Consider the following 42,771-nt stretch of genomic DNA (forward strand, 5'->3'; position numbering starts at 1 on the left):
GAAATTTCACGACTTATCACCGATAGGTGATGCTACCAGGCTGGATACAATACTTTTGAGCACTACTATTTATGAGCTTGATTTTGTTCGTCAATTACCGAAGCTGAAGTGTCTCTTTATTCATGATTGTACATTGGAAGGCTCACTGGACGCACTGGTCGATTCGACAGTTACAATGCTCAGTTTAGCAGGTATACGTAACTTAACAGATTTAACGGAAATAGAATTAATGCATAAGCTCGTGTACCTGCGATTATCCTTATCCAAGGTGGAATTTTTATGCGATTTTTCTAGAATGCACGATCTTCGACAGCTTGAACTGGACCAGATGAAGGCTCTACAACAGATTGATCCTTTATGGACAGCACAGCGGCTTGAACGGTTAAGTCTAAGAGAGATTTCCACAGCCGTTAAAGCGAAGGATCTAGAGCCTTTGACCGAAATGGCGCATTTACAACAGCTGGATTTTCAGTTTATTGATTTTAATAAAGGCAGGATTACGGCATTACGGGAACGGTTCGCCCAAGCAGGGAAAGCACATATTCTCTATGAGAATATTCCTGAAGACCAGCGGATAGAGCCCCTGTCGCTATTGCATCTCCAAAAACATTTAGGACTAGATAAAAGCTAGCCAATGACCCAAGCCGTAATAGCCCGCCCCCCGTTCATGAACGCGCATAATAGATAAGGAGACAGGCTTGTTAGCGCACCTCGCGTTATTCAAAGCCTCTCCTTAGCGGTTCTACCTTACACCAATGCTTCCTGAGTCACTTTTAACATATAAGGAATTCTCCCCTAAGCCAATAGTTCCATCAACCTTCTTGTTGGTATTCTCCGTTGTTATGAGATTATCCAGACGGACCGTTGTATCACCTTTGCCATTTTCCACTGCCAATTTCAAGCTGGCTGGAACGGTTAGATAATGAACCTGAATGTCCCCGGATTTCGTTTCGACTCTCGTCTCCCCTGTTTCTTCTACCCCGCTAAGAACGATTTCGCCGCTTTGGGTATACAGACTCATGACTGAACTGATCACATTGGTAAAATAAAGATCGTTCCCCCTGCCAGCTACATCAATCCGCTCAAAAGAGCTGTCCTTAACATTCAGGTCCCCTTCTGTTAGATTAAAATCGCCCGAGTCTGCTTCCACCTGATTTAAGTGCATACTGCCAGCTTTATTTTCAATGAGCACACTATGGGTGACCAGCGCCCGGATCTTGATGTCTCCTTCATTATTAATCATACTGACCTGTTCCACTGTACTTTTAGGAATAAAGACCGTGATCATCCCCTGCTTATGAAAAGAAAAGGCGGAGAACGCCCCTCCTATTTGCTTACCCTGCTGAATGACCAATCTGCCGGACTGGCTAGTCACTGTAACAGGAGCCTTGTTCTTGTCCGTCTGCTTTCCCTTAATGTCTACATGGACTTGATTGTCCTTTGACTCCTCCACCACAAGATTCCAGGAATCACCTTTGAGCTCAATGCTCTTAATATCCTGAGCCGGAATCTGTTGCGTGAGCACAAAATCCTGCGATCTGCCCTGCAAGCCGATAACTAGAATTCCCGCCAGAACCAGCACCATCACTATCCAAATCCACTTATTTGATTTCATAGCTTATACAACATCCTTTCTATCAATCATCCTGTACGACAGGTAAGCGATAGCCAATCCCAGCAGGCAAAAAACGACAGGTACACCGATAAATTGAAACATGGATACTGAACGGCTTCCATCTGAAACCATAGAATTCAGCAGAATTCCCAGGATTACGGAGCTGGTGATTGTGGTGGCAGTAGATTTTTTATGCATACCAAAAGACAACGGAATAAGACTTAAGCCTGCTGTCATTAAGGAAGCAATAAGAAGGGATGGGAGGGTAGCTGCTACATCTTCCTTTGACGCTGCTGTTTCGAAAAAATGCATATTGGGATTCAATAAGACGGTCAACACCTCAATGATGAAGGTAGAGATCACTACACCGAAGAAGCAGAAGCCGAACACAATCATTAGCTTTGCTTGCATCATTTTTTTGCGCGGTAAAGGATATGTGAACAGCAATTGAATCGTTTTCTCCTTATACTCATCAATCACCAGTCTGGAAATAAGAATGCCTGAAAAAACAACAAAGGTAATGCGGACAAAAATGTTAGCCAATGACATGAAGGCTGTAAAATCCATAAACATCGGTTCCTCCTGAACATTTGACAGTAGCGCCATTCCTGCTACCATTCCAAAAATAATAATCATACAAATCACAGCCCTTATCCCATATCCCGCCAGGTTATTTCTCTTCCATTCGATCTTCATTAATCTGAACATGTTATTTGCCTCCATTAATAATATTCAGAAAATACTCTTCAAGGTTAGCATTTTCTCTTCGGATGTCACTCATCTTGACTTCCTTGATGAAATGTCCATGATTAATAATTCCAATCGTATCCGCAATAGACTCAATCTCTGAAATAATATGGCTGGAGAGCAGAATGGTCATCCCGTAGTTATTCTTCAGCTCCAGCAATAGCATACGGATATCTCTGATCCCCACAGGGTCCAAACCATTAATCGGCTCATCCAAAATCAGAATTTCCGGTTTGGTAAGAATGGCTCTGGCAATTCCCAGGCGCTGCTTCATCCCAAGCGAGAACTGATGTACTTTTTTGTTCCCGGCTTCTTTTAAGCCTACCGTCTCCAGCACCTCAAGAATGCGGTTCTCCTCATGATACTGAGTGTACGCGCAGTGAACATTCAGGTTCTCGATGGCTGTTTTCCGGTCAAAAAAAACGGGATATTCGATGATGCTGCCGATATGCCGCAAGTATTGATAAGACGTTGGCGTAACAGTCTGATTCAGCACCACAACCTCGCCTGATGTCGGCTTCAGCAAATTCAGAATCATTTTCATTATTGTTGTTTTCCCTGCACCATTGGGTCCCAAGAACCCGTAGATCTCACCTTTTTCAATGTGCATAGTTACATCTGAGACAATTTCAGTTCCTTTGTATTCCTTTGACAAGTGATTGATCTGGATTATGGATTCCATGACTCTCGCTCCTTATGGGATGTTGTCTGTCTGCTGCCATTCCAGCATAAGGCTTTTATCCCCGGTTCAAGATAGCTACATCACCAACAGTCCCTTAACCTTCATAAACGGTACTCTGGATCCCAACACAAAAAGTGCCGGCAGCTATGTATATAACAGCTTACCGGCACTTTAAGTTATGATTGTCTTATGGCTTCCATCTTTTCAAGCGTTTCCTTCAGCAGCCGCCTTGAAACCAGACAGCTCTCGTTGTGATCAAACCAGATCCATTTGTTCTTTTTATCAACAGACCTGATATTGGCCAAATTAACTACAAACGCCCGATGGCAACGGAAGAGCCGTTTATCCTGATCTGCAATCTCATTTAATTCAGCATAAAAATCAAGAACCTTGGTCTTAGTAACCAATCTTATTTTATGAGCAATTTCCATCGTTTCGAAGAAAAGAATATCAGAAAACGGGATTTGAAAGCTGGTGTATTTATTCTCGAAAGAAAAGGTATCGGAACTCACTGGGATCGTTCTTCTTGAATTGGCAATTAACAGACACTCTTCGACTTTACGAACAAAATCAGCTTCTTGTAATTCTTTTTCAATAAAATCCAAAGCAGCTACACGATATTCAAACGTTACCGGTGCAAGCTCGGAATGTGTGGTTACAAATACAATCGTGCCGTAAGCGTCCCTGCTTCTAATCTCCTTAGCGATAGCCAGCCCTTTTTGTTCCTCATGCTTGATCTCCAAATCGAGAAAATACAATTGATGGTCGGCTGCATCCGCAATTTTCTCCAGCAAATGATCAGGTTTTGCAGTTGAAAATAAACTCCGGTAAGTAATCCGATGCTTCAGCGCCAAGGTCTTAATGATGCGTTCCAGCCGCTGCTGCTGGATCAGGTTATCCTCTAGTATGTAAATGTTCATTTTGTTCTCCAGCCTTTCTTAGAATAAGCGTTTGAGAGAACATGCGCGGCTGGGCCTCTGTTTCAAGCGATGCGAACTTCATTTCCTTTATCATTTGCTGCACGTTGTATAAACCCAGGCCGCGCCCCTTTCCTTTGGTCGAATATCCCCGCTCCCCCAAATGACGTATATTAACCTTCTCCGCGCTGTTATTCATTATTTTAATCCGTTGAACGGCAGTGTCTTCTAATAACACAATCCACATTTTCGCCTCATCCGTCTGAGCTGCTGCTTCTATTGCATTATCCAATAGTATCGAGAGAATCCGCGTAAAAGAAATCAGTTCCATCTGAATCAAATGAATGGGCTCTTCCATTTCTAATGCCACATCAATTTTCATTTGCTGGGCCATTATCATTTTGGCAGCCAGAATGCTTTTGACCTCTGATACATGCATGTTACGCAGCTTGAGTAAGCTGTACTCATTCTTACGCATCAATAGCCCGGTAGGCTTGACGGTCTGATCATATACCTGCTTGACCTGCTCCCAATCCTCCAGGTATATCCCTTCCTCCAGGGTCAACAGAATGTTGGCATAGTCATGACGAAAGCCTCTGAATTCATCATATATTTTTTCGAGCTGATCTGCATAATCCTTAAGCTGGACCAGCCGCTCATTTCTGGATTTTTCAACTTCTCTTTTCTGGATATGATTATATTGAAACTGCATATACAGCAAGGCAACAACAAAGAGCAGCCACATTCCTATAAGTAAGGTTCTATGAAAGGAACTGAAGGCCCCCGTCTCATTGCCAATGGTCAGAATCGGATACACGGAAAGAAGAATAATGACCAAAAGAAGAATGACCGGCAGCAGAATGATTGTGCTGGATGCCTGCAGAATTTCTTTATTGAGCTGCGGAACATAGTGGCGCACCAATCGAAGAGCGATTTCATTGATAATGGGCGGCGCCATCGCTGTGAACAGATACGGTAAATATTCAATATTCGCAGATGATTGTTTGAAGATAAATCCGACCAGGCCTGTAATTGGATCTGCTGCAAGATAACCGATGAACGAATTCACTACCAAGGCATAAGCTCCGTAAAATACACCTAATGCAGTAAAGGTTCTCTGATTCTTGAAATAGGAAATGACCACAAAACAGAAAAACAGCGTAATCGCGCCCCATACCCCGATAAACTGTGTAGAGACAAAGCCTATGATTACAAATACGGCCAGCCAAGCTGAACTTTCTTTGACCGTAAAAGGATAACGTGAAATGGACTGAAAAATAAAAAAGAAGCTTAGGATTTGAATGATCATGATTACATTAGTCATTTTGACAGCCACCAATCCTTATGTAAAAAAGATACACTATCGTTGCTGGCTAAAGTTACTAAGAGTAACATGTCAAACGATAGATATATCCGAAACCAAATTGTTCTGCTTGAATATGTTCACCAGCCGTTTCGTTTGTTTGTTGCATTTGAGCCGTATGTATTCTCTTCTTCTGTGTTATCTTCACTCTCAGGTATTTCTACCGTATCATATTATTGTTTCTCTGTCACACCCAAAGAGCGTTTCTCTTGCACTCCCTCGCCCGGTAATTATCCACGGCAAAACAAGCCCTTGCGATAACCACAGGAGCTTGTTTCTTTGATGCTAATGGAAGTACATGAAATATCCGCTTATAAAATAAATACAATAGCAATCATCATATAAGAGTACCGGATGTTCTTTTTTAACATTATGTATATAAGGCCATATAGAATTGACATGAAGAAAGCATAGACCCCTGTTTGGCCTCCCTGGAGCAAAATGTGTATGAGTCCCCAGGTGAGCGCAAGAAAAATCCCTCCATACGGCAGACCGCCTCTTTTTACGAGCATCTCACCGAATTTTTGTCCAAAAGCAATCGTTAGCAGGATCAAGGCAGCTTCAAACAAGTAATAAACATTTTGAAAAATGAATTCAACGATCCCATTGTATTCTTGAACCGGCTTAAAGCCGCCCCATACTATAGTCGTAGCTGTAATGGCTAAGACAGAGATTACAACCGCAAGCAGCCATCCCTTGGAGTCCGGCGTTTCATTTAGCTTCATAAGGTCAAAGGAGTACTTCTTCCTCGAAAGCTTTATTAGCAACAGTGTCATACTCCCCCACAAAATGCATGTAAGCACCCAGTGTATACAATGATGAATAAGAGAATATTCTGAACCGCTAACGCCGAATAGCGCAGGCAAAACCATCGCCAGAACAACTTCAAGACCAAAGCCTGCAAAAGCATACAAGCCTAACGCCAGATAATCGCTTGCTCCAATTTTCTTTTCTGCCATAAGCTGAACCCTCCATCTAACATAAATTCCCTGCTTTTTATATCATACACCGAGTTAGGCTCTAAAAGTATTTTTCTTCCAAACGGAAATGGTTCGCCATATCCTTTTTGATTCTTTTTCGGTTTGCCATTCCAAAACAAAAAAGCTCCCACCAATTTGGCAGCAGCATCTTTATTGATTGATTTTCTTGAATCTCATACTTAATAACTATAATTCAACTTACCACTACCACATCATTCTTCTTACTTTTTACAAACAAAACCGTAGCAATCATTTGTATTATAAAGACAAACATTGCTAACCTTACTTCAATCAAACATAATACTGGAGAAGTTATCATTACAACAGTTAAGCTTATTCTATAGGCTCCTTTAATTCTTAAGGTATTATTCATAAATAAGGAAATCAGCACCATTAACAAACCTAAGCTCAATAATGTTGAGGAAAAGGCAATTAGCCAACAGATTCTATCAATATACTTATCTTCTTGAAGGGCATTAATTGAGAACCCAAGAGCTATTAAAATAGCGATAAACAAAGCAGAAATCGGCTTCAGCGGTCTAAACAAGCGGGACACGGTATCAAAAACATCAGCAGATCCATCTAGCGCAAGAAGCTTATTCTTTTCCTTATCCAGCTTTGCAGTCTCAACATTGATAAAAGTCATTAATGTCCGCAAAATAGAAATATCTGCGCGTTCATAATAATCTCTGATCATTTTGCGGATGTCCGGTGTGAAATAACCGCTGGATTCACCCAGCTTTGTATACAAATATTGAATTGCAGCCGGATCACTTTGCCTGCTAATAACCTGAGCTGCAGCTGCTTCTACGACGCAGTACAGATCTATTTTTTTCTGAAGTAGCGTTAACTTGCTTCTTTGGTCCGTCTCTAACATGATTTTAAATTCTTTGTATAACCACACTAAGGCAGTACATACAACGGTAATCACAAGTGACCATCCTGGCTGAGTCTTAAAGTATCCAAAGATTTGTTCCAGCATTGAATCCTACACCTCTAGCTTCTCATTAGTTATGTATAGTAGACCTACTACCACCATTCTCAATATTTCTACAATAATCTACTTTTCCCCTGCCATAAAATGCCTAGACAACAAAAAAACCAGGGTGATTTGATCACATCCGGCTCAGCAACATTTATAGTTATCCTTTAAGTCTTAAGTTTTTACTATTTCAATCGGCATCTCTCCCGTATTACCTTCCGCTCCTCCCTTCGCAAAGAATTCAATGCATTCTCAAAACTATGCTTGCTCTGGAGGTGCTTCAGATGTATCGACGTATCCGTAATCTGCGTGAAGACAAAGACATGACGCAAACTCAAATGGCCGAAATCTTACAATGCAGCCAGCGTATCTACAGTAATTATGAACGCGGGGATGTGGATATTCCCACGGGCATTCTGATTAAGCTGGCTGATTTTCATCAGACAAGTACCGACTATTTATTAAATAGGACTAATCAGAAGACAGCTTACCCCAATAATTAAACAAACTGGGTGATAACTATGTACACAAGAAACCGCAATCTGCACGAAGACAAAGACCTGACATAACAGCAAATCGCTAATAGGGCAGACAGACAACCCCAAACGTTACCCTCCAACCAAATAACCCACAACAAAAAAGCTCCAGTGACAGCCACAGGAGCTTTTCCCTTTACATCTTCACTTCGCCAACAGATCCGCCAGTTCTGCCAAATTTTTGGCTCTTAAATCCAGCATTCTGTCGCTGTCGCGGTTTTTAATCAAGAAGCCGTTTTGGGTTTCAAAATCCATGTATACGCTGTATTGCACAGCCTCAGAATCATCATAGGTAACGGTCCCCCTCCCCGGCATAATTTAATTTCTTATGTATGTGTATTGGATATAAATACTTATTTTTATAGATATCTTCTTGATTATCGGATTTTATCCCCATTATTATTAGATAGTTCCATCTAAATATAAATAACCATAACGTTCAAAAGCTCTAAGTTTCCGAGTGTCCCGGCTTACCCTGACGCTAACATCAAAAACGGCGCAGCCCCATTTCAGGTCTACGCCGTTTTAATATCATTTTAAGGTTTATTGCATGCCTTGCATTATTGCATTGATAATTCCTTGCTGCGTTACCGTGTTATTCGTACGGTTGAACAGACCAAAGCCATGCTGGCCGTTGTACCCATTGTCCCAGTAGACCGGTACTGCGCCGTATTTTTTCGCTGCTGCTGTTACGGCTTTGGCAAATGCTGCACGGTACACATTATTGCTGGAGTCATAGGCCGTTTTATCAATAGAACCGAACTCGCCGAGCACAACCGGATATCCTTGGGTCACAAATTTATTGTACATAGCTTGGAGCTGGGAATTCAGATAATCCTCCTGACCCCAAGTTGATTTCTTGGACGGATTGGTGGCCGTAGCCCCCCACTGCGTGATCGTTCCTGATTCTTCACCTGCAAAATCCCACGGGGAGTAGTAATGTGCGGAAATCATGATTCTTTTCTCCGAGCTTGGGATGGTTGAGGAGCGGTACGTATCCGTCGGCAGAACAAAGCCATAATTGCCTGCCGTGTAATCAATATTCGTATTCCAGCCCGGAATCAGCAGCCATCTGGCGCTGTTGTTGCCGCTGGTTTGTCTGACCGTATCTACAAAAATTTGATTGTAAGCGTTCAGGTTGGCGTAGTAAGCCGCATTCGGATTGCCATAATTGCCGTCAAACACCTCGTTCATCGACTCAAAAATAAGCCGTTCGTCATAGCCAACAAACTTATTGGCAATCTGCTGCCACACAAGCTTGTATTTCTCTTTGATGGCCGTCTGATTGCCGCTGTTCACCAGCAGCCAGCCGCCCTGAACGGAATTATATCCGTCCCCGTGAATATTAATGACCACGTACAGCCCTTCGTTATAGGCATAATCGACAACCGTCTTTACCCGGTTCAGCCAAGTCGTATTTATCGTATAGTTAGGTGCGCTTCCAATGTGACTCAGGTATGAGACGGGGATGCGAATTGTTTTGAAGCCCGCTGCCTTCACCTTCTTGATCAGTTCCTGGGTAACAACGGGATTGCCCCACGCCGTTTCACTTGGAGTCCCGTTGATAGAGGCCTCCAGCTGATTGCCCAGGTTCCAACCGGCGCCCATTTCGCTGATGATTTGTGAAGACGACAGAGATCTGAAATCTGAGGTAATAGGGGTAGCTGCAGTTGCCTTTGCACTCCATCCGGTCACAGCAGCCGAAGCCAGCAAGAGAAGAGCCAAACCGTACAACCCGCATTTTTTCATTTTGGCCAGCATGTCAAAACCTCCATATCATTTGTGGTTATGCAGCATGCAAACGCTATCAAAAAACCAAACGATTAGACCGAAAAAAAATCCGAGTCCCCCCCTTCCATAGAACTGTTTTCTATAGCGAAATAAACCGGATGTCACTATCATAATACCATATATTTGGTAAATATAGTATATTTTTTAAAAAAATAATAGACTAGAGCAATGGAATAATCCGCAGCAAAAAGCCCTTGTGAACCCACAAGAGCTTTATCCCATTCGAATAAGAAAAACTAGAATTCCTCACTGCTTGTTCTGCTCAGGCCAGTAACATACCTTCCACCTGGTCTACGATATAATTGATTCCCGTCGGTCCGTAGCACCCGATCCAGGTAGCCGCATCCACCGCATAAATCTGCGGCTGCTCGTCTGCACGGAGCATAACCCGGGCACTCTGCTCTGTCGCAGATACCTCAGCCTGTAACGGCTCGCTGCTGAGCAGAAAATAATGATCGGCATGCACCGCTGGCAGTCTATCCACCGGGATATGGTATGCTGTATCGGAAGTATCCGCCACAAAAAGCGGAGCAGGCAGCCCCAGATCCCGGTACAATACAGCACCAGTGCGGTGCGATGCGGTGTGAACCCGTACCAGCGACTCACGCGGGCGGATCAGGGCCACACTCTGCCCGGCCAGCACCTCTGCCAGCTCTCCTGACAGTACAGCCGTCCGGCGGTGGTAATCCGCAATAATGGCCTCTGCCCTCGCCTGTTTATCCGTTATAATGCCGAACAGGCGTAATATCGTCTGCCAGCTCTCATTCCGTCTGAACATCAGAGTTGGAGCGATACGGCTTAGCCGTTCATAATGTGGGGCGTGCACCTCTGTACAGACTATAAGTTCAGGCTGCAGCTGTCCAACCGCTTCCAGATCCGGGTGTTCATAGCTTCCGGTCATTTGTGTGGCTGTAAGCCTGTCCCTTATATACTGGGGGAATTGAAGTGAAGCACTGCTGCCTGTGCCGACACTTCCTGCCGGAGTCACATTCAGAGCCAGAAGATGGTCGGCATACTGCACGTCGAGCACGGCGACGCGCCTTGGAGCAACGGTGAACCCATATTCTCCCCGCATATGGCGGATTACCGGGCCTTGCAGTGACTCATAGGAGGAAGCACAACGTTCACTCAGCCCGCTGTATACCGGAAGCGCCCCGGCTCCATAAGCGGCAGTGCGCCGGTACAGCTGCGGAGGCACACCGAAATATTTCTTAAAGGCCCTGCTGAAATAATACATATCACGATAGCCTGTTCTTTCAGCGATTTCACTGATCGGAGCATCGGTGTGGCGCAGCATCCGCTGTGCGCTCTCCATCCGCAGCCGGATCACATATTCCATCGGTCCGATCAGCTTCTCCTGCTTGAACCGCCGCTGCAGCTGCCTTGCACTGCAGCCGGCCAGCGCGGCCAGCTCCTTAAGCTCCAGCTCCCGGCGATAATGTCCCGCAATATAGGCAGTTACTACATCCACCATATCCGGACCGGCACCGCCACGGCCGCGCTCAACCTCCATCATCAGCTCGTACAGCATGCCTTGCAGCAGAGCATTAACATGAAATCGCTCCACTCCTTCGCCTCTGCTCCACTTCGCTTCGATTTCTTCTGCCGTCTGGTGCAGTCCTGCCGGAACCTCCAGAGGGTGAACAAATGAAGAGTACAGCGGGTGATTACGCGGCGGGAGCAATACCGGTTCGGCTCCAGACATTTGCATAGCCTTATAGGTAATAACGGTATAATGAATGCTTTCTGCTCCGGCAGTCAGAGTAAAGGCTGAGCCTTTATCAGCATGGCAGGCAAAAAAGGCCTGGATACGGCAATCCTCACCGTTCATCACAAGCCTTCCCTGCCCCCCTCCTGCCAGCAGAAGCAGATTGGCAGTCAGGTCCTTATTGCTCAGAACGCCGCCCGGCGGTACAGTACCGCTGCTCACGTCAAGCGTTTTGATTGCCAAATCACTCCATATACTTGCCTGGTCCTGCAGCGGCATCTCTCTCATCTCCTGACAATAGCATCCTGTTGCTCTTTGTCATTTTAATTGAGATTTATTCTCATTGTCAATCTTCGGACACTTTACACAATATTCCCCGGACATCCGGTAATAAAAGCAGCAGGTGCTGCGTTTGCGCCTCGCAACCTGAATTCTGCCGTTATTCTCTGTAAACCGGGTAAACGGATTACGTCTCATGTTAAATGCGTGTCCCGGCGCAGTCCGGGTCAGATAAGTAAAATCCTCACGCATCCGCTGCTGTTCTTGCCCGGATTCTTCTGAACCGGGAGCATACAGCGGGGCAATGCGCACCATAATATTCTCCCAGAGTATCGCCATGGAGACAGGGCCTATAGCGGAAAGGGTCTGCATCAGCGGGGCAAGGTGTACCGCAAAAATCTCCTTAACCGCCTCTTCCCGCCATACTGGCCTGTTGTCCAGCGTTGCAGCCGTTGTGCGCAGCCCGTCTAAAGCCAGAAACGGGAAGCGGGTATCTCCTTGGCCGGCAGATAAATCCGGATGATAGAGAAAGCTTTTATCCATAGAAAATGAGACTTTACGGTTATGAAAGGTCATCGCCGACAGCAGCGGAGCAATCCACAGATAGCCGATACGTTTGGCAAGCATAGAAGCGGCAACCTGCATATCCGGCGCACCGATATAGTCTTTGAGCCAGCTAATATATTCACGGCATGCAGCTTCGTCATGCAGTTGGCTCAACGCAATCGTACGGGCACTGTCTGCAGGCGGTTTGCCGGGCAGTATACGGTAATCTTCCGTCATTTGCTTCCAGGAGGCAGACGACAGATAGCTATCCATATTAATTCGCTCCCAGCAGTGCTTCCGCAGCCTGATCCACAATAATGTTAATGGCAATCGGACCATAGTAAGCGATCCAGAGTGTTGCATTCACATCGTAGGCCCGGTTGTTTTTGACGGCATCCATTGACTTCCAGACCGGACTGTTCGCCAGCTCCGCTGCGTCCTTGGCAAACAGATCATCCGACAGCAGGAAATAGCGGTCCGCTCCGATATCAGCAACAGTCTCCATGGAAATCTCAACGGAGGTATCCTCCGTAATGGCTTTAACAAATTCAGGGGCATTCAGTCCCAGATCCTCATAAAGAATGCTGCCAGTCCGGTGCTCCGGCCCGTGCACACGAATCCCTTCCGGTCTTGGACGAATCAGCGCTACCGTATCATTACCAAGCTTCGCTGCCAGCTGCTCCCGCAGACCGACAATTTTGTCCTCGTAAGCCTGCTGCACAGCCACTGCCTCAGTCTGCTTACCTGTTATTTTACCGATCGTCGCCAGCGTATCCCGCCAGTCCTCGTAGAAGTCGAGCACGATTGTTGGCGCTATTTTGCTGACACTCTCATATGCCTCTTCCTGGAAGTCGGTCATCAGAATCAGATCCGGCTTCAGCGCTACGATTGCTTCCAGATTAGGCTCATCCCGTGTGCCAAGGACCTGTACATCGTTCAGCTGATCCATCAGATATTCCGGGAACGTTGCTCCCTTTGCTCCGGCAACCACACTGCCTGCAGGCTGCTCGCCAAGCGCTACCAATTGATCGACGAATTTTACATCCAGCGCAGCAATAACTTTGGGCTTCTCATTCAGCGTATATTCGCCCTTCATATGCTTGATGGTAACGGGAAAAGCCGCTGCAGTCTGTGTCTCCGGTGTTGCCGGTGCCTGTGTTTCAGATGCCGGAGACGGCTCAGCCGACGCAGCAGGTGACTGTGCAGCATTGCCCGAATTTGCGTTCCCTCCATTAGTACCGCAAGCCGTAAGTACTAGTACCAGCGCCAGCATCCATACCATTAATAGTGATGATGACTGCCTCTTTGTTGCTCTGTTCATGCTGACTCCCCCTATTTATGTGATAATGATTTTCATTATCAGATTTATAAGGTTGAGTATACTCTACCTTTACACACCGGTTCCATGTACTTTTGCGACATTGCAGCCGGATTATTGCGACATGTTCCCCTTCCGGAACGGATGAAGCTATTTTTTCAGCCGGATTACATTGTATTTGAATAATAAGGTTATACCTGCGTTCATCACAAAATGCGCCACAAAGGGAACCAATAAATTACCCGTCAATGCATAGACCCAGCCAAAAACGAGGCCCGGAACAGCGATATTGATCAGCATCAGCGGTTTCTTATAATATTGAACATGAATCGCTACAAACAGCAAAGCCGTAATGAGAATGGAAGCCCATTGGTTCCCCGTATAAACGTACAGCAGATTCTGAACAATGCCCCGGAACAACAGCTCCTCAAACAAAGCTCCGGCCAGCATAAAGGCAAGAATAACGGGTACCGAGTGATTTTGATAGCTTTTATTCGTATCGTCTATGTTATTGGCAGGAGTAATAAGGGTCAGAATGACTCCGAACAACAGCAGGCCGAGTGAAGATGTGAGGGTGCTCCATACGATTGTTGACAGATCAGCAAAAGACAGCAAATCTTGAAGCGTGACTACGTCATAGACAGTAAGGGCAAACAGAACGGCTACGCAAATAAACGAAAATGAACTGAATACGATCGCAGCCTCTTTTGGCTTAACTTCCTTCATAAAAAATCATATGCTCCTTCTCCGCACGGTAATAGTCCAGCCTGTCCTGCAAGGTACCTGTATGAAACTCGAACAGATGTCCATCCGGATCATAAAAGTAGATAGAGTCCTTGTCTCTGGCATCCCTTTCCCGCCCCGGCAGTACCTCAACATGCAGCTCCTTCAGCTTATTCAGCAGAGTCTCATAGTCAGCATTATCAATGGTAAAAGCGATATGCGTGTATGTCCGATTATCCCGCTCCCGCCCCACCTCTTCCTGATTGAGTGCGATCCACAGCCCGTTCAGATCGAAATAAGCCAGCTTCCTTCCTTTAACCAAAATCCGGGCCCCGAACACCTCCGAATAGAAGGTTATAGACCGGTCCAAATCTGCGACGGAAAAGCAAAAGTGATTGATCCCCTGGATATTCATGTTTGGTGCTCCTTTCGTTCGCCCAATAATTTTTACGTCCTCAGAAACTCCTCAATCTTTATTCTTATCTCTTCAATGTTTCTCGATTTATATTCTATTAGTTTATTCCAATAAAACGATCCTTCCCCGTTCTCCTCACTAACATCAACCAGCATTAGCGTATACTGGCCATTTGTATCGAATTCAGGATACCACCCGAGATCTAGTACTCTTTTCTTATGGTCGCTTTCAAGCTGTAATATATCCTCTTTGAATTCCCAGCGGTGTTCATAGTTATCATCGGTAAACCTTTCAGGGAAAGACTCTGTGAAATCATTCAGATTAACCTTCCATCCTGAAGGTATTCTCAGCGGTACCAGATTAAGACTCATCTTAGAATTCCCTCTGCCCATAATATCGCACCTTCAAACCGCACCGTATCACAGCCCAGAAAATAATCTTTCAGTGCTGCTGCGGGCGTTGGCCGGGAAGCGATTTTTTCATCTACATAGACCCGGTTGATATGACCGTCTGAGCCATATATCACTACAGTACCCGGCGATGGAGCCGGGAGCCCATATCCGAGATCAACGACCGGCAGATGCTTCACGGACTCCGCTACGGCCTTAAAGAACGCATCTTCCGCAGCCCTTCCGTCAATGTCCGGCACTTCCGGTTGCGCTGAACGGGATTGGCTTTTATCCCCGGCGTGGTCAGCGGCGCTCGTGTCATAGGTTACAGTGGGATTCAGCTCAGCATCATAGGTCAAGTATGTTCCAGGCTCAAAAATAACCGGAATCTGCTGCTTCACAATTTGCCGATTGAATTCGGGTGCTCCAGAGAAACTTTTGCCTCCCGCAGCCTTTGCAGTTACCGTGCTTAAAGCCAAAATTAAAGCCGCAGACAAGCCTGCCGTTATCCACTTACTAGTTTTAGATTTCATAATTTCTAATTACCTCCTATAAAAAGCTTGATCACTAATCCTCTGTCCCTGCAGCAACATGCTCTTCCCTGGTCAATCGACTTAACTGCACTCTATACAACTAAAACGCCCATATTTCTGCCAATCCAGCATTTAGATGCACTCCATACACTTATTCTTCTGGAAAAGGGTACATTTACGCGAAATCCCCTATTTTAGTTGCACCAAATACACTTAAAGCTGCCCACGCCCGATTGTCACCGGATATAGATGTACAAACTACACTTAAACTACTTCCAGCACGCTTGCGGTGTTAACATGATACCTGCGACAACCATCCATCTATGCCATTATATAGAACAAATTACGGTATTTCGTTTCATTTCGATTACATTTTCCTTCTAACACTCTCTGTCTGCGCAAAAAAGCCCCCGGAACATAGTCCAGAGGCCCTCCCTTATTGCTATCAGCTGTGATCAGGTGAATACATATTCACCTTCGCCCACCTGAATGGTCTTGCCTTTCAATGCTGCTGACTCTGCTGCAAAAATAACCTGTTTGAACTCATTCTCATCCCCCTGCACAAAATCAAACGACTGCGCTCCAGCCTTCAGGCTGAATTTGCCGTCCTCTGACTCTGTAACCGGCAGTCCGAATAAGGTGCTCCAATGGCTGGCGGCCGCTGCCGGATCGGAGACGCGGAATACCGCGCTCACGATCTCGACTGCTCCTGCGGGGTGAGGCTGAATGATGCCGGAGGCCGTCATATTAGCAAGCCGCTCCTCATCGGTTCCATTCCACTGGATGATAAACGGATAGGCGAGTCCGGCAAAATCACCGTCAATTGTCATCATCCGCCACTCAATCAGTCTACCGGCGTTATCCAGACGTTTGCCATCGATGATCGGCGACAAAGACAAGCCTGCCGCGTGCAGGGAAGCTGCTACAGCATCTATATCATCCGTCCGGAGTACAACTCTGCTTAAAGCTTCATGCTCAGGCAGAAGCCGAACCGCATCCCGTACTACGACATTGTGCTCTGTGGCCTTCGCCAGCTCCAGATTCTCAATAGCCAGGAACTCGATGTAGGTGAGCCCGAAGTAGCTTAAGGAATTATACGTTCCCCACGCTTTATGGGCGCCTCCTCTGAAGGCAACCAGCCCGTGCTCCCGGAAGCTTTCGACCGGCTGATCCAGGTCGTTCACATAATGTACCAGATGGTCCCAGGTGATGGTAGCCATTATTTCTTCACTCCCAGCTCCGTGGTCCGCTTAACGGCTGCAAGTACGCTGCGCTGCAGTCCGGCTGCGAAGTCACTGTTATTCAGCTCATACAAGCCGTGCATGCCGACTCCGCCGGGTGAATTGTTAATATCGAGCAGCTGCCGCGGATGCATGCCGGTCTGCCGCAGCATCGTGACTGCACCCAGCATATTCTCCAGCGCTACATTCCACGCCTGCTCCCGCGGAAGTCCGGCCAGCACACCGGCATCTACAAGGGATTCGATGAAATAATAGATATAGTTCGGTCCGGCCACACCGTAGCCGGTGAAGATATCAATATAGCCCTCGTCCAGATATTGAACCTTGCCGAAGCCGAGCAGGAATTCTTCCACCTGATCCCGCGCAGCATGAGTATTCAAGGCAACACCGCTATAGCCGTAGCCTGTATCCGTCAAGGTGTTCGGAATGACCCGGACAATCGGACGTTCTGCCCCAAAATAACCGCCAAGCTGCGCAATCGTCACCCCTGCCACAATCGAAACGATTGTAGCAGCAGGTGCAGCGTGCTGCTGTACAAGCTGGCCAAGCACAGCCAGATCATCCTGCGGACGAACGGCAATCACAATAATGGAAGCTGCAGACAGGCCATGCTCCTGTGAACTGCCCGTATTTACCTTATATTTATCACTCAGCAGCTGAAGGCGCGCTTCATTCACATCTGTTACACTGATCTCATCTGCCGACAGGGTGTTATTAGCGATACAAGCTCGGATCATGGCTTCCGCCATCTGTCCGCCGCCGATAAAATGAATCTGCTTCTGTGCCACTTACATCCACTTCCCTTTCTTAGTTGTTGTCCCATGCTTCCGGCAGAATGAAGCCGTCATATTTCTCAAGTCCCTTGATGTATTCCTCGAACACCGGCGACTCATAAGCCGCCTTCAGATCCTTAGCCCACTGGGTGTTCTCATCCTTTTTGTTAACCGACACAATAATTCTGTGCTGCATAGGCGTGTTCTCGATTTTCAGCGCATCCGTAATCTTTCTGTCCGGCGAGTTGGCAATGTAGTTACCGTTAACTACACCGTAGTCCACATCCTGCAGGGAAACCAGAATCTGTGCCGGGTCGAGGATTTTGATATCAATATTGAATTTGTCCGGCTCCATGCTGTTGATGTTGAAGTCCGCTACACCGGCGCCTTCCTTGATTTTGATCCAGCCCAGCTCCTCCAGAATCCGCAGCGCGCGCTCCTGGTTAACCGGGTCATTCGGAACAGCAACCGTTGTACCGTCTTTTACATCATCGAGCGTCGTATGATTCACGGAATACAGGCCCTGCGGAGCTCCCGGAACATAAGCAATTCCCGTCATGTCTGCACCGATTTCTTCATTAATAGCTTCCATGTAAGCTGTACTCTGGAAAATACTTGCATCAATCGAGCCTTCCTTCATTGCCGGGTTAACCTGCATGTTCTGCGAGAAGGTTTTGATATCCACCTTGTAGCCCTGCTCCTCCAGAATCGGCAGAATCGACTGGCGGAATTGCTCTTCATAGGTTCCCACACCAAATCCGACGGTGATTTCCTTCTTGTCTTCTCCTGCGCTCTCCGCATCCTTATTGCCGCAGGCTGTCAGCACCGCCATAACACCAATCAGCATAACCAATAATAATTTCTTCATTACCCTCATCTCCTATTCCAATACTATGTTTTTAAATTGTACTAACGCCTCATCTGTTACGTTCAGGGGGATCGCACAGTTTGGCGAGAGAATAAACGGCTGGTCCTTCATCAAAGTTAAAGCATCTTTAGCCTGCTGCCTGATCTGCGTTATATCGTTCACGGCGAACAGGCCATGATCGACTCCGCCTACTTTAGTAGCTTTCAGGTTGGCTCCGAGACCCGGATTGCCTTCGGCAACGGTATCCCAGCTGATGCCGTCGATCCGGTAATCGTTGAATTTCTCCGGCTGCGAATAGGCTCCGCAGGTATGCAGGATGTTTTTGCCATAGCTTGCGGCTTCCAAGACGATGGAATCATAAGGTCTGGACAGCTCATCGAACATCGCTTCATCGAACAAACCCGGATGCGCTGTACCAGTCACTGCGTAGAACAAGCCGTCGGAGCCCGCGTGCTGCAGCTCTTTTACATAGTCGGCCAGCGTTAACGAGATCACATGCAGTGCATGATGCGCCGCCGCCCGGTGCTCTTTGAACAATGATTCCAGTGTCACCGGCTGCTCGATGCCAAACACCGTCTTGGTTACATATGCGGAGCGGCCTACGATAAACAGCAGCACCGTCAGCGGTGAGAATACAGTCTGAATCAGCGGCGTATCCGGTAATCCCAGGCGTATCTGCTTAACGGCCTCCAAGTGCTCCTGGAACACAGCCGTGTCCGCCGCTTTCTTCACTTCAAGCTCCCACAGATTCTCCGCCGCCGGGATTACGGTTGTCTTTTGCCGGGGGAATACGGTCTGATAATCTGCAAAATCATACTGGTTACCCCACGCTTCAGCCAGATAGGTTGCTCTCGGATTGATTTTGACCCAGTCCCAATCATATTGCTTCGTGAAGGAAATGGTCGTTGCCGCCAAATCCTCTGCAGTCTGTTCCTTATCGATAAAATGGCGCCATCCGCTGACAATCGGACGATCTGTCCGCTCTCCGGATAATAAGGCTCTGAAACGGTCCTGCTTACTCCAATTACTCATCTGCCGGCTACCTCCAAGTATATGTAGTGTTTAGTGACGGCGAATTTTGCGCGCCAGTGTGTTGCCTAACGATTGAATGCCCTGTACCAGAATAATAAGGATAATGACTGTGGCTACCACAACAACGGTGTCGAACCGCTGGTAACCGTATACGATAGCCAAATCGCCGACCCCGCCGCCGCCGACCGTCCCGGCCATTGCCGTTGCCCCGATCAGACCGATCGTCGCTGTCGTTAACGACAGAATCAAGGATGCGAACGCCTCAGGCAGCAGGAAATGCCAGATCACCTGAAACGGGGTAGAGCCCATGGACTCGGCGGCTTCGAGAATTCCCGGGTTCACTTCAAGCAGGGAGTTCTCAACCAGCCGTCCGATGTAAGGAGCAATGTAGATGATCAGCGGTACAATTGCAGCTGCTGTCCCAATCGAAGTAGACACAATTGCCCTTGTTAGCGGAATAATGGCCACCAGCAGGATGATAAAAGGCAGCGAGCGAACGATATTAATGACCGGATTAAGCAGGGTATAGGCTGCCTTGTTCTCCAATATGCCGCCCGGACGGGTAATTACAAGCAGAATCCCGATGGGAACCCCGAGCAGGGAACCGAAAAACAGGGATATACCCACCATTTGAATGGTTTCAATAAAAGCCGTTAAAAACTGCTCACCGGTTACTGTAGTCGAGAACATGCGGGTCCACCTCCTCTACGTCTACTCCATTGCTTTTCAGGAACGAGACTGCCTTATTCATCTCTGCTCCCTCACCATCCAGCTGAATAATCACAGTTCCGAGTGTCTTCTCCTGAATCTCAGTTGTATTCGCGAATAAAATGTTGACCTTGACCTCGTTCGCACGGATCATCTCATAGAGCAGCGGTTCAGTGGTGGTGGCTCCGACAAAATTCAGCTTGCAGATCCGGCTGCCGGTTCCGGTTTTTATGGTTTTTTGCACACTAGGTGTTATGGTATTTTGAATGACGGTTTTTACAAAATTCTGTGTGGTGAGATGCTGCGGATGCCCGAATACATCCAGTACGCTGCCTTGCTCGATGATCCGTCCTTCCTCCATCACCGCCACCTTGTTGCAAATCTCCTGGATGACCGACATTTCATGTGTAATGATCATCACGGTAATGTTGTATTCCGCATTGACCCGCTTCAGCAGCTGCAGAATCGAACGGGTGGTCTGCGGGTCCAGGGCAGAGGTTGCTTCATCACAGAGGAGAATGGACGGATTGGAGGCAAGCGCTCTGGCAATTCCCACACGCTGCTTCTGTCCGCCGGACAATTCATTCGGGTAGCTTCCAGCCTTGTCGCTTAATCCAACGAATTCCAGCAGCTCTGTTACCCGCTTGCGGATCTCCTCTTTGCTCTTTTTCAGCAGGACAAGCGGGATCGCAACGTTATCGAACACCTTCTTGGATTCCAGCAGGTTGAAATGCTGAAAGATCATGCCGATATTTTTCTTGGCTGCACGCAGCTCTTTAACGCTGTAAGCCCCAAGATCATGTCCATCGACCAGCACCTGGCCTTCAGTTGGCCGCTCCAGGTAATTGACCAGGCGGATTAGCGTGCTTTTGCCGGCTCCGCTGTAGCCGATAACGCCGAAGATGTCGCCCTTTTCAACCTTCAGGCTGATTCCCTTCAGGGCTTCAATCGCGATCCCTTTCCGGGTGAATGTTTTGTGCACATTTCTTATTTCAATCATGTTCATTCCCCCTTATGCTTGCAGCTTCTCCAGTGCCTGTTCTGCCAACGCTGCAAAATACTTAGCCGCAGGCAGGATTGCCGCCTCATCTACATCAAACTGCGGGTGATGCAGCGCATAGCCCGGACCTGCCCCGATATTAACAAATGCGCCGGGAATCTGCTGCAGATACAGTGCGAAATCCTCTCCGCCCATCTGCAGCGGAATATCCTCAACCTTATATCCTGTATCCGAAGCGACCTGCTTCGTAAAATCAGCCCATTCTGCATGGTTCACTGTTGCCGGCGGCCCCGGATACCAGAGCAGTTTCGCCTCAGCACCGGCTGCTGCCGCAATGCCTTCGATGATACGCGTCATCTGAAGCGGAATATCACGGCGGATCCCCTCATTGTAAGTCCGCACTGTCCCTTCCAGTTCAACCAGCTCAGGAATTACGTTCCAGGTGAAGCCGCCGTTAATTCTGGTAACACTTAACACAACCGGCTCGATTGCGCTGCTCTGGCGGCTTACCACTGTCTGTAGCATGGTAATAATCTGCGCCGCAGTTACAATAGTGTCTACCCCTTTTTCCGGTGTAGCGGCATGGGCGCCAACGCCTTTTACCTTGATCTCGAACCGGTCTACGCCTGCCGTCAATGGTCCTGATCTTGTACCAAACGTACCTGTAGGCAGCTCCGGTGAATTATGCAGTCCAAATATGGCAGCTACATCCTTCAAACCTCCGGATTCCAGTACACTTTCCGCCCCGTGACCTGTCTCTTCCGCCGGCTGGAACAGGATTCTGACCCGTCCCGGCAATTCATCCTCACGGGCTTTCAGCAGCAAGGCAGCTCCCAATATAACTGCGGTGTGGAAGTCATGGCCGCAGGCATGCATTTTTCCCGGTAACTCAGAGGCATAAGACAAGCCTGTCTGCTCCTCAATCGGCAGTGCATCAATATCACAGCGTATAGCAACTATTGGCCCGTCGCCTTGTCCGATTTCGGCAATCAGTCCGGTTGCTAATGGCAGGTCTAGAATATGTATGTGAGCAGCTGTCAGCCAGGCCCGCAGCTTCTCTGTTGTTCTGAACTCCTCATAGGCCAGCTCAGGCTCCCGGTGCAGATTTCTCCGCACCCCGATTAATTCGCCCTCCAGCTCCTGATCATTCTTATAGGTAAGATTCATAGGTTCATAACTCCCCTTTCAGTTAGCAGAGGCTTATGCATTGACCTCAGCTTCAATCCCGCTCATCCGCTCAAGTGCCGTAGCCAGACTGTTCAAAATATGCTCCCGCATCGCTTGCTCAGCGCCGTCTTCATTTCTGTCCGCAATCATCTGCAGAATGTCGTTATGCTCTTCATCCGCCTGCGTATTCCAGTCCCCGTGCAGGGAGACATAACGGCAATACCGGAGCGAGCGGTCCCTAAGCTGGTTCAGCACCTTTTCAAAGGTTATAAGCCCGCTTATTTCCGACAGATAATCATGGAATTCAAAGCCGTAGGAGACAAAATCCTGTTTCTCGCCGAGCTGAAAGGAATGCTTGATCTGTGTCATCATCACGGTCAGCTTCTGAATATCTTTACCGGTGGCATTCTTCGCTGCGCTTCTGGCGATGTGGCCTTCAAGCATGCTGCGGATCTGAAAAATCTCCTCAACCTCTTTAAGCGATAACGGAGCTACCTTTAGCCTTCCATTTGGCTGGCGGACGAGAAAATCCTCATTCTCCAGTCTCTGGATCGCTTCTCGCAAGGGAGTCCGGCTGACTCCCAGCATTGCTGCCAGGCTTTCTTCGTTGACTGCCTGACCCGGCTCCAGCTCGTTATTAATGATGTTTTGCTTCAAAGCATAGTAGGTATTATCCTTCGACAGCCTTCGTGATCGTATCTCCATACCGCTGATGCTCCCTATGTGAAAATGTACTTGATATCAGTTCATATAATTGTATAATTGTATACAATTATTATTTAAGTGCTTTTAACAGAGTAACGGCCTGCTGGTTTGGAAAGTTTTCTCTTTTTTCAAGCTTTTTTCATACTATAAACCTATTATTCACACTAGTCAAGTATGATTTATAGGTGATAGAGTTGGGAGCATTTTAAAATGATACTTAAGCCCGCAATTCCTCATGCTGACAAATACGTGATTAGTGTAGAGGCCGTTAGCAAAGCTCTTCAAGGTAACGAAATTATCAAAAACGTTTCCTTTCATATCCCGTTTAATAGCATCTACGCCATTATCGGCCCTAACGGTGCCGGCAAAACCACCCTCCTGCGCCTGATCACCAGGCTGTTGCCGTTAGATCAGGGTTACATCCGTTACGGTGTTGATGAGCAGGCGGTATCGGTTCTTTTGGAAAATGACTATTTATTTGAAGCAAAGACCGGCATAGACAACCTGCGGGATTTCGGGATCTACCTTGGAGTTGACTCCGCGCAGGTAGAATCCGCCGTTACCCGGTATGCCGGGCTGCTGCAGCTGAATTCCGCACTGGGCCGCAAGGTCGCCAACTACTCCAAGGGTATGAAGCGTAAGCTCTCCCTGCTGATAACATTACTGCGGGGTACAGATATTCTGATACTGGATGAATTAACGTCCGGCGTGGATTCGGAGTCCAGAATGGTCATGCGGGCTATGCTTCAGCAGCTAAAAGCCGAAGGCAAAACGATCGTTATCACATCGCATGATCTGGCAGAGGTCCAGAAGGTCAGTGACTGGATTACTATTCTGGTAGATGGGTGTAACGCTGAGGTTATCAATAACGCGACTTTTGACGGAGATTTGGAAAAGCGATTTTTTGACACACTGGAGGAACTTAGATCATGAACCTTCATCCGGTTAACCGGCTTAACTTAAAAGATGTAATGCGCAGTCCCTCTTATCTGAGTATGGCTGTTGTTGTACTGCTCGTTCCACTCCAGTCGGTGATACAGATATCCTACGGCAGATCTGATTCAGCAGGATTTACGGTGGCCTATACGCTGCTCATCTTGAATATATCGGTCTATTTTCTGGTGAATATGTTAACGGTTAGCCTGATTGTCATCTCGGAAAAGAGTACCGGACGCTGCGAATATTACCTCGCCAACAAGCTGGAGGTTCAGCGCCTTACCTCGATCTACAGCCTGTCCTCCCATTTGCTGTGCATAGGGCCTATTGTCATTCTTAATATTCTCATTATGGGATACGCTTTAATGATGGAGCAGAAGATCCTGCAAGAGCTTTATTTCAGTACATCCTTCGTCTATTTTGCAATCACATTTCTGCTGTTCACCCGCTGTGTAACGAGTGTAATGACGCTGGTGTCCATGTTGTCCACAACGCCTGAGCGGATTCGTACAATTTTGTCCGTTGGTTCTGTCCTGTTCATGTTTGCAGCTACGCTGACCGGAACACTCATTAATACACTAGGATTCATTCCCGGCCGCAGCACCGTTATCTGGACTTTCGGTTCAAGCCTGCTTTTGCTTACCCTACTGTGTGCCTTAGTTCAGCATGTATTGAAGAAGAGATTAACCAATGAAGCTGTGATTCTTTCCTGTAGACAATAGCTGCTCAGTACAAAAGATACAAAAAAGCCCCCGCCATAAGGCAGGAGCTTATTCATACACATACTCTAAACCTTGAACAGCACAATAATCTCTGTCAGCAGCACCAGACCGGCGGCAGATACACCGAACGAGTTGATCAGCGTAAGCGCCTCCGGATAAGATTCTTTGCGGAACTGAGAGCACAGGGAAACGGTCCACAGCACAGTGAAAAAAAGGGCGACCGATCCGCAGCCCTGCTCCGCCAGAGCGCGTCTTCTGCGCGAGAAAAAGGTGCCCAGCCCCGCAAAAGTAAGCAGCATATAAATGACCAGCTCCGCAGTTGAAATCGCGATAATCTCCCCGGCCGAAAAAAGATGCATTAAAGCGTACTGAATGCACAGCCCCATAAACACAAGCAGGTTAAAGGAAACTTTATGTAATCTCAAGTCCTGTTCCTCCATTTGCGTAATAATGTATAGCAGCATTTAGATAACGCTTACATTATAGTTGCAAACAGTTTCCTTTTCTGTGATTTATGATTCCCTGTACCTAATATTAATTTCATTCCTGCATCACTCTTAATATTCATTTATATCCCACTGTCATTCCAAAGACTCTATAAGACTGCTAGTAGCATTACTATCGAAACCGGCGCCCAGATTCTACGCTCCCGGACGCTTTTGGTAATAAGCCTAACTTTTCTGAAGGATAATCGGTCAATCTGTTTTCACCAAAATATCATTGTATATTTGTGTTACCTCGGCATATCCGACTATTCTGCTGCCCTCCTGAATTGTTAATACTCTGCCTATCCATAAAGTTCGAGGATAATATTCCGGAGTTATGAAAGTAATAGTCCCCATGACACAATCCCCTGGCCGCACCATAATATCACCATAATATTTATGTATACCAGTCGTTAAATAATCATCTTTCACCAAATGTGCCGGACGGTAGCCTGAGTACACTGGCCTATTCCGGCCACTGCCCTTCCCGTCACTTTTTAACAAGGTTATTTTTGCAGCAATATGTGGTAAGTAGAGAACCACCTCATTATTTCCTCCTCACATTATTTTATTTTTTATCCCTTATCTCACGAAGAATCTCTTCAATTCCCTCCATCTTTCTTAACATCTTATTCTGATTCCCAAGCAATCCAGATAAACCAATGACAACAATAATTATAAGAATAATTTCCACTTTTACTCTCCTCTCTATCAGTTGAAACCTCTTTGCTTTTAAGAAAATATAGTATATTAATACACAGCAAGCAATTTCTTTTATAACGAGGGATGATGTCATGAGATTCTGGAGAAATACGTGAATGTGAACTACAGGACCATAGTATTCAAAAAAGGGAATGGAGCGTATTTCACTTATAGATACAACTACTAGTGGGCAGCATGACACTATTGCTTTTTCTGATCTAACATCTCTTTAATTCTCCAGTCCGGTGTGCTCACGTATTTCTTGGTACTTTTGTTCCATAGTATGCTCCCAATTTGTTTGGTACTTCTCTTTCGCCTCTACCACTGCGTATTCCTGCCTACAAATATACTTATTCGGTTAATGAACTTTATTTTTCTATTACTGTCTACCATACAAAAAGCACCGGGAATCTGCGGCTCCTTCCGCATTTCCGGTGCTAATTACATATACATTACAGCTGGCCGGCATGGTGGATTTCGCGGGCAATCAGGTGCCGCATAACCTCTCACACGGATGGAGCAAGCTCTGCCTGGCAGCTATTGCATGTTTGCAGCCTCCTGAAGCGTGTATGCTTAATAATCCGCAGACCGCATTTCCTCTACACGGTCAATCAACTGATGAAGCCCTGCTTCATCTGTAGCATACTGACGGATATCTCCTTCAAGCTGCTTGCCGATCTGCTCCCTTTCAAAGGTAACGCTATACGTTACACTGCCATTTTGATTGGTATCCTCTATGAGCGGGTAGGTGACGGTCCCCATCCGGTCAGTAAGGATATAGGTTATACTGTCCACGTTGTCAATCAGGCTAAAAAGCACAATGGAATTTCGGTAGAACGCATCGCCGCTGATCGCACCGTTTTTGGTCACACCGGCTGAATCCTGCATGTCATATTTAATAGTCAAGCCATACGGCGGAGCCACCGTCTGAAGCTCCATCCCCTCAGCCTCCAAGCCTTCCGGCACCGGCAAGCCGCCGATAATTCCGCCAACCTTACTGGCAGCACCCACGTAGGGTGTACGGTTTTTTAACAGCTGCTCCACGTTGTAGCCTTTATATGACTGCTGTACCGGAGACACCTCAGGCTTCGGGTTAACTATACAGACAGCAAGGATAACGGTGATTACGACAAATGTACATGCGGTGATCCAAGGGGACGGCTGGCGGTAGGTGAGAATATTTTTGATTCTGGATTTCACATTCCCCTCGCCAAAAGCAAGCGGACTCCCTGCCGGAACTCCCCTTTTACCTGTTGCAAGTGTGAGTAAAGAAGTTGAATAGCTCCCTTTAATCCCGCTGCCCAGCTTCCGGACGACCGTTTCATCACACGACATCTCCATATCTTTGCCCATAAGCGCGTACGCCAGCCACATGAAGGGATTGAACCAGTGAAGGATGAGCAGCAGGAAGGCAAAGGGCTTAATCAGATAATCCCGCCTGCGGATATGTGTCTGTTCATGCAGTATGATATAGGGCAGCTCCTGACTGCTCATTCCGGCAGGAACGTAAATCTTCGGCTTAATAAAACCGCACACAAAGGGCGCCGCAATCTGATCCGACTCATAAATATTCGCTTTAACAAGTGTTGCGGTCCGTACTCGTGCCGTAATGCGCACATACGATACAATGCTGTACAGTAAAAGAGCTGCTACGCCTGTCAGCCAGATCATACTTCCCGTCCACAGGATAAGCTGCAGCGGGTTTACGCTGGCGGTCTGGACAGCACCTGGAAGTGAGGTATTAATCAGCCTGCTTACTCTGTTAATACCGGTATCTATTGCCGGCTGGAGCTGCAAACCAATACCTGGCGTTACAAAATTCATAAGCCCTGTTCCCGTCCCTATCTGTGAATGAGGCTGGAACAGCCGCAGCAGACTGAAATCCGAAGGAATACTGACGGGCAGAACCAGTCTGATTCCTACAGCGGACCATAACAGATAAGAGAATATTTTGGGGGCTCTCCTTAAAAACACCCGTACCAGCAGCACTGCAGCTGCCACATAACCCGCTGTAATGCTCATATTTAGGACATTGATGAACCACTCCGTAATCATCGGGTCGCCTCCTCAATGATCCGCTTCAGCTCCTCCGCCTCCTTTTCGGACAGCTTCTTTTTGCCCAGAAAAGCAGTTAAAAATTGCGGCAGCGATCCGCCAAAGGCTTTTTCCACTACCGTCTCGCTTTCGTATTGCTGTGCCTCTGCTTTTTTGATAATCGCTGTAACGGTTGCATCTTCATTCTTCAGAATTCCCCGCTCACACAGCTTTCTGAGTACGGTATAGGTCGTGGATTTCTTCCAGCCCAGCCTGGTCTGGCTCAGCTTCACCAGCTCTGTTGAATTAATCGGCTCATTATCCCAGATCAGGCAGGCGAACTTATACTCGGCATCGAACAATTTGTAGGTTTCCATGCAGCTCCTCCTCATTCCAAGTTTACTCCAGTAAACCTCTTGTGATGAGTTTATTGCAGTAGACCTCGAAAGTCAAGCCGGTCGGCTGAATCACCGGGTGACATCTCCATTCAATCTAACCTTACTTTACCGGAAATTTTCACCAGCCTGGCACCAAGCACAATAAACCACGCTGCAAAAGCGAGCTGACAAATAAACGTTACCGTAGTGCCGATTAGCCAGGGGAAAGATCCGACCAGATCAAGTATTCCGGCAGCAAAACCCAAATAGGCACAGGCCTTGCCCAACGGGCTTTTCATGATAACAAAGCTCAGTATAATCGTTGCTGTCCCCATGATGAGCGCCGCGGTATGCAGACCCCCGTAATACATGCTGAACATTAGCTTAAGGCTCTCAGCGGATATATCAATATTGAATACAGGGTAAACCACTCTCCCCAGGATGATAACGAGCAGTATGTAGACGGGAATGCTAAGCGCCAGAAGTGCGCAGCCCAGCAGGGTTTTGAACAAATCTGTCTTAGCCAGGACATGATATAGCGCAGCAATAGCCGGAATCAGACACAGCGGGGCAAAGAACAGCAGTTCGTCCGCCATGGACATATTCAATTTCCACTCGGTCAGCCATCCCATCAGCTCAGCATCAGCAGCCGTTGGAGGGATGGGCACCGGCAGCATAAACAGATATTGTATAAAAAAGAGAACTCCCGCCAGGATCAGCGCAATACCGCCGAACTGTACGGCACTCGGCTTCAATTGCATGTGCTTCAGCTCCATCTCAGGTAAATTTGGGTGTAAGGCTTAATTGAACAGCTCCAGCAGATCACTGAAACGGTTAATCGTATAATCCGCACCGCTAGCCTCTCCAAATCCATAGCTTGCAAAAACAAACGGAATTCCGGCAAACGCTGCGGCCTTCTGGTCCCCTTCCGTATCTCCCACATAGACCGGATTCTCCAGATTGTTTCTCTGCATGATCAGCTTGATGTTCTCACCCTTGGACAGCCCGGTCCGGCCCGGATTCTCAAAGTCGTTGAAGAACCTGCCCAGCTGATGATACTCATAAAAAGCCTCGATATATCCCTTCTGACAGTTGCTAACGATGAACAGCTTGTATTGTGCCGATAAAGCCGTAAGCACTGCTTCAAGCTCTTCATATAACACGCCGCCCTGCTTAACCAGGTAATGACATTCGGCTTCGCAGCACTCGTCCAGAAGTTTTTGCTGCACTGCCTCTTCCATACCGGGAAGCAGAATTTTACCTACCTCCGCAGGCTGCAGGCCCATAATCCCCTGTAAATTTTCCTTGGTGATAACATGCGGAATGTCTGCATACCTGCGAAGCACATCATTCCACGCCACCGTCACCACCTCCGAAGAATCCCACATTGTTCCATCCAGATCAAAAATAATGCTGTCCATGTTAGCCTCCGATACTAAATTTATTTGAATGCCTGCTTACTATTTTATGTTATCACTTTAACGTCTTAACGGATTGCAGCCGGGCTTTAACTCCGATTCGCTTAGTAAAAGTAATGATATAATCTTGATTTATTTCAACTACTCCAGATATATCAATGGATGTCTTTAGTGTTCTTGTCTGCCCGTTCAAATTCACAACCTGTAGCTCTTCATCATCTACCGCTGTAGCTTTAGCAAGTTCAATACCCGATGAGGTAAATGAATTCCAAAATACGTACAATAACAGCATTATAATTAAAATTCCAAAGGCTTTAGATTTTGAAATCATTGTCCAGCTCCTTGATTATTTTTTGGCACCGGAAAGCTTGCAACGCAGTCTCTTAGTCTCTAATCACAAAGCTTTATCAAACTCCGCTCCTTTTCCACTGTACAAATAGGTGTATTCTCCATATTTGTACATATCAGAATCAGAATAGTACTTATCTATTAAGTACAGAACCTGATTGCGATACAAGACCGCCTCCTCCATCAAAGAAGCCCCGATTGTTCCGGTTCCGTATGGGCGATCTTTGCCTGGCGCTACAGAGGTATCCGTCCAGTCTGTCCACTCCAGCATCGAACCCGCTTCAACAAAAGCCTCATATCTCTTCTTATATTCCTTCAATATATTTTTATCTTCTTCAAACTGATACTGCTTCGATAACTCTTCGAATAGATGGTTCCATTCCGCTTCCCAGGCAGCCACATATGCATGAGCTACATACCTTATCTCAGCTGTAGCTGACGCATTTTCAATATCTTCACTGAAGGCACGGTCGATCGGGTTATCTGATGCTGTATCTTTGTCAATCTTTCCGCTGCAGCCAGCGCTAACACATACCAGTAAAATAATTGCCAGCAGGCCTATCACTTTGCCTTTTCTATGTTTACTCATTAATGCTATCCTTCTTTGCTTGATGCTCAGCCAGAAATGAGACAAGAAATGTCTCTAGCTTATCATCCTCCAGATAGAATAAGTCTACAATATTATATGTGAAGAAACTCCCCCTGCTTTCCTCTTTTTCAAACAGCTCACGTCTTCCGAATGCATTATTGTCCTTCGAGTATCTGCTCTCCAGGACAGCCATCAACTGAAAAAAACGCATATCAGGCTCTTGCTTCCATAACTGCTGAACCATACTCATTATCCGCTCTATTCTCTCCGGATCGCGCATCCTCTTTCCCCCAATTTTGTAATATACCAATATCATACCAACTGCAGCCCCGCTTACATATAAAGGATTATACACTCCGCCGCTTCCACGCCAAAACGGGCCGCCTCACCGAGGCAGCCCGTTACACAGCTTAGCATATTAGAATACTTTTGTAGTCCACGACTCACAGTTCCACGTATCGGTTACGATGTCGCGGTAGAACTCCGGTTCGTGGGAGATCAGCAGGATGCTGCCTTTGTACGCTTTGAGCGCACGCTGCAGCTCTTCCTTGGCATCTACGTCAAGGTGGTTCGTCGGCTCATCGAGTACGAGCAGGTTGGATTCGCGGTTAATCAGCTTGCAGAGCCGGACTTTGGCTTTTTCGCCGCCGCTCAGAACCGCGATCTTGCTCTCGATGTGCTTGGTGGTCAGGCCGCACTTGGCAAGCGCCGCGCGGATTTCGAACTGGGTGAAGGAAGGGAACTCTGTCCATATCTCTTCAATACAGGTGTTGTAGTTGGCATCCTTCATCTCCTGCTCGAAGTAGCCGATTTCCAGCAGATCGCCAAGTCTGGCGGAACCGGAAAGGGTCGGGATCTGGCCCAGAATGCTGCGCAGCAGCGTTGTTTTACCGATACCGTTGGCGCCGACGAGTGCAATCTTTTGTCCGCGTTCCATACTGAGATCAAGCGGTCTTGAGAGCGGAGAATCATAGCCAATTACCAGATCCTTTGTCTCAAATACAACCTTGCCGGAAGTACGGCCCTGCTTGAAATTGAACTGCGGCTTCGGCTTCTCCTTGGCCAGCTCGATCACTTCCATCTTGTCCAGCTTCTTCTGGCGTGACATCGCCATATTACGGGTAGCCACACTCGCTTTATTCCGGGCTACGAAATCCTTGAGGTCAGAGATTTCCTGCTGCTGACGCTTGAACGCAGATTCAAGCTGCGATTTCTTCGCCTCATACACCTGCTGGAAATACTCATAATCCCCAACGTAACGGGAAAGCGACTGATTCTCCATATGGTAGATCAGGTTGATTACGCTGTTCAGGAACGGAATATCATGGGAGATCAGAATGAAGGCATTCTCGTATTCCTGCAGGTAACGCTTCAGCCAGATGATATGCTGCTCATCCAGATAGTTCGTCGGCTCATCGAGGAGCAGAATGTCCGGCTTCTCCAGCAGCAGCTTCGCAAGCAGTACCTTGGTGCGCTGTCCGCCGCTCAGATCGTGAACATCCTTGTCCAGACCGATGTCGGTCAGGCCCAGGCCGCGTGCGGTTTCGTCGATTTTGGCGTCGATCATATAGAAGTCCTGGTTAGTCAGCGTATCCTGAATGGTACCGACATCCTCCAGCAGCTGCTCCAGCTCCTCCGGAGTGACGTCGCCCATCTTGCCGTACATATCATTCATTTCCTGCTCCATATCGAACAGGTACTGGAAGGCGCTGCGCAGCACATCACGGATCGACTGTCCCTTAGTCAGCGCGGCATGCTGATCCAGATAGCCTGCACGCATACGCTTAGCCCATTCTACCTTGCCTTCGTCCGGCTGAAGCTTGCCGGTAATAATGTTCATGAAGGTAGACTTTCCTTCACCATTGGCTCCAATCAGACCGATATGCTCACCCTTCAGCAGGCGGAAGGATACATCCGTGAAAATCGCCCGGTCACCAAACCCGTGACTCAGCTTCTCTACATTTAATATGCTCATGAAGTTAACACCTTTTCCTTTACAAAGTATACTCGTCATATTATAAAGGTTTTGGGGCCGCAACTCCAGAAGGGTTTTCAAAAAAATACACCTCGAGCTAAACCTCCCTTTTAACGTCCGGTGTATATATGATCCGCCGGTAATCCCTATCTCTGTTATCCATATCCCCCAGATACATCCGCTCATGCTCGGGTACAAGCTCATATTTCTCTTTCAGCTTCCCGCGGGTATATTCACCTGGGTACTCCAAGTAGGTATAGTAGGCTGCCCTGCATTCTTCAGCAGCTGTTTTTTGCCCATTCAGCTTTTTGTGCAGCTCTACAAGCTCCTTGTACTTCTCGGGAATCTCTGATGAATAAAGCGGCTTAGCTAACGTAACCTCACCGAGATTCTGAATTCGGATCACTGAATCCGCCGAAAATTCCGTGAACAGCGTCCCGTCCGCAAACAGCGTGCCTATCTCTTCAATCCGGTACTCCGCCTCCTCAGGCAGATTGTACACAGCAACCCGCCCGTCTTTGTAGACAATAAGATTCACCAGATAAATTGCTCCTGCATATTTCATAAATAGAAAGAATCCTCTACCCTCAACCGTCTGATAAAATAATTCCTGCATCACATAAAAGTCCGTCGCAGCCGGTGAGCTTGTGATTTTTCTCGCTTCCTGCTGCTGCTTCTCCCGTTCCGTTACCTTATAAAGATTGGTCAGCTCCGGGTTAAGGCTGCTTATTACGTCTACAAAATGTTTAAGATACGTCTGCTTCGAATAATCCCACTCCGCCTTTACCACTTTATACGCACCAAGGCCATGAATGGACAGCTGTTCCCCTGAAGGAACAGCCGGAGCTAGCCAGCCGGAATTTATTTTATCTGCCAGGCCATCCTGATCTACCAGCTCCCAGCAATTGCTCATGCCGTCTTCGTATACATCCACATGAATATAGAAATAATGGCCGCCGTTATTGATGATCCCCGGAACCGAAGTTCCTTCAATTTTCTTTGTTCTGCGTATCGCTCTCATCCGTAAGCTCCTTTTATAAACTTTTGTAAAGGGAAAGTAAAATAAATATGATTTTTACATAGGAATTTTCAGCATTTTCAGGTAATCTATTAGAGTTGAATTTGGAAGCTGCGATGTAATAGAATGAATTAATTAACGTGTAAAGGATGCGCATAAGCAATGCGGTTGAAAGAACCACGCACACTCAGTAAACGATCTATACTATTCTTCTCTATCATTATGCTGGCGAAAAGCTACTTTGCCTGGTACTACCTGTTCGAAGACGGGCCGACCTGGAGTACCCTGTTCAAAGAAATCCCCTTTGTCCTGATTATCTTCTGTCTGATTGAGTGGTTCGCCACAAAGCGGAAGATCGCTATCTACATGCTTGTCAACCTGCTGATTACCGTACTATTTTTTTCACTGATTATCTACCACAATCACTTCGGAATTATTGCCACCTCTCAGGTATTCGGCCAGGCGAAACAGGTGGGTGCCGTTAAAAAGAGTATTTTCGCGGTGCTCCATCCGCAGTATATGCTGATCTTCCTGGATATTATCGTCATCAGCCTGATCATGCTCAGCCGCAAGAAGGCCGTGGCCTGGAAAAAGGCGATGTCACGCCGCAGCAACCGCAAGGTTGTCGCTGTTCTGTTCTGTATTTCGCTCGTGATCTGTATGATGAATATCTTCCCGAACAAAGCCAGTATGAACGAGACGGTTCAGGCCGAGCAGATGGGTATTCTCAACTACGAAGCCTATGCCCTGCTTGCAGATGATAAGGAAGAGCTGATCGACAGCTCGGTGATTACGCAGTCTGTCATTGATCAGACTAAAGGCATTACCGTCCGTTCTGAACCGATCCTGAATGGGGCCGCCAAGGGGAAGAATCTAATTATTATCCAGATGGAGTCATTTCAAAATTTCTTAGTCCATCTGTCGATTGACGGGCAGGAAATCACCCCTAACATGAATGAGCTGGCGGACAGCAGCATCTATTTCCCGCGCTTCTTCCAGCAGGTCGGCCAGGGCAACACCTCAGATGCGGAGTTTATCGTCAACACTTCGTTCTACGTACCGCCGGATGGTCCGGCGACCGAGATTTATGCGCCAAAAGAGCTGCCAAGCTTACCTAAGCTGCTGCAGGAGCAAGGCTACGATACCGCCACCTTCCATACGAATGAAGTGGATTTCTGGAACCGCGGTGAGCTTTACCGCGCGCTTGGTTTTGACCGTTATTATGATAAAGCTTTCTTTGGCGAGGAAGATACCGTTTTCTACGGCGCCTCTGATGAAGTGCTCTATACGAAAACTTCTGCAGAGCTGGCCCGGATGAATGAGAGCAGCCAGCCGTTCTATTCCCATGTCATTTCAATGTCCTCACATAATCCGTTCACCATTCCGGAGAACAAGTACCAGATGGCGCTGCCGGAGCGGTATGAGGGAACCTTTGTCGGCAACTACATTCGTGCCCAGAACTACGCAGACTATGCGCTGGGACAGTTTATCGCTGAGCTCAAGGAGAACGGCGTATGGGACGACAGCCTGGTTGTATTGTACGGCGACCACCGCGGACTGCCGATATTCTCATTGAAGGATGAGGATAAGGTGCTGCTGCAGGAGATTCTGGGAAAAGAATACACCGAACGCGACCTGATCAACATTCCGCTGATCATTTCGTCTGCCGGAGTCCCTATGGCCAGTGTCCAGAACCAGTTAGGCGGCCAGGTCGATATTCTGCCGACCGTAGCCAATCTGCTTGGTGTACCGCTCGATAATCATATTCACTTTGGGCAGGATATTCTGAACGAAAGAGAATACAACCTGCTGCCGCAGCGTTATTATCTGCCGACCGGTTCCTTTGTGAACAATGAGGAGCTGTTCCTGTCCGGCAGCGGCTTCGAGGACGGCCAGCATTACACGCTGTCCGGCGACGGCGACAAGCCGCTGCAGTCCACCGAAGACGAATTCGACTCAGCGCTGAAGCTGCTTCAGCTGTCGGACAGCTATGTGTCACAGCTTCCGGACCGTGAGATTGCTGAGGAAGAATAGACCATTAGCATTACACAGCCGCTCCTGGTGGGGCGGCTGTTTGTTGTATCAATCCTTAACGAGAAATAAGTGTATTTGCTGCAGCTAAATTGGTTAGTAAAGCTACTTTTTCAGGAATAAGTGTATTCCGTGCAACTATCTTGGACTAAAACTGCGATTTAGCTCAAAAAGACAGATAATAGTTGCACCGAGTACACTTAAACCGATAAAAACTCAAAAAGTCATTGAAATAGTTGCACAAAGTACAGTTATCCTGTGGGATTGTGGATATTAGAGATCTAAAGACGAATTACTCCCCCTGGTAGGCCGAATCTATAAATATCACCTGCGGCTATTAGCGCTCAATAAACTTTAAGTCTACTCCTATCTTCTAACTTCGAAATGTACGCTGCCTACAGCCACAGTTTCTTACCCCAGACTTCTCTGCGTGCCAGCAGTAACTGTTTCCCGGAGTATGTATAATCAAACAGCTGTTCATCAGGAGCGGCGTATAAATCTATCAGAACCTTGGGTATAATTGCAGCATCAAATGACCACAACTCTCCGTTGTTTCCGGTCACGGCCGCATCCCATGGCTTGCCGCCAGTCGCCTCGTCCGTAAAGTAAATTCCCACCTGATCATAGTAATCCGCAAACTGCTCCATAAGACTCCAAATATACGGCTGCACCTCACATATCAGCTCACCCGTTCTGTAATCCGCTGTGATCTCCTCCGTCAAGAACAGCAAGCTCACCTCAAGCCACGATTCTGCCAGCTCAGGAAACACTTCAGGAGTAAGACCGGCCACATAGGGCCTTACATGCAGCGAAAGCCCCTCTACAGGGACCTCCTCTGCATCTGCATTCCCGCCTTGATACATAAAACCGTTGTCCGCCACTTCCCATTTAAGTCCGCTATCGAAATAGCTATTGTCCAAGCCTGCCTTGGAGAGGAATGCAGCAAACTGCTGTATCACCTCTTTGTAGTTACTCTCATCACATTTCACATAAGTCTGAATATGCGAGTATTCCGGCATCGTACGATCTCCCTCCACCTACTCCTCCGGCACCCAATCCCTTACACGGACCCACGCCCCGTCCCTGCTCTCCCGTTCAAAAGCACTGCCGACTTCTCCCTTAAACGGCTCCAGCAGGCTCGGGTCCTGATCCATTATGGCATATACGTGCATCAACCGCACATTGTTGGAATTGCCCAGATACGCTTCATCCTCATCCCCTGCAAACAGCCGCCAGCCGCTGTCCTGCTCCCGTTCCGGGGCCTGCCGGTACATCCAGTGCACCGCGCTGCCGGGCTCCAGGCATTTCTTTGAGACGAGCGCCATTTTCTCGCCGACCTCCAGCCACAACGGGTCACCTTCGCGAAGAATGGTGCGGGCAATATGCTTCGGTTCAAATTGTATCGTGTCTCCAAGCTTCAGTGACTTCAGGTATTCCGGTGCATTGGTCAAAATACCGGTATAACGGCAGCTGACAGGGTCTTGTCCGGTAATCTCCACCCACATCCGTTCTGCACGCGGCCCGCCTTCTGCCGGATTCGTTAATACGAAATGCAGTCTGACCAGTCTTCCGGTCTGCTGGGAGCTTCTTTCATGCTCAGAGGGAATAAAGAACGATTCCGGGTGCAGTAAGCTGGTTTCTTCAACATTTTCTAATATCCATTCCACTCAGCATTCCTCCTTAGTCGGTTATTACCCGATTTCCGCATATTCACTTGATTATCGAGCTGATGCTGCACAAAGAAAAAACAAGCTGATTTTACACATCTTATGCCCCCTATGCCCCGGAATATTCAGAAATTCTGTTTATATTCATGTTCAAGCACAGAATAAAGAAAAGAATCATGCCATCCGCCTTTATGCCACATATGCTCCCGCAGATGACCTTCGTAGCGCATGCCGATTTTTTGCATGACTTTGGCTGAACCGGTGTTGTCCGGCCGGCAGGTGGCGTAAATCCGGTGCAGCGCAAATTCACCGAATCCGAGATGGAGCAGCGCCGCAGCCGCTTCACTCGTATATCCCTTTTTCCAGAAAAGAGGATTGAAGCAATAGCCGATCTCCCCCTGGCGGGGCTCCCTGAAATAAATCCCGCAGCCGCCAATCAGCTGACCGGTAGCCTTCAGCACAACTGCAAACTCGTAATCACGGCGCGGCGACTGCTGCTGCATCTCCATTGTCATGTTAATATAATCTTTTGTCTCGGCTTCCGTATTCGGGCCCCAGATCATATATCTGGCGACCAGCGAGTCTGATGCATAGGCATGGACCTCTTCATAATCCTCAGATTCAATCTCCCTGATCAATAACCGTTCCGTCTCGAGCTGCATGTTATGCCACATCCTTTTCTTCAGGGGTAACAGACTTTGTTATATTCTCTCAGAAATACAAAAAAGCCACAATGAAAAGCATTGCGGCCGGCTTCCTTTTGTATTATGCTACGTGCTTTATTTCCGCCAGAAGGTGGCACAGTCTGCTTTATCCAGAATGTTGAATTCGATCATTTCTTCAAGCAGGGAGTAGTCAACCGGACTTTCCCACTTCATCCGCAGCAGCTGCTTCGTATGGTCATAGCCGGCTTGTACGATCCTCTCGGAGAACCGGTTAATTCCCGCTACCTCCGGGGCTACCGCCATATGCTGCTTGGATACACTAAACCCGATAATATAGGTGCCATGATCGGTGAACATCGGCTGATTCCAGGCTATTTTGGGCTCCAGCCCAGGATAACGCCCGGCTACCCAGCTAAGCACCTCTTCCGTCCGTGTGCGGTGTGCAGGATTCTTGATCCCGTCCAGGTATTCTGCAAAAACCTCCATGCTGTTCCTCCTGTCTCTCAACTGCCTTTATCTTGATTTCAACTATATCGAATACAAGCAGGTTAGTCAAAAAAACGCCACATTTCCAGCTATGCAGCAATACCGGGAGTTTAGCCTAATTCCTTACTTTTAACAGTGAAGCCGCGCACCTTCATCCATTTGCCGCCAACGGCTTCATCGACGGAGCCGTTTTTGGTCCGGACACAGAATTTATGTGACGTTCCCCGGTCAAAGCCCGTCGCCTCAAACAGCAGATCATCGCCAGCCGTTCCCTTGTAATATACCTGCTTCAGCCCGAGCCTGTTCAGAAGCTCCTGCTTCACACTTTCCAAATATACTCTTGAATATTCTTTTGCCATGATGATTCCTCCCGCGATGTTCATTCGTTCATTCTTTCGTTCATTCGTCACTGAACAGCTCCCGCAGAACCGCATTCCGGTTCTCCAGAAACTGTCTCGTAAGGATATAGTGCATTGTATCTTCGTACCGGATCTCTCCCGCAGGGTGGCTGTCAAAGTTCAGAATCTGCGCACCCGGATAACCGAGCAGAATCGGCGAATGGGTTGCGATGATAAACTGGGCTTCCTTCTCCAGATCTTTGATGATGCGCAGCAATGACAGCTGTCTTGCGGGGGATAACGCGGCTTCGGGCTCGTCCAGCAGATAGATCGCTTTTTTACCGAAACGGTTAGTAAAAAGGGACAAAAAAGCCTCCCCGTGCGACTGCTTATGCAGCGACTGCCCCCCGTAATACCGCAGGCTCTCAGGCATCGTATCCAGATGGGAGGCAAAATGGTAAAAGGTCTCCGCCCGCAGAAAAAATCCGTTCGTAATCTTCGGCAGCCAGGATAAGCGGATGTGTTCGCCCAGTGCCGAATGCGAAGCATCGACATCATAGGTATTGTTCCGGCCGCCGCCGGCCGTATTGAAGCCGCACTGGTAAGCAACCGCCTCCAGCAGAGTGGATTTGCCTGACCCGTTCTCTCCGACCAGAAACGTTACATTGTTCTTAAACTCAAGCCGCTCAAGATTCTTCAAAGCCGGGATCGAGAACGGATAACGCCGGGGCTCCGGTATATTGTTCAGCATCATTTCCAGACCGCGCAGGAACAAGCAGCATCCTCTCCCAACCTGTTGTTAGTATATACCTGTTCGCTCAATCTCCGCCGGTTGCTTCATAATAGAGTCCGTCGTTCTTCCGCACAAGTGTCCCGTCCTGGGTTAGCTTCATGGACTGGACATCCTTTTGTGCCGGATAGCTCAGCAGCGCCTTGGTTGTTGTTTCCCTGTCCTGCCCGTTACCAATCTGATAGACCCCGATGGAATCCTCTTCCTGCTGTAAAATAAGATCATAAGTCCGGAAGCCGCCGTCTTCCCCGGCACTCTGCACCGGATATTCGGCCATGCTCTCGAGGTCCATCCAGGATATCACCGAACGGTGGATACCTGACCCGTAGGAATAAGCATACACAAGATCCTTCGTCCCGTCACCACTCACATCATAAGGCACAACGCTCGTAACCCCATAGCCGCCAAAGCCGGTTCCCAGCACCGCAGCTTTGCCGTCTGCTACAACATAAGTGTCCAGACTGCTGCCATCCTTAAAAAGCTGGTATCCCGTCTCCTCCCACACGTCCTCCGGCGTAATTTCAGTCAGCTCAACCGAAAGGGCAACGGTACCTGCCTTTTCTCCCAGTGACTCCCGGATAACCGCTTCAGCATCCTGAACCGACAGCTTAGCTGGCTTGGCCTCAGTATTACATGCTGTAAGCAGCAGACCTGCCGCTATCATACACACACCTAATCCGGCAAAGGCTTTAGTCTTCATCACATTTTCACCTTCCTGATATCTTTATTGAACCAGTGAACATACCCGCAGCGGTCACAGGTCAGAATATTAGCCGAACGGTTCGCAAAATCCAGATTAAAAAAGCTCAGCAAAGCCGTATTCAGCTGGGCGAAGCTATGGTCAAACCGGTCATGCCGGCAATGAACGCAGATGACACGCAGGTTGTTTACCTCATAAGGGGCCGGGGCCCGGATCTCTTTAACATTTTTATAAAACAGCTTTAAAAACCTCTTAGCACTGTTACCCATGCTACTCCTCCTATCCGCACGTTTTCCCTTATATACGTCTCCTATATTTGGAAGTTGCGTTAAGAATAGATTGTTTCAGGTGTAGGACCGCTCCAGCTTCTTGCAATCTGTACGGCTACCCATTATTCTTAACGGTATTCTTAACGACCCGGGGAGGCCATGAGTTGCGTACGATTCCTTTTTATATTGTAGATGTTTTTGGCGAGAACAAATATGCCGGCAATCAGCTGGCCGTATTCCGCCATACCGCTGATCTTCCGCAGACGCTGCTGCAGCAAATCGCCAATGAAACCAATTTTGCTGAAACCACGTTTATCGCATCAGATGAGCAGGTAAACGGCGGTTATAATGTGCGGATATTCACCCCGGATACAGAGGTGCCTTTTGCCGGTCATCCGAGTCTGGGGACAGCCTATATTATCCGGCAGGAGATTGAGCAGCGTATTGAACAGGAGGAATCTGGAGATTCCGGCAGTACCGTTGTGCTGAATCTTGGGGTAGGACAAATTCCTGTTGCGCCGGACAGCAGCGGCAAGCTGTGGATGAAGCAGAACCCTCCGCAATTCGGGAGAACGGCAGATGCTGCGGTGATTGCCGAGATTCTGGGTATCAGCCCGGATGAGCTGGAGCCGGATTATCCTGTCCAGGAGGTATCCACCGGCCTTGCTTCCATTATTGTGCCGCTGCGCTCGCTGGAGGCTGTGCATTCATGCCGGATTAATCCTATTGCCTATGAGCGTTTTCTGGCGGATCATTTTCGGGCGAACCTGCTTGTCTTTTGCAGGGAGACGGTTCATGAGAACAATGCTCTTCATGTGCGGGTATTCTGCGAGGATTCCGGATTCCCGGAGGATGCGGCTACGGGGAGTGCGAACGGCAATTTGGCGGGCTATCTGCTGAAGTATGAGGTGCTCGGCAGCAGCCGGCTGCAGTACCGTGTGGAACAAGGGTATAAGATTGGCAGACCTTCGTTAATTCATGTTAATGCAGAGAAATCAGATGGTCATTTTGAAATTAACGTCGGGGGGCTGGTACATCAGGTAGCCCGCGGAGAATGGATTATCGAATAGGAATACAGCCGCATGAGTCACGCTTGAGCTCATGCGGCTGCTTTAATTTACCGGAGCAACGGTTTATTATACCCTTTACCCTCATACGGCTGCAGCTTGTCGAGCCATTGCTTCAGCATCTGCTTGCACTCCCATTTAATATCATCCATTTCATCGGCTTCCTTCTGCTCCAGCACCTCATAGGTAAAGTTCTCAACGCCGCCGAGCTCTGTCCAATCCTTCTGCAGGGCCGCATTAGCGAACCGTCCCATGTCCAACTGCATCTGAAGGGTAAACCATTTGTTCTTCAGGTTGGAGAACGAGTCGATGTAGATTTTGCCGCTAATCTTGTTGGTAATCCGGATAGCTCCCATATAGGTCTTGATCTGTTTGTATTCTTCCTGCAGCTCTTTACGTTTGCTTTTGTCCATGTGATTCTCTCCTCTCGTTGATCTGCGCTCTGTTGCTTAATGTGCGGGTATATAGGTGAACGCATATGGTGACTTGCTGATCTTGCGGATGCTGTGTTCCTTGGGGCCATTTGCTGATTTTACGGATGCTGTGTTCTTCGGGGGCAATTTGCTAGGCGTCATACTTTATTTCAGCCGTTGCCGGAGCTGGATTGCGCTTTAATAGCCCATCTCCTTGAGCACCCGTGACAGGACGCTCAGGCGTTCACCAATCATTTCGCCGTCCTCGCCCAGCGCCTGGGCAAACAGCTTAATATCGTTGCCGATCATCGGATTATCGGTACACACCGCCACATTCATCGCGTCGCCCTGCAGTCCGATCCGGTCAATCTGCGGGTTCTCCGCATCATACATATCAGGCAGCCGGTAGGCATCCTGAAAATACTGGCTGCTTCTGCAGATCAGAATCGCCAGATCAAGCACCCGGTGCATCGGCAGCTCCTCCGACTGTCTCGACCACTTCTCGCCGGTATGTCTCCACACCTTGGCTGAAATATCCACCTTCCCCCGGTCATTCCACTGGGCTAAGCCCAGTGACAGGCCCTGTGCATCCGTATTACCGGCATAACGGCCGTCCACCTGTTCATAATTCTCGGATACAATCACAGGCTTATGCTTCAACGTTGTAGGAATTTTCATGTTCACACGCTCCAGTTAACAGTAGTTTGGGTTGCTGCTTTGGGT

At 47.8% G+C, this 42,771-nt stretch carries 50 protein-coding genes and 1 pseudogene (1 of these 51 cut by a window edge); 6 read left to right on the forward strand and 45 right to left on the reverse strand.

All coding sequences use genetic code 11. The features are described from left to right. Positions 1 to 631 carry the 3' portion of a leucine-rich repeat domain-containing protein gene (locus BN3772_RS18500; protein ID WP_042201263.1) on the forward strand. The gene continues 407 nt to the left of window position 1, outside the view, so only the last 631 of its 1,038 coding nucleotides appear in the window; its start codon lies off the left edge, out of view; the stop codon is at positions 629 to 631. Positions 632 to 742: 111 nt separating this feature from the next. Here BN3772_RS18500 and BN3772_RS18505 read toward each other — a convergent pair whose 3' ends face one another. From BN3772_RS18505 to BN3772_RS18535, 7 genes and pseudogenes are all read right to left on the reverse strand, one after another. Then, positions 743 to 1,615 (reverse strand): DUF4097 family beta strand repeat-containing protein, encoded by an 873-nt coding sequence (locus tag BN3772_RS18505; protein WP_042201265.1) that lies wholly within the window; start codon positions 1,613 to 1,615, stop codon positions 743 to 745. 3 nt (positions 1,616 to 1,618) lie between these two features. Continuing rightward, positions 1,619 to 2,323: an ABC transporter permease gene (locus tag BN3772_RS18510; protein ID WP_042201266.1), complete on the reverse strand. Its 705-nt coding sequence runs from the start codon at positions 2,321 to 2,323 to the stop codon at positions 1,619 to 1,621. A 34-nt stretch (positions 2,324 to 2,357) separates the two neighbouring features. Further along, positions 2,358 to 3,044: pseudogene (locus BN3772_RS18515) on the reverse strand (ABC transporter ATP-binding protein); the annotation flags it as partial. Positions 3,045 to 3,220: 176 nt separating this feature from the next. After that, a complete protein-coding gene (locus tag BN3772_RS18520; protein WP_042201269.1) occupies positions 3,221 to 3,964 on the reverse strand; it encodes a response regulator transcription factor in 744 nt (247 codons plus the stop codon). Beyond that, on the reverse strand, positions 3,939 to 5,285 hold the full coding sequence (locus tag BN3772_RS18525) for a sensor histidine kinase (RefSeq protein WP_042201271.1): 1,347 nt from the start codon (positions 5,283 to 5,285) through the stop codon (positions 3,939 to 3,941). The genes BN3772_RS18520 and BN3772_RS18525 overlap by 26 nt, the downstream gene beginning before the upstream one ends. Positions 5,286 to 5,635: 350 nt before the next feature. Next, the gene (locus tag BN3772_RS18530; RefSeq protein WP_042201273.1) at positions 5,636 to 6,283 is read right to left on the reverse strand and encodes a hypothetical protein; all 648 of its coding nucleotides are present in this window, start codon (positions 6,281 to 6,283) and stop codon (positions 5,636 to 5,638) included. A 214-nt stretch (positions 6,284 to 6,497) separates the two neighbouring features. Then, entirely contained in the window at positions 6,498 to 7,286 is a 789-nt protein-coding gene (locus BN3772_RS18535) for a hypothetical protein (protein WP_042201274.1), read from the reverse strand. A gap of 284 nt (positions 7,287 to 7,570) precedes the next feature. Here BN3772_RS18535 and BN3772_RS18540 point away from each other — a divergent pair, with 284 nt between their 5' ends. Next, positions 7,571 to 7,789 (forward strand): helix-turn-helix domain-containing protein, encoded by a 219-nt coding sequence (locus BN3772_RS18540; protein WP_042201276.1) that lies wholly within the window; start codon positions 7,571 to 7,573, stop codon positions 7,787 to 7,789. A 576-nt stretch (positions 7,790 to 8,365) separates the two neighbouring features. Here the strand turns inward: BN3772_RS18540 and BN3772_RS18545 are convergent. From BN3772_RS18545 to BN3772_RS18620, 16 genes are all read right to left on the reverse strand, one after another. Continuing rightward, entirely contained in the window at positions 8,366 to 9,583 is a 1,218-nt protein-coding gene (locus BN3772_RS18545; RefSeq protein WP_209443669.1) for a glycoside hydrolase family 5 protein, read from the reverse strand. Positions 9,584 to 9,875: 292 nt separating this feature from the next. Beyond that, positions 9,876 to 11,600 (reverse strand): helix-turn-helix domain-containing protein, encoded by a 1,725-nt coding sequence (locus BN3772_RS18550; protein WP_042201277.1) that lies wholly within the window; start codon positions 11,598 to 11,600, stop codon positions 9,876 to 9,878. A 39-nt stretch (positions 11,601 to 11,639) separates the two neighbouring features. Beyond that, on the reverse strand, positions 11,640 to 12,419 hold the full coding sequence (locus BN3772_RS18555) for an IucA/IucC family C-terminal-domain containing protein (protein WP_042201279.1): 780 nt from the start codon (positions 12,417 to 12,419) through the stop codon (positions 11,640 to 11,642). 1 nt (position 12,420) lies between these two features. Next, a complete protein-coding gene (locus BN3772_RS18560; protein ID WP_042201280.1) occupies positions 12,421 to 13,467 on the reverse strand; it encodes an ABC transporter substrate-binding protein in 1,047 nt (348 codons plus the stop codon). A gap of 147 nt (positions 13,468 to 13,614) precedes the next feature. Then, positions 13,615 to 14,190, reverse strand: coding sequence for a CPBP family intramembrane glutamic endopeptidase (locus BN3772_RS18565; RefSeq protein ID WP_042201282.1), 576 nt, complete (start codon positions 14,188 to 14,190; stop codon positions 13,615 to 13,617). After that, the gene (gene fosB, locus BN3772_RS18570; RefSeq protein ID WP_042201283.1) at positions 14,177 to 14,602 is read right to left on the reverse strand and encodes a metallothiol transferase FosB; all 426 of its coding nucleotides are present in this window, start codon (positions 14,600 to 14,602) and stop codon (positions 14,177 to 14,179) included. The genes BN3772_RS18565 and fosB overlap by 14 nt, the downstream gene beginning before the upstream one ends. A 32-nt stretch (positions 14,603 to 14,634) precedes the next feature. Continuing rightward, entirely contained in the window at positions 14,635 to 14,973 is a 339-nt protein-coding gene (locus tag BN3772_RS18575; RefSeq protein WP_052380582.1) for a hypothetical protein, read from the reverse strand. Next, positions 14,970 to 15,524: a hypothetical protein gene (locus BN3772_RS18580; protein ID WP_042201287.1), complete on the reverse strand. Its 555-nt coding sequence runs from the start codon at positions 15,522 to 15,524 to the stop codon at positions 14,970 to 14,972. Before BN3772_RS18580 ends, BN3772_RS18575 begins: the two co-directional genes overlap by 4 nt. 455 nt (positions 15,525 to 15,979) lie before the next feature. Continuing rightward, the gene (locus tag BN3772_RS18585) at positions 15,980 to 16,744 is read right to left on the reverse strand and encodes a VOC family protein (protein ID WP_042201289.1); all 765 of its coding nucleotides are present in this window, start codon (positions 16,742 to 16,744) and stop codon (positions 15,980 to 15,982) included. Beyond that, positions 16,744 to 17,553, reverse strand: coding sequence for a pyrroline-5-carboxylate reductase (gene proC, locus BN3772_RS18590; RefSeq protein ID WP_086074647.1), 810 nt, complete (start codon positions 17,551 to 17,553; stop codon positions 16,744 to 16,746). Before proC ends, BN3772_RS18585 begins: the two co-directional genes overlap by 1 nt. A gap of 19 nt (positions 17,554 to 17,572) precedes the next feature. Continuing rightward, a complete protein-coding gene (locus BN3772_RS18595) occupies positions 17,573 to 18,406 on the reverse strand; it encodes a MetQ/NlpA family ABC transporter substrate-binding protein (RefSeq protein WP_042201291.1) in 834 nt (277 codons plus the stop codon). 12 nt (positions 18,407 to 18,418) lie between these two features. Next, positions 18,419 to 19,438, reverse strand: a complete 1,020-nt coding sequence (locus BN3772_RS18600; protein ID WP_042201292.1) for a uroporphyrinogen decarboxylase family protein — start codon at positions 19,436 to 19,438, stop codon at positions 18,419 to 18,421. A 30-nt stretch (positions 19,439 to 19,468) separates the two neighbouring features. After that, the gene (locus BN3772_RS18605) at positions 19,469 to 20,128 is read right to left on the reverse strand and encodes a methionine ABC transporter permease (protein ID WP_042201293.1); all 660 of its coding nucleotides are present in this window, start codon (positions 20,126 to 20,128) and stop codon (positions 19,469 to 19,471) included. Then, positions 20,103 to 21,146 (reverse strand): methionine ABC transporter ATP-binding protein, encoded by a 1,044-nt coding sequence (locus BN3772_RS18610; protein ID WP_042201294.1) that lies wholly within the window; start codon positions 21,144 to 21,146, stop codon positions 20,103 to 20,105. The genes BN3772_RS18605 and BN3772_RS18610 overlap by 26 nt, the downstream gene beginning before the upstream one ends. A 12-nt stretch (positions 21,147 to 21,158) precedes the next feature. Further along, positions 21,159 to 22,313 carry an amidohydrolase gene (locus BN3772_RS18615; protein WP_042201295.1) on the reverse strand — a complete coding sequence of 385 codons (1,155 nt, stop codon included), beginning with the start codon at positions 22,311 to 22,313 and terminating at the stop codon, positions 21,159 to 21,161. A 33-nt stretch (positions 22,314 to 22,346) separates the two neighbouring features. Next, a complete protein-coding gene (locus BN3772_RS18620; protein ID WP_042201297.1) occupies positions 22,347 to 23,018 on the reverse strand; it encodes a GntR family transcriptional regulator in 672 nt (223 codons plus the stop codon). 210 nt (positions 23,019 to 23,228) lie between these two features. On the opposite strand from BN3772_RS18620, the gene BN3772_RS18625 reads away from it, so the two are divergent. After that, the gene (locus BN3772_RS18625) at positions 23,229 to 23,951 is read left to right on the forward strand and encodes an ATP-binding cassette domain-containing protein (RefSeq protein ID WP_042201298.1); all 723 of its coding nucleotides are present in this window, start codon (positions 23,229 to 23,231) and stop codon (positions 23,949 to 23,951) included. Beyond that, complete coding sequence (locus BN3772_RS18630) at positions 23,948 to 24,676, forward strand: hypothetical protein (RefSeq protein ID WP_042201301.1); 729 nt, start codon at positions 23,948 to 23,950, stop codon at positions 24,674 to 24,676. The genes BN3772_RS18625 and BN3772_RS18630 overlap by 4 nt, the downstream gene beginning before the upstream one ends. A gap of 65 nt (positions 24,677 to 24,741) precedes the next feature. Here the strand turns inward: BN3772_RS18630 and BN3772_RS18635 are convergent, their stop codons facing one another. From BN3772_RS18635 to BN3772_RS18685, 12 genes are all read right to left on the reverse strand, one after another. Beyond that, a complete protein-coding gene (locus BN3772_RS18635; protein ID WP_157643620.1) occupies positions 24,742 to 25,101 on the reverse strand; it encodes a hypothetical protein in 360 nt (119 codons plus the stop codon). Between the two features lie 270 nt (positions 25,102 to 25,371). Beyond that, entirely contained in the window at positions 25,372 to 25,704 is a 333-nt protein-coding gene (locus BN3772_RS18640) for a hypothetical protein (protein ID WP_042201304.1), read from the reverse strand. A 25-nt stretch (positions 25,705 to 25,729) separates the two neighbouring features. Next, a complete protein-coding gene (locus BN3772_RS31575) occupies positions 25,730 to 25,855 on the reverse strand; it encodes a hypothetical protein (protein WP_269322197.1) in 126 nt (41 codons plus the stop codon). A 581-nt stretch (positions 25,856 to 26,436) separates the two neighbouring features. After that, positions 26,437 to 27,918, reverse strand: a complete 1,482-nt coding sequence (locus tag BN3772_RS18645; RefSeq protein ID WP_042201306.1) for a M56 family metallopeptidase — start codon at positions 27,916 to 27,918, stop codon at positions 26,437 to 26,439. Then, positions 27,915 to 28,274, reverse strand: coding sequence for a BlaI/MecI/CopY family transcriptional regulator (locus BN3772_RS18650; RefSeq protein WP_042201308.1), 360 nt, complete (start codon positions 28,272 to 28,274; stop codon positions 27,915 to 27,917). Before BN3772_RS18650 ends, BN3772_RS18645 begins: the two co-directional genes overlap by 4 nt. Before the next feature lie 110 nt (positions 28,275 to 28,384). Continuing rightward, complete coding sequence (locus BN3772_RS18655; RefSeq protein ID WP_042201309.1) at positions 28,385 to 29,035, reverse strand: hypothetical protein; 651 nt, start codon at positions 29,033 to 29,035, stop codon at positions 28,385 to 28,387. A 39-nt stretch (positions 29,036 to 29,074) separates the two neighbouring features. Then, on the reverse strand, positions 29,075 to 29,695 hold the full coding sequence (locus BN3772_RS18660) for an HAD family hydrolase (protein ID WP_042201311.1): 621 nt from the start codon (positions 29,693 to 29,695) through the stop codon (positions 29,075 to 29,077). A gap of 52 nt (positions 29,696 to 29,747) precedes the next feature. Beyond that, complete coding sequence (locus BN3772_RS18665; protein ID WP_042201313.1) at positions 29,748 to 30,023, reverse strand: hypothetical protein; 276 nt, start codon at positions 30,021 to 30,023, stop codon at positions 29,748 to 29,750. Between the two features lie 63 nt (positions 30,024 to 30,086). Next, entirely contained in the window at positions 30,087 to 30,629 is a 543-nt protein-coding gene (locus BN3772_RS18670; protein ID WP_042201314.1) for a hypothetical protein, read from the reverse strand. Further along, positions 30,622 to 30,984 carry a hypothetical protein gene (locus BN3772_RS18675; protein WP_244444786.1) on the reverse strand — a complete coding sequence of 121 codons (363 nt, stop codon included), beginning with the start codon at positions 30,982 to 30,984 and terminating at the stop codon, positions 30,622 to 30,624. The genes BN3772_RS18670 and BN3772_RS18675 overlap by 8 nt, the downstream gene beginning before the upstream one ends. 63 nt (positions 30,985 to 31,047) lie before the next feature. Next, positions 31,048 to 32,604 (reverse strand): ABC-F family ATP-binding cassette domain-containing protein, encoded by a 1,557-nt coding sequence (locus BN3772_RS18680; protein WP_039874528.1) that lies wholly within the window; start codon positions 32,602 to 32,604, stop codon positions 31,048 to 31,050. Positions 32,605 to 32,701: 97 nt separating this feature from the next. After that, complete coding sequence (locus BN3772_RS18685) at positions 32,702 to 33,625, reverse strand: DUF7638 domain-containing protein (protein ID WP_042201318.1); 924 nt, start codon at positions 33,623 to 33,625, stop codon at positions 32,702 to 32,704. A 159-nt stretch (positions 33,626 to 33,784) separates the two neighbouring features. On the opposite strand from BN3772_RS18685, the gene BN3772_RS18690 reads away from it, so the two are divergent. Next, positions 33,785 to 35,656 (forward strand): LTA synthase family protein, encoded by a 1,872-nt coding sequence (locus BN3772_RS18690; protein ID WP_042201319.1) that lies wholly within the window; start codon positions 33,785 to 33,787, stop codon positions 35,654 to 35,656. Positions 35,657 to 36,048: 392 nt separating this feature from the next. Here the strand turns inward: BN3772_RS18690 and BN3772_RS18695 are convergent, their stop codons facing one another. The 8 genes from BN3772_RS18695 to BN3772_RS18730 all read right to left on the reverse strand — a co-directional run bounded on the left by BN3772_RS18695 (position 36,049) and on the right by BN3772_RS18730 (position 40,568). Then, on the reverse strand, positions 36,049 to 36,690 hold the full coding sequence (locus BN3772_RS18695) for a hypothetical protein (protein ID WP_157643621.1): 642 nt from the start codon (positions 36,688 to 36,690) through the stop codon (positions 36,049 to 36,051). After that, a complete protein-coding gene (locus BN3772_RS18700) occupies positions 36,691 to 37,320 on the reverse strand; it encodes an immunity protein Imm33 domain-containing protein (RefSeq protein ID WP_052380583.1) in 630 nt (209 codons plus the stop codon). A gap of 125 nt (positions 37,321 to 37,445) precedes the next feature. After that, complete coding sequence (locus BN3772_RS18705; protein WP_042201321.1) at positions 37,446 to 37,982, reverse strand: GNAT family N-acetyltransferase; 537 nt, start codon at positions 37,980 to 37,982, stop codon at positions 37,446 to 37,448. Between the two features lie 117 nt (positions 37,983 to 38,099). Further along, positions 38,100 to 38,471: an iron chaperone gene (locus BN3772_RS18710; protein ID WP_042201322.1), complete on the reverse strand. Its 372-nt coding sequence runs from the start codon at positions 38,469 to 38,471 to the stop codon at positions 38,100 to 38,102. A 110-nt stretch (positions 38,472 to 38,581) separates the two neighbouring features. After that, entirely contained in the window at positions 38,582 to 38,830 is a 249-nt protein-coding gene (locus BN3772_RS18715; RefSeq protein WP_042201323.1) for a hypothetical protein, read from the reverse strand. A gap of 40 nt (positions 38,831 to 38,870) precedes the next feature. Beyond that, positions 38,871 to 39,584, reverse strand: coding sequence for an AAA family ATPase (locus BN3772_RS18720; protein WP_042201325.1), 714 nt, complete (start codon positions 39,582 to 39,584; stop codon positions 38,871 to 38,873). Between the two features lie 43 nt (positions 39,585 to 39,627). Beyond that, a complete protein-coding gene (locus BN3772_RS18725) occupies positions 39,628 to 40,302 on the reverse strand; it encodes a hypothetical protein (protein WP_157643622.1) in 675 nt (224 codons plus the stop codon). Then, positions 40,299 to 40,568 (reverse strand): hypothetical protein, encoded by a 270-nt coding sequence (locus BN3772_RS18730; protein WP_197071784.1) that lies wholly within the window; start codon positions 40,566 to 40,568, stop codon positions 40,299 to 40,301. The genes BN3772_RS18725 and BN3772_RS18730 overlap by 4 nt, the downstream gene beginning before the upstream one ends. A gap of 164 nt (positions 40,569 to 40,732) precedes the next feature. Here BN3772_RS18730 and BN3772_RS18735 point away from each other — a divergent pair, with 164 nt between their 5' ends. After that, the gene (locus tag BN3772_RS18735) at positions 40,733 to 41,638 is read left to right on the forward strand and encodes a PhzF family phenazine biosynthesis isomerase (RefSeq protein ID WP_042201328.1); all 906 of its coding nucleotides are present in this window, start codon (positions 40,733 to 40,735) and stop codon (positions 41,636 to 41,638) included. Positions 41,639 to 41,685: 47 nt separating this feature from the next. Here BN3772_RS18735 and BN3772_RS18740 read toward each other — a convergent pair whose 3' ends face one another. After that, positions 41,686 to 42,048 carry a GIY-YIG nuclease family protein gene (locus tag BN3772_RS18740; RefSeq protein WP_042201330.1) on the reverse strand — a complete coding sequence of 121 codons (363 nt, stop codon included), beginning with the start codon at positions 42,046 to 42,048 and terminating at the stop codon, positions 41,686 to 41,688. 198 nt (positions 42,049 to 42,246) lie between these two features. Next, positions 42,247 to 42,726 carry a DUF6530 family protein gene (locus tag BN3772_RS18745; protein ID WP_042177843.1) on the reverse strand — a complete coding sequence of 160 codons (480 nt, stop codon included), beginning with the start codon at positions 42,724 to 42,726 and terminating at the stop codon, positions 42,247 to 42,249. Between the last annotated feature and the right edge of the window lie 45 nt (positions 42,727 to 42,771).

It is taken from the genome of Paenibacillus camerounensis (assembly GCF_000723885.1).
In the GTDB taxonomy this organism is placed as follows: Bacteria; Bacillota; Bacilli; order Paenibacillales; family Paenibacillaceae; genus Paenibacillus_AQ; species Paenibacillus_AQ camerounensis.

Coding starts and splice junctions, on each gene's coding strand:
- fosB (WP_042201283.1), bottom strand. CDS start 14,602: ATGAATATCCAGGGGATCAATCACTTTTGCTTTTCCGTCGCAGATTTG.
- BN3772_RS18605 (WP_042201293.1), bottom strand. CDS start 20,128: ATGTTCTCGACTACAGTAACCGGTGAGCAGTTTTTAACGGCTTTTATT.
- BN3772_RS18585 (WP_042201289.1), bottom strand. CDS start 16,744: ATGGCTACCATCACCTGGGACCATCTGGTACATTATGTGAACGACCTG.
- BN3772_RS18665 (WP_042201313.1), bottom strand. CDS start 30,023: ATGATTTCAAAATCTAAAGCCTTTGGAATTTTAATTATAATGCTGTTA.
- BN3772_RS18745 (WP_042177843.1), bottom strand. CDS start 42,726: ATGAAAATTCCTACAACGTTGAAGCATAAGCCTGTGATTGTATCCGAG.
- BN3772_RS18740 (WP_042201330.1), bottom strand. CDS start 42,048: ATGGACAAAAGCAAACGTAAAGAGCTGCAGGAAGAATACAAACAGATC.
- BN3772_RS18650 (WP_042201308.1), bottom strand. CDS start 28,274: ATGGAAACCTACAAATTGTTCGATGCCGAGTATAAGTTCGCCTGCCTG.
- BN3772_RS18680 (WP_039874528.1), bottom strand. CDS start 32,604: ATGAGCATATTAAATGTAGAGAAGCTGAGTCACGGGTTTGGTGACCGG.
- BN3772_RS18525 (WP_042201271.1), bottom strand. CDS start 5,285: ATGACTAATGTAATCATGATCATTCAAATCCTAAGCTTCTTTTTTATT.
- BN3772_RS18540 (WP_042201276.1), top strand. CDS start 7,571: ATGTATCGACGTATCCGTAATCTGCGTGAAGACAAAGACATGACGCAA.
- BN3772_RS18615 (WP_042201295.1), bottom strand. CDS start 22,313: ATGAATCTTACCTATAAGAATGATCAGGAGCTGGAGGGCGAATTAATC.
- BN3772_RS18595 (WP_042201291.1), bottom strand. CDS start 18,406: ATGAAGAAATTATTATTGGTTATGCTGATTGGTGTTATGGCGGTGCTG.
- BN3772_RS18715 (WP_042201323.1), bottom strand. CDS start 38,830: ATGGCAAAAGAATATTCAAGAGTATATTTGGAAAGTGTGAAGCAGGAG.
- BN3772_RS18600 (WP_042201292.1), bottom strand. CDS start 19,438: ATGAGTAATTGGAGTAAGCAGGACCGTTTCAGAGCCTTATTATCCGGA.
- BN3772_RS18550 (WP_042201277.1), bottom strand. CDS start 11,600: ATGCCGCTGCAGGACCAGGCAAGTATATGGAGTGATTTGGCAATCAAA.
- BN3772_RS18645 (WP_042201306.1), bottom strand. CDS start 27,918: ATGATTACGGAGTGGTTCATCAATGTCCTAAATATGAGCATTACAGCG.
- BN3772_RS18660 (WP_042201311.1), bottom strand. CDS start 29,695: ATGGACAGCATTATTTTTGATCTGGATGGAACAATGTGGGATTCTTCG.
- BN3772_RS18730 (WP_197071784.1), bottom strand. CDS start 40,568: ATGGGTAACAGTGCTAAGAGGTTTTTAAAGCTGTTTTATAAAAATGTT.
- BN3772_RS18545 (WP_209443669.1), bottom strand. CDS start 9,583: ATGCTGGCCAAAATGAAAAAATGCGGGTTGTACGGTTTGGCTCTTCTC.
- BN3772_RS18670 (WP_042201314.1), bottom strand. CDS start 30,629: ATGAGTAAACATAGAAAAGGCAAAGTGATAGGCCTGCTGGCAATTATT.
- BN3772_RS18690 (WP_042201319.1), top strand. CDS start 33,785: ATGCGGTTGAAAGAACCACGCACACTCAGTAAACGATCTATACTATTC.
- BN3772_RS18560 (WP_042201280.1), bottom strand. CDS start 13,467: ATGAACAGAGCAACAAAGAGGCAGTCATCATCACTATTAATGGTATGG.
- BN3772_RS18625 (WP_042201298.1), top strand. CDS start 23,229: ATGATACTTAAGCCCGCAATTCCTCATGCTGACAAATACGTGATTAGT.
- BN3772_RS18565 (WP_042201282.1), bottom strand. CDS start 14,190: ATGAAGGAAGTTAAGCCAAAAGAGGCTGCGATCGTATTCAGTTCATTT.
- BN3772_RS18530 (WP_042201273.1), bottom strand. CDS start 6,283: ATGGCAGAAAAGAAAATTGGAGCAAGCGATTATCTGGCGTTAGGCTTG.
- BN3772_RS18630 (WP_042201301.1), top strand. CDS start 23,948: ATGAACCTTCATCCGGTTAACCGGCTTAACTTAAAAGATGTAATGCGC.
- BN3772_RS18580 (WP_042201287.1), bottom strand. CDS start 15,524: ATGAAATCTAAAACTAGTAAGTGGATAACGGCAGGCTTGTCTGCGGCT.
- BN3772_RS18535 (WP_042201274.1), bottom strand. CDS start 7,286: ATGCTGGAACAAATCTTTGGATACTTTAAGACTCAGCCAGGATGGTCA.
- BN3772_RS18705 (WP_042201321.1), bottom strand. CDS start 37,982: ATGCAGCTCGAGACGGAACGGTTATTGATCAGGGAGATTGAATCTGAG.
- BN3772_RS18575 (WP_052380582.1), bottom strand. CDS start 14,973: ATGAGTCTTAATCTGGTACCGCTGAGAATACCTTCAGGATGGAAGGTT.
- BN3772_RS18555 (WP_042201279.1), bottom strand. CDS start 12,419: ATGGATAGCTATCTGTCGTCTGCCTCCTGGAAGCAAATGACGGAAGAT.
- BN3772_RS18520 (WP_042201269.1), bottom strand. CDS start 3,964: ATGAACATTTACATACTAGAGGATAACCTGATCCAGCAGCAGCGGCTG.
- BN3772_RS18685 (WP_042201318.1), bottom strand. CDS start 33,625: ATGAGAGCGATACGCAGAACAAAGAAAATTGAAGGAACTTCGGTTCCG.
- BN3772_RS18655 (WP_042201309.1), bottom strand. CDS start 29,035: ATGCAATTGAAGCCGAGTGCCGTACAGTTCGGCGGTATTGCGCTGATC.
- BN3772_RS18710 (WP_042201322.1), bottom strand. CDS start 38,471: ATGGAGGTTTTTGCAGAATACCTGGACGGGATCAAGAATCCTGCACAC.
- BN3772_RS18510 (WP_042201266.1), bottom strand. CDS start 2,323: ATGTTCAGATTAATGAAGATCGAATGGAAGAGAAATAACCTGGCGGGA.
- BN3772_RS18505 (WP_042201265.1), bottom strand. CDS start 1,615: ATGAAATCAAATAAGTGGATTTGGATAGTGATGGTGCTGGTTCTGGCG.
- BN3772_RS18620 (WP_042201297.1), bottom strand. CDS start 23,018: ATGGAGATACGATCACGAAGGCTGTCGAAGGATAATACCTACTATGCT.
- BN3772_RS18610 (WP_042201294.1), bottom strand. CDS start 21,146: ATGATTGAAATAAGAAATGTGCACAAAACATTCACCCGGAAAGGGATC.